Source organism: Halobacillus sp. H74 (genome assembly GCF_052246715.1).
GTDB classification, from domain to species: domain Bacteria; phylum Bacillota; class Bacilli; order Bacillales; family Halobacillaceae; genus Halobacillus; species Halobacillus litoralis_A.
Window position 1 is genome coordinate 1 of sequence record NZ_JBQQCI010000008.1, and the last position, 57,671, is coordinate 57,671.

Annotated in this window: 56 protein-coding genes, 1 pseudogene and 1 riboswitch (1 of these 58 running past the window's edge); of the genes and pseudogenes, 13 read left to right on the top strand and 44 right to left on the bottom strand. The window is 42.9% G+C overall.

The window, feature by feature from the left end; translation table 11 throughout:
• Positions 1 to 195 precede the first annotated feature (195 nt).
• From ACTWPX_RS16775 to ACTWPX_RS16810, 8 genes are all read right to left on the bottom strand, one after another.
• Complete coding sequence (locus tag ACTWPX_RS16775) at positions 196 to 555, bottom strand: hypothetical protein (RefSeq protein ID WP_443120727.1); 360 nt, start codon at positions 553 to 555, stop codon at positions 196 to 198.
• Positions 556 to 835: 280 nt separating this feature from the next.
• Complete coding sequence (locus ACTWPX_RS16780) at positions 836 to 1,672, bottom strand: alpha/beta fold hydrolase (RefSeq protein ID WP_443120728.1); 837 nt, start codon at positions 1,670 to 1,672, stop codon at positions 836 to 838.
• Positions 1,673 to 1,808: 136 nt separating this feature from the next.
• Positions 1,809 to 2,069, bottom strand: coding sequence for a YjcQ family protein (locus tag ACTWPX_RS16785; RefSeq protein ID WP_443120729.1), 261 nt, complete (start codon positions 2,067 to 2,069; stop codon positions 1,809 to 1,811).
• A gap of 205 nt (positions 2,070 to 2,274) precedes the next feature.
• Positions 2,275 to 2,895 (bottom strand): hypothetical protein, encoded by a 621-nt coding sequence (locus tag ACTWPX_RS16790; protein ID WP_443120730.1) that lies wholly within the window; start codon positions 2,893 to 2,895, stop codon positions 2,275 to 2,277.
• A 166-nt stretch (positions 2,896 to 3,061) separates the two neighbouring features.
• A complete protein-coding gene (locus ACTWPX_RS16795) occupies positions 3,062 to 3,634 on the bottom strand; it encodes a histidine phosphatase family protein (RefSeq protein WP_443120731.1) in 573 nt (190 codons plus the stop codon).
• 14 nt (positions 3,635 to 3,648) lie between these two features.
• Entirely contained in the window at positions 3,649 to 3,921 is a 273-nt protein-coding gene (locus ACTWPX_RS16800; protein ID WP_443120732.1) for a hypothetical protein, read from the bottom strand.
• Positions 3,922 to 4,053: 132 nt separating this feature from the next.
• Positions 4,054 to 4,182: a CPBP family glutamic-type intramembrane protease gene (locus tag ACTWPX_RS16805; protein ID WP_443120855.1), complete on the bottom strand. Its 129-nt coding sequence runs from the start codon at positions 4,180 to 4,182 to the stop codon at positions 4,054 to 4,056.
• Between the two features lie 6 nt (positions 4,183 to 4,188).
• On the bottom strand, positions 4,189 to 4,620 hold the full coding sequence (locus ACTWPX_RS16810; RefSeq protein ID WP_443120733.1) for a hypothetical protein: 432 nt from the start codon (positions 4,618 to 4,620) through the stop codon (positions 4,189 to 4,191).
• A 258-nt stretch (positions 4,621 to 4,878) separates the two neighbouring features.
• Between ACTWPX_RS16810 and ACTWPX_RS16815 the strand changes: the two genes are divergently transcribed.
• Together ACTWPX_RS16815 and ACTWPX_RS16820 are read left to right on the top strand one after the other, a co-directional pair.
• Positions 4,879 to 5,733 carry a dimethylarginine dimethylaminohydrolase family protein gene (locus ACTWPX_RS16815; protein WP_443120734.1) on the top strand — a complete coding sequence of 285 codons (855 nt, stop codon included), beginning with the start codon at positions 4,879 to 4,881 and terminating at the stop codon, positions 5,731 to 5,733.
• Between the two features lie 192 nt (positions 5,734 to 5,925).
• On the top strand, positions 5,926 to 6,351 hold the full coding sequence (locus ACTWPX_RS16820) for a hypothetical protein (RefSeq protein WP_443120735.1): 426 nt from the start codon (positions 5,926 to 5,928) through the stop codon (positions 6,349 to 6,351).
• Positions 6,352 to 6,444: 93 nt separating this feature from the next.
• Here ACTWPX_RS16820 and ACTWPX_RS16825 read toward each other — a convergent pair whose 3' ends face one another.
• The 4 genes from ACTWPX_RS16825 to ACTWPX_RS16840 all read right to left on the bottom strand — a co-directional run bounded on the left by ACTWPX_RS16825 (position 6,445) and on the right by ACTWPX_RS16840 (position 10,006).
• Entirely contained in the window at positions 6,445 to 7,236 is a 792-nt protein-coding gene (locus ACTWPX_RS16825; protein ID WP_443120736.1) for an anti-sigma factor domain-containing protein, read from the bottom strand.
• The gene (locus ACTWPX_RS16830) at positions 7,229 to 7,798 is read right to left on the bottom strand and encodes an RNA polymerase sigma factor (RefSeq protein ID WP_443120737.1); all 570 of its coding nucleotides are present in this window, start codon (positions 7,796 to 7,798) and stop codon (positions 7,229 to 7,231) included. The genes ACTWPX_RS16825 and ACTWPX_RS16830 overlap by 8 nt, the downstream gene beginning before the upstream one ends.
• Before the next feature lie 328 nt (positions 7,799 to 8,126).
• Positions 8,127 to 8,861 carry a polysaccharide deacetylase family protein gene (locus ACTWPX_RS16835; protein WP_443120738.1) on the bottom strand — a complete coding sequence of 245 codons (735 nt, stop codon included), beginning with the start codon at positions 8,859 to 8,861 and terminating at the stop codon, positions 8,127 to 8,129.
• A gap of 350 nt (positions 8,862 to 9,211) precedes the next feature.
• Positions 9,212 to 10,006, bottom strand: a complete 795-nt coding sequence (locus ACTWPX_RS16840) for an aminoglycoside N(3)-acetyltransferase (protein WP_443120739.1) — start codon at positions 10,004 to 10,006, stop codon at positions 9,212 to 9,214.
• A gap of 214 nt (positions 10,007 to 10,220) precedes the next feature.
• Here ACTWPX_RS16840 and ACTWPX_RS16845 point away from each other — a divergent pair, with 214 nt between their 5' ends.
• Complete coding sequence (locus ACTWPX_RS16845) at positions 10,221 to 10,454, top strand: DUF3953 domain-containing protein (protein WP_443120740.1); 234 nt, start codon at positions 10,221 to 10,223, stop codon at positions 10,452 to 10,454.
• Positions 10,455 to 10,682: 228 nt separating this feature from the next.
• Here the strand turns inward: ACTWPX_RS16845 and ACTWPX_RS16850 are convergent, their stop codons facing one another.
• The 3 genes from ACTWPX_RS16850 to ACTWPX_RS16860 form a co-directional block, all read right to left on the bottom strand.
• Positions 10,683 to 11,321: a YczE/YyaS/YitT family protein gene (locus ACTWPX_RS16850; RefSeq protein WP_281975227.1), complete on the bottom strand. Its 639-nt coding sequence runs from the start codon at positions 11,319 to 11,321 to the stop codon at positions 10,683 to 10,685.
• A gap of 211 nt (positions 11,322 to 11,532) precedes the next feature.
• Positions 11,533 to 12,756 carry a cation:proton antiporter gene (locus tag ACTWPX_RS16855; RefSeq protein ID WP_443120741.1) on the bottom strand — a complete coding sequence of 408 codons (1,224 nt, stop codon included), beginning with the start codon at positions 12,754 to 12,756 and terminating at the stop codon, positions 11,533 to 11,535.
• 131 nt (positions 12,757 to 12,887) lie between these two features.
• Complete coding sequence (locus ACTWPX_RS16860; protein ID WP_443120742.1) at positions 12,888 to 15,257, bottom strand: penicillin acylase family protein; 2,370 nt, start codon at positions 15,255 to 15,257, stop codon at positions 12,888 to 12,890.
• Between the two features lie 140 nt (positions 15,258 to 15,397).
• Between ACTWPX_RS16860 and ACTWPX_RS16865 the strand changes: the two genes are divergently transcribed.
• Both ACTWPX_RS16865 and ACTWPX_RS16870 read left to right on the top strand, forming a co-directional pair.
• Positions 15,398 to 16,402 carry an aldo/keto reductase gene (locus ACTWPX_RS16865; RefSeq protein WP_443120743.1) on the top strand — a complete coding sequence of 335 codons (1,005 nt, stop codon included), beginning with the start codon at positions 15,398 to 15,400 and terminating at the stop codon, positions 16,400 to 16,402.
• Between the two features lie 568 nt (positions 16,403 to 16,970).
• Positions 16,971 to 17,447: a DUF456 domain-containing protein gene (locus tag ACTWPX_RS16870; protein ID WP_128523089.1), complete on the top strand. Its 477-nt coding sequence runs from the start codon at positions 16,971 to 16,973 to the stop codon at positions 17,445 to 17,447.
• A 109-nt stretch (positions 17,448 to 17,556) separates the two neighbouring features.
• Here the strand turns inward: ACTWPX_RS16870 and nagZ are convergent, their stop codons facing one another.
• Positions 17,557 to 19,221 (bottom strand): beta-N-acetylhexosaminidase, encoded by a 1,665-nt coding sequence (gene nagZ, locus ACTWPX_RS16875; protein ID WP_443120744.1) that lies wholly within the window; start codon positions 19,219 to 19,221, stop codon positions 17,557 to 17,559.
• A 370-nt stretch (positions 19,222 to 19,591) separates the two neighbouring features.
• Here nagZ and ACTWPX_RS16880 point away from each other — a divergent pair, with 370 nt between their 5' ends.
• On the top strand, positions 19,592 to 20,482 hold the full coding sequence (locus ACTWPX_RS16880) for a fructose bisphosphate aldolase (RefSeq protein WP_443120856.1): 891 nt from the start codon (positions 19,592 to 19,594) through the stop codon (positions 20,480 to 20,482).
• Between the two features lie 157 nt (positions 20,483 to 20,639).
• Here the strand turns inward: ACTWPX_RS16880 and ACTWPX_RS16885 are convergent, their stop codons facing one another.
• From ACTWPX_RS16885 to ACTWPX_RS16910, 6 genes are all read right to left on the bottom strand, one after another.
• Positions 20,640 to 21,107 carry a DUF1641 domain-containing protein gene (locus ACTWPX_RS16885; protein WP_443120745.1) on the bottom strand — a complete coding sequence of 156 codons (468 nt, stop codon included), beginning with the start codon at positions 21,105 to 21,107 and terminating at the stop codon, positions 20,640 to 20,642.
• Positions 21,107 to 24,046 (bottom strand): formate dehydrogenase subunit alpha, encoded by a 2,940-nt coding sequence (gene fdhF / locus ACTWPX_RS16890; RefSeq protein ID WP_443120746.1) that lies wholly within the window; start codon positions 24,044 to 24,046, stop codon positions 21,107 to 21,109. Before fdhF ends, ACTWPX_RS16885 begins: the two co-directional genes overlap by 1 nt.
• A complete protein-coding gene (fdhD, locus tag ACTWPX_RS16895; RefSeq protein ID WP_443120747.1) occupies positions 24,039 to 24,842 on the bottom strand; it encodes a formate dehydrogenase accessory sulfurtransferase FdhD in 804 nt (267 codons plus the stop codon). The genes fdhF and fdhD overlap by 8 nt, the downstream gene beginning before the upstream one ends.
• A gap of 101 nt (positions 24,843 to 24,943) precedes the next feature.
• On the bottom strand, positions 24,944 to 27,025 hold the full coding sequence (locus tag ACTWPX_RS16900; protein ID WP_443120748.1) for a methyl-accepting chemotaxis protein: 2,082 nt from the start codon (positions 27,023 to 27,025) through the stop codon (positions 24,944 to 24,946).
• A gap of 506 nt (positions 27,026 to 27,531) precedes the next feature.
• Complete coding sequence (locus ACTWPX_RS16905) at positions 27,532 to 28,122, bottom strand: DUF2087 domain-containing protein (protein WP_443120749.1); 591 nt, start codon at positions 28,120 to 28,122, stop codon at positions 27,532 to 27,534.
• 193 nt (positions 28,123 to 28,315) lie between these two features.
• Positions 28,316 to 29,188: a DUF1028 domain-containing protein gene (locus ACTWPX_RS16910; RefSeq protein ID WP_443120750.1), complete on the bottom strand. Its 873-nt coding sequence runs from the start codon at positions 29,186 to 29,188 to the stop codon at positions 28,316 to 28,318.
• A 137-nt stretch (positions 29,189 to 29,325) separates the two neighbouring features.
• Here ACTWPX_RS16910 and ACTWPX_RS16915 point away from each other — a divergent pair, with 137 nt between their 5' ends.
• Both ACTWPX_RS16915 and ACTWPX_RS16920 read left to right on the top strand, forming a co-directional pair.
• Positions 29,326 to 29,673 (top strand): general stress protein, encoded by a 348-nt coding sequence (locus tag ACTWPX_RS16915; protein WP_443120751.1) that lies wholly within the window; start codon positions 29,326 to 29,328, stop codon positions 29,671 to 29,673.
• 371 nt (positions 29,674 to 30,044) lie between these two features.
• Positions 30,045 to 30,179: a hypothetical protein gene (locus ACTWPX_RS16920; protein WP_443120752.1), complete on the top strand. Its 135-nt coding sequence runs from the start codon at positions 30,045 to 30,047 to the stop codon at positions 30,177 to 30,179.
• 66 nt (positions 30,180 to 30,245) lie between these two features.
• Here ACTWPX_RS16920 and ACTWPX_RS16925 read toward each other — a convergent pair whose 3' ends face one another.
• The 4 genes from ACTWPX_RS16925 to ACTWPX_RS16940 all read right to left on the bottom strand — a co-directional run bounded on the left by ACTWPX_RS16925 (position 30,246) and on the right by ACTWPX_RS16940 (position 34,399).
• Entirely contained in the window at positions 30,246 to 31,694 is a 1,449-nt protein-coding gene (locus ACTWPX_RS16925) for a phospholipase D family protein (protein ID WP_443120753.1), read from the bottom strand.
• Positions 31,695 to 31,943: 249 nt separating this feature from the next.
• Complete coding sequence (gene thiT / locus ACTWPX_RS16930; protein ID WP_128523100.1) at positions 31,944 to 32,510, bottom strand: energy-coupled thiamine transporter ThiT; 567 nt, start codon at positions 32,508 to 32,510, stop codon at positions 31,944 to 31,946.
• An 85-nt stretch (positions 32,511 to 32,595) separates the two neighbouring features.
• Positions 32,596 to 32,696: riboswitch (TPP riboswitch) on the bottom strand.
• Positions 32,697 to 32,787: 91 nt separating this feature from the next.
• Positions 32,788 to 33,537 (bottom strand): alpha/beta hydrolase, encoded by a 750-nt coding sequence (locus tag ACTWPX_RS16935; protein ID WP_443120754.1) that lies wholly within the window; start codon positions 33,535 to 33,537, stop codon positions 32,788 to 32,790.
• Positions 33,491 to 34,399, bottom strand: a complete 909-nt coding sequence (locus ACTWPX_RS16940; protein ID WP_443120755.1) for an SDR family oxidoreductase — start codon at positions 34,397 to 34,399, stop codon at positions 33,491 to 33,493. The genes ACTWPX_RS16935 and ACTWPX_RS16940 overlap by 47 nt, the downstream gene beginning before the upstream one ends.
• A gap of 246 nt (positions 34,400 to 34,645) precedes the next feature.
• Between ACTWPX_RS16940 and yfkAB the strand changes: the two genes are divergently transcribed.
• Both yfkAB and ACTWPX_RS16950 read left to right on the top strand, forming a co-directional pair.
• A complete protein-coding gene (gene yfkAB, locus ACTWPX_RS16945; protein ID WP_443120756.1) occupies positions 34,646 to 35,770 on the top strand; it encodes a radical SAM/CxCxxxxC motif protein YfkAB in 1,125 nt (374 codons plus the stop codon).
• Positions 35,771 to 35,954: 184 nt separating this feature from the next.
• The gene (locus ACTWPX_RS16950; RefSeq protein WP_443120757.1) at positions 35,955 to 36,548 is read left to right on the top strand and encodes a YgjP-like metallopeptidase domain-containing protein; all 594 of its coding nucleotides are present in this window, start codon (positions 35,955 to 35,957) and stop codon (positions 36,546 to 36,548) included.
• 86 nt (positions 36,549 to 36,634) lie between these two features.
• On the opposite strand, the gene zupT is transcribed toward ACTWPX_RS16950, so the two are convergent.
• Both zupT and ACTWPX_RS16960 read right to left on the bottom strand, forming a co-directional pair.
• Positions 36,635 to 37,441, bottom strand: coding sequence for a zinc transporter ZupT (zupT, locus tag ACTWPX_RS16955; RefSeq protein ID WP_443120758.1), 807 nt, complete (start codon positions 37,439 to 37,441; stop codon positions 36,635 to 36,637).
• Between the two features lie 490 nt (positions 37,442 to 37,931).
• Positions 37,932 to 38,600: an SIMPL domain-containing protein gene (locus ACTWPX_RS16960; protein WP_443120759.1), complete on the bottom strand. Its 669-nt coding sequence runs from the start codon at positions 38,598 to 38,600 to the stop codon at positions 37,932 to 37,934.
• A gap of 121 nt (positions 38,601 to 38,721) precedes the next feature.
• On the opposite strand from ACTWPX_RS16960, the gene ACTWPX_RS16965 reads away from it, so the two are divergent.
• A complete protein-coding gene (locus tag ACTWPX_RS16965) occupies positions 38,722 to 40,200 on the top strand; it encodes a flavin monoamine oxidase family protein (protein WP_443120760.1) in 1,479 nt (492 codons plus the stop codon).
• 158 nt (positions 40,201 to 40,358) lie between these two features.
• Here ACTWPX_RS16965 and ACTWPX_RS16970 read toward each other — a convergent pair whose 3' ends face one another.
• Both ACTWPX_RS16970 and ACTWPX_RS16975 read right to left on the bottom strand, forming a co-directional pair.
• Positions 40,359 to 41,510, bottom strand: coding sequence for a S1C family serine protease (locus ACTWPX_RS16970; RefSeq protein WP_443120761.1), 1,152 nt, complete (start codon positions 41,508 to 41,510; stop codon positions 40,359 to 40,361).
• Between the two features lie 11 nt (positions 41,511 to 41,521).
• A complete protein-coding gene (locus tag ACTWPX_RS16975) occupies positions 41,522 to 42,676 on the bottom strand; it encodes a hypothetical protein (protein ID WP_443120762.1) in 1,155 nt (384 codons plus the stop codon).
• A gap of 661 nt (positions 42,677 to 43,337) precedes the next feature.
• Between ACTWPX_RS16975 and ACTWPX_RS16980 the strand changes: the two are divergent.
• Positions 43,338 to 43,619: pseudogene (locus tag ACTWPX_RS16980) on the top strand (3D domain-containing protein); the annotation flags it as partial.
• A gap of 437 nt (positions 43,620 to 44,056) precedes the next feature.
• Here the strand turns inward: ACTWPX_RS16980 and ACTWPX_RS16985 are convergent.
• Entirely contained in the window at positions 44,057 to 44,293 is a 237-nt protein-coding gene (locus tag ACTWPX_RS16985) for a hypothetical protein (RefSeq protein WP_128523111.1), read from the bottom strand.
• A gap of 511 nt (positions 44,294 to 44,804) precedes the next feature.
• On the opposite strand from ACTWPX_RS16985, the gene ACTWPX_RS16990 reads away from it, so the two are divergent.
• Complete coding sequence (locus ACTWPX_RS16990; RefSeq protein WP_443120763.1) at positions 44,805 to 46,052, top strand: YeeE/YedE family protein; 1,248 nt, start codon at positions 44,805 to 44,807, stop codon at positions 46,050 to 46,052.
• Positions 46,053 to 46,507: 455 nt separating this feature from the next.
• Here the strand turns inward: ACTWPX_RS16990 and ACTWPX_RS16995 are convergent, their stop codons facing one another.
• From ACTWPX_RS16995 to ACTWPX_RS17055, 13 genes are all read right to left on the bottom strand, one after another.
• Positions 46,508 to 46,624, bottom strand: coding sequence for a putative holin-like toxin (locus ACTWPX_RS16995; protein ID WP_443120857.1), 117 nt, complete (start codon positions 46,622 to 46,624; stop codon positions 46,508 to 46,510).
• A gap of 132 nt (positions 46,625 to 46,756) precedes the next feature.
• On the bottom strand, positions 46,757 to 47,152 hold the full coding sequence (locus ACTWPX_RS17000) for a secondary thiamine-phosphate synthase enzyme YjbQ (RefSeq protein ID WP_443120764.1): 396 nt from the start codon (positions 47,150 to 47,152) through the stop codon (positions 46,757 to 46,759).
• Between the two features lie 5 nt (positions 47,153 to 47,157).
• Positions 47,158 to 48,132 (bottom strand): diaminopimelate epimerase, encoded by a 975-nt coding sequence (gene dapF, locus ACTWPX_RS17005; RefSeq protein WP_443120765.1) that lies wholly within the window; start codon positions 48,130 to 48,132, stop codon positions 47,158 to 47,160.
• 233 nt (positions 48,133 to 48,365) lie between these two features.
• Positions 48,366 to 50,390, bottom strand: a complete 2,025-nt coding sequence (locus ACTWPX_RS17010; RefSeq protein ID WP_443120766.1) for an iron ABC transporter permease — start codon at positions 50,388 to 50,390, stop codon at positions 48,366 to 48,368.
• Between the two features lie 14 nt (positions 50,391 to 50,404).
• Entirely contained in the window at positions 50,405 to 51,415 is a 1,011-nt protein-coding gene (locus ACTWPX_RS17015; RefSeq protein WP_443120767.1) for an ABC transporter substrate-binding protein, read from the bottom strand.
• A 248-nt stretch (positions 51,416 to 51,663) separates the two neighbouring features.
• Positions 51,664 to 52,476, bottom strand: a complete 813-nt coding sequence (locus ACTWPX_RS17020) for a helix-turn-helix domain-containing protein (protein ID WP_443120768.1) — start codon at positions 52,474 to 52,476, stop codon at positions 51,664 to 51,666.
• A gap of 431 nt (positions 52,477 to 52,907) precedes the next feature.
• On the bottom strand, positions 52,908 to 53,882 hold the full coding sequence (locus tag ACTWPX_RS17025) for a cation diffusion facilitator family transporter (RefSeq protein ID WP_443120769.1): 975 nt from the start codon (positions 53,880 to 53,882) through the stop codon (positions 52,908 to 52,910).
• Between the two features lie 52 nt (positions 53,883 to 53,934).
• The gene (locus tag ACTWPX_RS17030; RefSeq protein ID WP_443120770.1) at positions 53,935 to 54,075 is read right to left on the bottom strand and encodes a hypothetical protein; all 141 of its coding nucleotides are present in this window, start codon (positions 54,073 to 54,075) and stop codon (positions 53,935 to 53,937) included.
• Positions 54,076 to 54,247: 172 nt separating this feature from the next.
• The gene (locus ACTWPX_RS17035; RefSeq protein WP_443120771.1) at positions 54,248 to 54,886 is read right to left on the bottom strand and encodes a hypothetical protein; all 639 of its coding nucleotides are present in this window, start codon (positions 54,884 to 54,886) and stop codon (positions 54,248 to 54,250) included.
• Positions 54,887 to 54,897: 11 nt separating this feature from the next.
• On the bottom strand, positions 54,898 to 55,299 hold the full coding sequence (locus tag ACTWPX_RS17040) for a permease prefix domain 1-containing protein (RefSeq protein ID WP_443120772.1): 402 nt from the start codon (positions 55,297 to 55,299) through the stop codon (positions 54,898 to 54,900).
• Positions 55,296 to 55,625 (bottom strand): PadR family transcriptional regulator, encoded by a 330-nt coding sequence (locus ACTWPX_RS17045; protein WP_128523120.1) that lies wholly within the window; start codon positions 55,623 to 55,625, stop codon positions 55,296 to 55,298. The genes ACTWPX_RS17040 and ACTWPX_RS17045 overlap by 4 nt, the downstream gene beginning before the upstream one ends.
• A 299-nt stretch (positions 55,626 to 55,924) precedes the next feature.
• The gene (locus ACTWPX_RS17050; RefSeq protein ID WP_443120773.1) at positions 55,925 to 56,329 is read right to left on the bottom strand and encodes a DUF4181 domain-containing protein; all 405 of its coding nucleotides are present in this window, start codon (positions 56,327 to 56,329) and stop codon (positions 55,925 to 55,927) included.
• 337 nt (positions 56,330 to 56,666) lie between these two features.
• Positions 56,667 to 57,671 carry the 3' portion of a M3 family oligoendopeptidase gene (locus ACTWPX_RS17055; RefSeq protein ID WP_443120774.1) on the bottom strand. It continues 801 nt past the right edge of the window, so 1,005 of the gene's 1,806 nt are visible here — the last part of the coding sequence; its start codon lies off the right edge, out of view; the stop codon is at positions 56,667 to 56,669.

Sequence of the window (57,671 nt, forward strand, 5' to 3'; positions counted from 1 at the left end):
TGAAGACTAACGACTTTTGTCGTTTTAATAATTACATAAGTGAGGTTTATTTGGCATGCCAAATTTCATTTCGATGAGTACACAAGAAACATCTATTTAGTTACTTGACATTTTATAGCTGGTCTTTCCTGGAAGAATAGATCTCAAGATACATTGGAGCAGATATTAAACTAACGTATAAGTTAGTTGAGAACCTTAATTCTGTTTTCCATCAATTGACCGAATAAATAAAAGACCTGAAAATGCTGTAAGAAGAATTTGAGTTTCTGGCAATAAAAACATTTCAATAAAAAACGGAATATCATTGCTAAACCATTTCACCCAATACACTCTAGGAATAAAGCTTATAATGGCTAACAGAACGGCTGGGATAAGTAGCCAATTCAATTTAATCCGCTTATTAAAAATAATATTATATAATGCTTTCCACTCCATCAAAACTCCAAATAAAAATGCCCATAAAGACGTTGTCATTAGAAGAGTGAGTGTTTTATCTGACGCTCTCTCCGCTGCTATCTGATAGTCATGATAACTATTGACCATTAAATAAAGCAAAACCATCATACCTAAAATTACAGCAGATACACCTAATGTTTTTTTAAGAATAATAAAACCTCCTGTAATAATAATTACGTTTTAAAAAGCAGAATGTTTCAAATCACTTATTCAACAATTCTACCTAGTCAGTATAAAAGTAAATGTCCCGATATTCCTTGCTCTTATGTAATAAGGGGTGATTACTCTATTGAGCAATCGCCCCAGTTAACGAAAGACTTGACTTCAAGATATGTTGAAGCAGATTTCTAGCTAACACTTGATTACTTATTACAATCTCCTACTGCCACCTTCTCTTTATTTCCTTTACTACAATATCTGGATTGTCCCAATGTAACATGTGGGAAGTGTTAGGGATTTTCTTTGTATCTGCACCAGTTTTTTGCTGAAATATGCTCATAGTTAAGTCCCTATAACCATCTTCTGATTGCGGAAGAGTAGCTCTAAGTAATAAAATCTTAAGGTTATGTGGAAGTTTTTCATAGATATCCTCGGTTTCATGTTTGTGCATGCCTTTGATAATATTGCCGGCCGTTTCACCTCTTGCATGCCAATAGTATCTATTGTTCTTTTCGAGTGCTAAATCTTGTGCAGCAAGATCTAATAAGGATGTTCTTCTGGATTCTCCATAAACAGCAACTTCCAAGAACTCTTCCCAGGTTTCTACATGCTCTTCAAAATCTTTCTCATAATATTTTACTTCTTCTTCCACTGTGCTAGCCCTTCTTCTCTTCGTTTGATACCCACCATCGATAAGTATTGTATCCATCACTTTTTCTGAATGCTCCAACAAATAATATAAGGCAACAAAACTCCCCCATGAATGTGTCAGAAAGTAAAACTCTCTAATTTTCAATATTTCAATCACTTGGTCCAGCCAATTTGCCAAAACTGGCGTATCGTACTTTTCGCTATTGTTAAATGGATCGGTCTTCCCATGGCCAGGTGCATCTATGCTTATTATTCTAAAATCATTCTTTAACTCTTCAGCGATTTCAATAAAACTTAGGCTGGTACTACCCAAGCCATGTAAGCAAAAAATGACAGGCCCACTTTTTTTGCCCCATTCTGTTACATGGACATTAATTTCTCCATCATTAATAAAATACCTTTTCAATGTCATCCCCCCAATGTTCCACAAAGATAAGGTTTTCCATAAAACATAATAAATTCTTATTGAAGTATAGCCCCGTTTCTTGAATAAACGCAAAAGCTGAAGATCTTCAATACGATCTTCAGCTTTTGCTGTTCAGTCATTCTAAAGAATAAGCATCATTGTCTTCTAAAAACCTCAGTCCATCTAATGTTATTTTTGCATTATCGTACCATACTGATTGTACTTTATTACCTTGACCACCCCTTGTAACTGAGATACCTTTAGCAAGTCCTTCGTCAAGAATAAGTTCTGCTATATCGCCCCATTCTTCTTTATCTATGTCAAAATCACTTTGTACTATTTTTCCTCTTTGGTCCAGCTTCATTAGAATACTATAAATGCACTTTAACTTTTTCATCTCTAACTTTCCCCTCTTATACTAATCCTAATAAGAAGCTCGTTACAGCCTCTCCCCACTTTGGGTTATTTATGACGTTAGTTGATAAGCTTAATAAACCTTTTGATCCTATATCATAAATACTTGAAGCAAGCCTTTGAAGATTATTTTCAGAAGGATTTGTCTTCTCCAATTCATCTTGGATCTCATTAGTTGTTGCCTTTACTTAATTTACTTGAGATTGATCAATGATACCCTGTTCTATAGCTTTCTTTACAATTTCGTCAGACAACTCTCCTACCTTTAAAGTCTGTGTAATATTTTCTCCCAGAGCGACATTTCCGTGATCAGCAGATATACTTCCATAATTTATAACCTGTAAAGATCCAGACTCTATATGATCTTTGCCTTCTACTTCATCTTCTATCAAATCATTTAACTTATCCATCAAGTTATCTAAACATGGAAAAAGAATCTGTTCATTCCATAGTCTAATATTTTCATTAAGCTTTTTTGCGACAAATATGTTTAAAGCATAAGTTTCTATATTAAATTCACCTTCTGAGGCACGTTTCATAACTTGTAAGACGTAAGCAATCTGCAAATCTTTTTCTTCTGGTAATTGCAATTCAAACCAACCACCTGACGAATTTTCGATGCTCTCAAAGTCAATATCCATAACCAAATATGGACCAACAATCGAATTTATTACTTTATTCTGTTTGATTAACCCTATAAGTTCCTTCACGCGTGTGGAATATACTTTGTGTCCAGCATATTGAAGAGAGTGAATTGTCTTTTCGAAATCTCTAATCGCCCTCTTAATTTCTTTTTGACTAAATTCCATCAACCTCACACCTTCCATTATTTTCTAACCTAATAATACCACATATCTCTATCGCTATATAAATTAAAAAAAGCCTTAATTGATACATTTATCTCGAAACTGAGTCTTCCACAAACCTGCCCTTTAGCTGAAGACTCAGTTTCGAGACATTTCTGGACAACTACGCTTAAAACTGGACTTTAATCCATCCCGTTTCTCCTGGAAAGTCATCTCTGGAATGCTTCGCACCACTTATGAACTGTTTATAGGATGTCATCGTTCCGTCATGGGTAACGATATATATCCTCTCCCTCTGCTGTTCTTCACACCATACAAGAAACCTTTCAGCCAGTGATGCAAATTCCTCTTTGGGTAAAGTGTTTATCCCCTGCTGCCATACATATGGCAAGGTATCATCAATGTGAAAGTCGGGAAAATCAGTTTTGATCTGATTCATATTCAGAAGTTGATCACAAGGAAGGGTATGCCATTCCGGATTTTGCGGAAACATTCTTGGAGATACGAATGGACTTACAACTTTATGGCAGTTTACCACTTGCGTCCATATCCTGGCGGTTTGCAAAGTTCTACGCAGAGGGCTGATCACTATGAGATCTTTCTCTGATACAGGAAATTTTTTTCTGAGCATACTTGCTTGTTTGATTCCTTCCTGTGTCAATTCAGGATCTGAAGTATGTAAGCTTTGAGGTAAATGTGTTGTGTGCTCCCCTTGACCATGCCTGATAAATACTAATTCCACTAATATCCCCCTTGTCACTCAATCTTTTTATACCAATCATCTTTATTAAAGCGCTCCGCGACCATAGTAAGGAATAGAGTTACAAAAGTAAAAAATGAACCTCTTCCCTTCCTTTTTTTACGATAAGCAGTGACTCCAGCACTTGCCATAAATACAGTGACAAAACCGAAGTTTCCCTGGACAATCGGCTCAAGCAGAACTTCCTCATGTTTCGTTAGCAAAGCACCACTTGAAAAAAAGATCGCTAATGACCCGGTTAATATCAATAAACGATTTCTGTTAAACAAGGTTCTCCCCCCTTTTCAGTTCGTCTCATTTAAGAAAGCATGGCCCTTTCATTTAGATTATCGAAAACTTGATTAAAAACTTGCGATGATATTTCAAAAGATGTGTAAAATAATGGATACGAGAAGGGACTTTTAGTAATGGTAAACAACTCCGAATGTAACCCCCATGATGAATCCGAAAACTAGATAATCGCCATGGATCACCCCGAACAATAGAGAAGAAAGAATAATTCCCATTAGGCTTCCTAGCCTTTTTGTCAGCCCATGCTAAATGATTCCTCGGTAGATGATTTCCTCATAAATCGGTACGAAGAGAATGACACTTATTAAATAGACAGGTGTTTCATCACGTTGTCCAAATTCATATAAAGCCAAAAAATGATCATCGAATAAAACTTCTAAGGAAAATATGAATTCTCTACAAATGAATAACATGATTAATGATAGGAAAAGCCATATATAGGTAGGGGCCCCTTTTAGTACAGTTGGTTTCAAGGTATTCTTTATGTGATTTCTGATTGTCGGAAGGATACAGATGATTACTACTATCCCGATGAATTCAAGGATGTACAAATAATACCTATATGGGTAAAATTCGGAACTGATGCTGAACATGGAGTTCAAAATCCCGTCAATGGTGATATATAACAAGAAAAACAAATCATACTGAAACACGGATAAATATATTTCTTTCCTCAATAATATCCCCGCCCAATAACCAGGCTTTACAGTGCAAATCCCATTATTTCGAAAATTGTATTTTTTTACATTAAGTCCATCTGGTGGAAAGTTTCTTATCCGCGTTATATATAAAGGGTAAAAGTGTCATATTTTGGTGCGTAAACGCATACCTCCCTCGTTCAGATGAAAGGGTCCCTTTAACTTATCTCCTTTGGAAGGTTTTACAATTTAGTTATCGGGGAATGCTACATTAACGATAAAATGGGGGTAGTGGAAATGCAAGAAACACCAACCGACAATAAGGTTCATTGTAGGACAGAATACTCTCCTCTCAGCAGAGTTCTGGTTGTAAAGCCATCGTTCATGAAGATAACCGAAGTGATCAATGAAACGCAAAAGTATTACAAAAGAAACAACATTAATATCCCTCTGGCTATGCAGCAGCATGAAGAGTTTGTTGATATCTTAGAAAAAAATGATGTTGAAGTGCTTGAACTTCCCGCGGTGTCTGATTTACCTGAACAGGTTTTTACGAGAGACATCGCATTTGTAATTCATAATGACCTCTTCCTCGGTTCAATGAATGAACAAGTTCGGGAAAAGGAGACCACACGCCTGGAACCATGGCTTCATGATAACAAGATCTCATTGGAAAATGTGTTCACTGGTTCGATTGAAGGCGGTGATGTGATGGTGGATGGATCAACCATCTGGGTTGGAAGGAGTGGTCGAACGTCTGCCAGAGCTGTGGATGAGCTTCAAACACGTCTCCCTTCTTTACAAGTTGAGCCCTTAACCTTGAATGATGACATCCTCCATCTTGATTGTGTTTTTAATATAATCGGGGAAGGGGTAGCACTTGTTCATCCTCCGGCTTTTACTTCGAATGATTTTGAAAAGTTAAAATCCTCCTATCATTTGATTCCAGTTACAAATGAAGAACAGTTTCGAATGGGACCAAATGTCCTCTCTATCGGACAAGGAAAAATCATCAGCCTTCCTATGAATGAAAGATTGAACAGGATTTTGCATTCAAAAGGATTCCATGTCATTCCTGTTGAATTTTCTGAAATCATTAAATCCGGAGGCTCTTTTCGCTGTTGTACCCTCCCTCTGCGAAGAGAAGAATAAAATGTGTTCATTCACTTCCTCTTATGGCCACCTGCGAACTCTAACGCAGCATACGATAAATAAATCAGTCCCATAAGCAAGGACATTGCTTATGGGACTGATTTTTGTATAACCCTTCTTAACCCGTTGCATCACAACCCGCCCAATATTACATACAATAGGATGAAGTATGAGCCAAAGGAGTGAAGATCCATGCATCATCCTTATTGGTATAACTATCCCCATGGACACATGCCTGTCATTCAGCAAACTCCCGGTCATTTCCAAAATAATCCCGACAACCCGAATGAACAGGTGTGCCGGGACCGTTGTTATAAATTAGGTTTCCGTCCAGGAACAGCCGGCTGGCGATATTGCATTCACGGATGCCAGGGAAATAATGGTTTGTTTAGAGAACAATCTCTCCCAGATCAATGGGTCTCATATATTCAACCATTAGTAGACAAGGCACTTGAAGAGGTGGATGAAGGCATCAACTTAACACATTTATTCCAGGAATATATATTAGCCGGGGTGTTAGTCGGGCAAGGATTCCCCCCTGACACGGCGATTCAACAAGTTGAAAGTTGGGAAAAAGGAGAATCAAAGTTACTCCAGCAAAGTAAGAAGAATGAATAGTTTCCTGCCCTCATTCACAAAATCCCCCTAGAATAGTATTTTATAATTTCTTATCCACTAAAAAAGCTGACTCATCAAAGAGTCAGCTTTCTTTTACAAACCTGCGCTCATAAGGACTTCTCCTTGAGGGGTCTGACTATTTGGTCCAGGCTCTTTTGAAATGGCGACAGCGTCCCATTCTCCCCCTTCCACATTTTCCAATTGCTGCATCGGAAATGCTACAGCCCCTTCACCGTTTTGGTTCGATAAAAAGGAACCGGCTGGATAGGGTTGATCACCTTTCAACAACCACACTTGATAGACTTCATTCTGCTCAAGCGGGGTAAGATTCTCTGCTTGAACGACCAGCAATTTTTCTTCTTTATCATCAAGCATAGCAGCTGTACCACTCATTGAGTTGTCTTCACTTTGCAACTGGACACGTTGGAGGACTTGATCGTCCGGCTCTTCTTCACCAGGATCTTCATCCACCGGTCCTGCGACTTCATTTTCTGACTGAATGATCGTATAAACATTACCTGCAACGGACAACAATAATGCTGCAGCTAAGGCAGGTACCATCCATGGACGTTTTCTTTTATTTTTCACAGGTACGGAGACTACATTGTCTTTATCCTTATTATTTTCAGGTGTTGTCTCATGCTCCTGATCATCTTCTGACGGCTGCTCTTCTGCAAAAACATTCCCTAACACTCGATCTTTCATGGAAGAAGGGGGATCGACAGGATCAGCAGCAAATGGCAAGTCCGCGGTCAGCTCTTGCAATTCGGCTAACTCCTCTTTACAGTCATCACAACTTTCCAAATGGCGCTCAAATTCTGATTTCTCTTGTTCTGTAAGTTGATCGTTGAAATAATCAATGACTTTATCGCATTCGTTATGCATCATGGATGCCCCCTTTCTCCCTGATTTGGTGTAACTCTTTTCGTAAATGCTTCAACGCAAGTCTCAGTCTCCCTTTAACCGTTCCTAATGGCAGCTCGCATTTTTCTGCGATCTCTCTATGTGCCATTCCTTTAAAGTAAAAGCAGTCGACCATCACCCGCTGCTCATTAGAGAGTTTCTTCACCGCCTGGCGCACGGATGCCCCTTCTTCCCGCCATTCAGCTAAATTTTCTGTGGAAGGTGTTTCCTGGTGAATTTCGTCACGCTCTTCCTCAAAAGCAACGGTGTTCTTTTTCCTTTTTCTTATTAGATCGATACAAGTATATCGAGTGATTGTCACAATCCAAGAGGAAAACTTCCCTTTTCCCTCTTCATAGACTGCTTTTTTGGTCCAGATTTTTATAAAGACTTCCTGCAATACTTCTTCGGCTAGTTGTGAATCCCCAGAAAGCTTGATGGCAAATGAGTAAAGGAGTTTTTCATATTTTTCATAAATCTCCTCTAAGGCTTGTTTATCGCCATGCAGCATCTGGTGATATAGTTTTTGATCACCCTTAGTCATAGCATACTCCTTTAGTTGGTTGGTATTGATATCGTAGCACACAAATGTTTCGTGCTCGACTATTTGAGTGGGTAAGCGATCTATTCAGCTATCGGATATTCTTTTCATTTAGATCACTTTTTACAACAATGAAAAAGTTGAACATCAGAATTATTATTGGAAAGGACTTATCGTGAGAGAAATGGAGCTGCTAGAGAGAACTTCATTACGAGGAGGAGTTTTAACACAAAATGATATGGTCCAATTAACGGACATGGTAAAGAGCAACCTCTCACTATTAAAGAGAGTTGCTCTTATTTTTCAGAGGAGTAATTATTCTATAGGAACTTTAACGACCATTATTGATTTCCCACATTTGAGGCACCGTAACGAATTGATAACCAAGACTTTTCAGAAGAGGTATTAGCTCGTCAACCGAATCCACTGTGCCGCTTAAATCTTGTGTCCAATGTCCGGCATTATGCATTAATATAATCGCCCCAGGGTGTATTTTACTAATTACCTCGTCCTTTATAGATTCTTTTCCAGGGGCTCTCCAATCCTGCGTATCAATTGACCAACCAATTCCTTTGTAATTCAAGTTCCCCAGCATCAAAACCTGTTTTTCATTCAATGCACCATACGGAGCTCTAAACCAGTGGGTTTCTTCCCCTGTAGCTTTCAGGATTTGTTCTTGGGTCTTTGATATTTCCCATTCCATATTCCGAATATTTGATTCTGCCAAGTTAGGGTGCCAATACGTATGATTCCCGATTGCATGTCCTTCAGCTGCGATTCTTTGTGCTACACCGGAATGTTTGGCTACCCGTGACCCCATTAAGAAAAAGGTGGCTTTAACATCGTGTTTCTTTAAAATATCTAAAATTTCAGGCGTGTAGCGTTGGTCTGGCCCATCATCGAACGTTAAAGCTATGACTTTTTGTTCTACCTGCCCTTGATAGAGCATGTATTCAGGGAATTTTATCTGTAAAGGGTAATGGGATGAAGCTGCATGTGAGGTTATAGGTAGATTACATACGAGGAGCAGGATAATTCCCAAAAAAATGAAAGCAAGACGCACCATGGAAACCACTCCTTCTCTTCATTATTTTTTCGATTCCATTGAAAAATGTTCATTATGTATTATTTGTTAATGACAATAATTAAAGCGAATCTAAGTGAACTTTTTTCCTGTAAAATTTGGTAGTGCCTATTTTGTCTTAATCGTGCTTTTTGCTAAGACCAAGTCTTCGTTTATTAGTTGTACTTATGTGTGTATGACAATAAAGAAAATCCCATTCTATAAATAACCTAATAAAAAAGCTGAAAGCACTGTGCTTTCAGCGATTATGACTTGAATTCAACATACTAAAAATATTTGTTGAAAAATGCGATGCACGCCTTTTGATTATAAACGAAACAACTGGAAGAACATTAATCGGCCTCCTGGAAAATGTGGAAATTCAGCCACGCTTCGGCGTAATCGACCGCTTCCTGTATGGAGAACAAGCGGCATTCAGCTGATCCCACCTGCCCTTTTGTCACATGCTTCACTTGTTCAAAGGCTTCTCCAAGGGATTGGAATCGCTCTTCTTGAAACTCAATATCCTCAAATTTTTGCCAGACCCGTCCGCCATCCTTCAATACTGGCGCTCCTTTTATAACTGTCTTTTGGTTGGGAAGGCGATATTCCGCCAGGTGAAAACAAGTGCAGGCATCAAAATCGGAACCAATGAAAAGCACATGGGCGTCCATATCATATAACCTTTGCAATGGTGATTTCTCGCCGAGGCCGAATTCTGCAGAGTGTTGAGTGAGGATTTCATCTTTATTTTTCCCCCAGGCAGCAAAGGAATACAGAGGATGGGTGCTCCTGCTTACGTCTGGAAAAGTACGGAATACTTCAACGACTTTCCCCATCCGACTGGCAGGTGTGTAATCTGGATGATAGGCAGGCATCGTTTCGAGGATCTCTGGCACCCATTCTTCAGGTACAGGAGGTTGACTCCAATCAGTGGGATCTGACATATCGTCCGATTGAGACGGCATGACAATCGTCCCTTCTTCTGTAACGACATCCATCAGCGCCAGATTCACTGCTACTGCTCCCCCGTTGACCCAATCTAGTGAAGATAAAGAGGAGTGAACAAGCACGGTACTTCCTTTTTCCACTCCTAGCTGAAGCAGGTCATTTCGAATGGATTCTCTCGTTCTCAATTCCTGTGACATGGTATCCTCCTAACAAAAACATTCGTCATGTCAATTTTAACATAAATATCCATTCTTTCTGGTGAAAAGGCATGGGTAAATGATAAGGTACAAGGGAAGATTAAACAGCTTGGACTCTACAAAAAAGCGAGTGAGTTTTTTAGTACGGATCGGTTACCCATTTTTATAATGAATCATCCAAAATTCAACTTATTTGAGGAAAGGAAGGATTCTGTTGTTGAATGCTAGTAGAAAAATCTTATCTGTGCTTTTACTTTTAATAGTGGCATACGTTTTAATTACGAAAAAATTCACCCTGATGCCGCTTATGATGCTATTCTTGGGTGGGTTGATGCTGGTCATGGGTGTGGAGCAATTACAAGCGAACAAAGAATCGATGGGTTATCCCTTTGTATTCGTCTCTTTGCTATGTTTTTGTGCTTCCTATCAGATTTATCCATTGAATTAACAGCTTAATACCAAACCTACATAAACCTAAGAAGAACCATATGAAAATAGCTAAGGAAAGTGGGAACATGCGGAGTTTTGCTTGCCTCTCCGCTCCTCTTTTGAGTTGAACCGATGATTTTTCATTAAAAAAAGGCTTCGAGTTGAAGATGACTCGCAGCCTTTTTATCTTTCACCACCAGCTTAAACAGTCCTGGAATCAGTAGTCCTGTCCCTTGAGAGACATCCTTCAGACGGCTTGCTGATAAACCCGTTCACCATCTGGATGCAGCTTATAATAAAGCGGATAGGCTCTCGTATAACAAAGTTGGATAACAGGACCAAGGAACAACATTGGTGCAACCGTTCCTAATCCGACGGGTCCTCCTACAAGCAAGGCTAGGGAGGTCATGATCACCGCTACCACGGTTTGACCTGATTGGATACTTAAGTTGAAGCGAGCACTGACAGCTAAGAACAATTGGTCGACAGGTGCACGTGGAAATTGCGGAAGAATATAGATGGCCACTCCCAATCCGATGATCGCTACTCCTGTAAACAGTGCCGTTACTTGTAACAGAAATGGTGCTGTTGATAAATCCACATTCGCAAAAACGATTTCCAGCCAAAAGTCTAAGATCAGACTTTCTAAAATCACGGGAACGACAGCCCGCACCTCCGGCAGCTGCTTCATTAATTTCGCGTTAATGAATATGATGACCAATTGAAAGGCCCCGTACCAGAAACCTACAGTAAAACCGAGGTGATCGGAAACTCCTATGAAGAATGATGTCCAAAATCCAGCGCCTAATGTAGCATTGATCAATAGCGCAACTCCAAAGAAGTTGATGAGCATCCCAACCAAGTAAACCACGGAACGATATAGCATGACGAACTCCTCCCTTCCATAAAAAAAGTGATCACGTCAGAGACTTTTCTCTGAATCGTGACCACATTTTATTAGCGATTATTTTGTGCGTCAATCGAAAAAACTCATTAAAACCGATGGGATATTTCTCCACCTCAAAAAATACTCAATCCTTTACCAGCACTGGGATATAGAAGCATTATCTTCCAGAACATTTTCATTTGTTAAACCATTATTTTTGAGGTTCGGTTAAGTTCAACTTTTTAATTAATGGTTTTAAAGTCAATCCCTGCACGATCAAGGAAAACAGGACGACTGAAAACGTCAGGAGCAACACCTGGTCTCTTCCGCTGAAATCCATCGGCAAGCTCAATGCAAGAGCAACCGATAAACTTCCTTTCAACCCGCCCCAGTTGATCAGTATTCGTTCTTTGGATGTTAATTCCTTGACCCAACCTGTTCCAATGTAGACGGCAAGTGTACGACCGACAAGGACGATTGCGATTGCTGATACAATGTAACCCCAATTTCCCGCTAAGTCGATATTTCGAATCTCCAGACCGACCATCAGGAATATCAGGGCATTGGCAAGCAACGTTATCGTATCCCAGAAAGAATTGATATTAGTCTTCGTTTCTTCCGACATTCCGATCTTAGCTCCGTAGTCACCGAACATGAAACCTCCGACAACGACTGCGATAACACCTGAAGTATGAAAATGCTCCGCAATGAAATAGCTGCCGAAGAACAGGAGTGCACTGAAGGCGATTTCCAGCGGGTAATCATCAAAAATGCGGATGATCTGAGAGAAGATATAGCCGAGAACGAGACCAATCAGTGCTCCGCCCAGGGCGAATTTCAAAAATAGTAACAATCCGCTCCCAAGTCCTGCCCAGCCCATTTCGATGTAAGAAAGCAAATACACACTGGCAATCGTGAAAAGGACAACAGCGATCCCATCATTGAAAAGAGACTCCCCTTCCATGACAGTCGTCATTTTTTTAGGAACTCCTAATGATTTAAAAATTGATAGCACACTGATCGGATCGGTTGCACTCATAAGCGCTGCGAACGTAAAAGCAACTGCGAGAGGCAGGCCCAACAGGAAATATGCTGCTGATCCAATGGCAAGCGCTGATATGAATGTCCCGACAAAAGCGAGACCCAGCACCGTTTTTTTACGCTGAAAAAGCTCGTGAAAAGGCAGTTTCAGTGTTGCATCACCTAGTAAAATCGGAAGGAAAAGCGAGATGATGGTCGCCTGGAAGACCTCCGATTGAGTTATGTACCTCTCCGCTTCCTCGATAAGCGGAAGTTCCGTCATTCCAAGCACCAGTCCTACAAGGACCAATGCAATAGAGTCCGGTTCCTTCAATAGTTTTGCAATAGCGATGACCGATACGGATACTGCCAAAAGTAATAAAATTTGTATGAAAACCTCGTGAAATCCATGCATGTCCATCCCTCCATTCTAGAATCACTTAATTAGTCATTCCCTAAATGTGGTAACTCTACGCAGCTAAAAAGGAAAGTAATGATAGGATTTTGAATTAAAAACACCACTCAGGGAACTGAGCGGTGTTTTGATCATTCAGGTTCAAGTGTCAATTCTTCGCCATCAAATCCCTCTGTTTTGGTAAGGTGATAACTTCCTTCCACCCAATTATCCAATTGATCATGATACCATTCACTTCGGAAGTGACCGGACTGGCCAGGGCCGACCACATGATAAGCTTCCTCCGTATTTTCCATGTCTATCACAAAACGCCAGGATGCCCCGTGATTTACAAGACCATCACTTTTAAATCCGGCTGCCCGGACCGTCACACGGCTGCCGCTCACTGGTGAAGGTTCCCCCACATTCAGAAAGCGTTCAAGAAAACCGATGCTCGATAACGGGTGCGTAAACTCGACTGCATGATAGTCTCCCCATGTCCATGCTGCAGGGTCATCACCAAACTCTTCCGATATTTCTGCAATCGTACTCTTGAAGGCACGTGTCATCAAAGCCTTGATTCCGCCAGCTTTTTCGACCCATAAGGACTCCTCTCCTTTTCTCACCTTCCGCAGCAACTCGTCCGTCGTTTGTCCGGACCCTTCAAAAAAGCTGCGCATCTCTTTAGAAATTTCTTCATTGTAAAGTTCATCCTTTAAAATGCCCATCCAGCGGTGGAATATCAGTGGTTGAGCGAGGTCACGATCATCTTCAAAATTCCACTCTTTCATGAGGGCTATGCTCTCTTTTTCCAATTCCGTCTTGTCTTCATTCACTTGGGCGATCATAAAGTTCAGAAACTCTTCAGCTTGCAAATTTTTTACATCCATTTGCATAGCCTGAAAATCCTCTGGAGTAATGGAATCATTTTCACCTAACATCTCTTCAATACGCTGGTATCGATACGGTTGTGCCCAGTTATGACTGATATGATAGGGGTAATCTTCCGAAGTGATTTTATTGTTGGCTGTCGCGACAAAACCAGCCTCTGGATTCACGACCTCAGGCAGTTCATCAAAAGGGATATACCCGCTCCATTCATCTTCAGCCTCCCAGCCTCGAAGAGGAAGCAATGCGTCATCCGGCTGATCATAGAGCGGGATGCGTCCATTCGCTTTATAGGCAATGGTGCCATCCTTGCTTGCAAATACAAAGTTCTGGGCAGGTGCCAAGAATTTCTCCAACCCTTGTTCAAACTCCTGCCAGTTCGAAGCACGGTTCATTTCAAGCACAGCTTCAAGTTCTGTAGTCGGATCGAGTGCTGTCCATCTGAGTGATAAAACAGTCTCCTCCCCGCTCTTTTCTGCGAATTCACTGATGACTGGTCCGTGCCTTGTCTCTAATACTTCCATTTCAACTGTATCACCGTCTTTCACGTGGATCGTTTCGTTGATGACATCCGCTTCTTCCCACTCATCTTCATATAAAAATTCGTTGGGGTTATCAGGGTTTCTTTTCTCCATATAAAGCTGCTGGACATCTGGACCAACATTTGTAACGCCCCAGGCTATATCATCATTGTGGCCGAGAATGATACCGGGAACTCCGGCAAAGATGACACCAGAAACCTGATACCCGGGCGCATGCAGATCCATTTGATACCAGATGGAAGGTGTCGCCATTCCGAGATGAGGGTCATCCGCAAGCATCGGTGCTCCAGATTCCGTACGATCTCCACTCACTACCCAATTGTTGCTGCCATTGAATTCATGAGGGAGGACAGCGTTGCTTAAACTTTTCTCAATATCAACAGGAGCTGCATCGGACAGTACAGACGGTGCATTCTCCGGATAGGTGGGGAATAGTTCGTATGCTTCCTCCTCAGGAAACTCCTGCAGCAAGTGATAGTTGAAGGCTTGACGTTCCCAGTGCCCACCCAGATCGAAAGCCATATATTTCCCTATTGTCAGCGAGTCGATCGGCTCCCACGGCTCAGGATCAATTCCCATCATCGCGAATTCCGGCGGCAGTGGGTTTTCTTCAATAAATGCATTGACGCCATCTGCAAAGGCTTCTAAGCTCTCAAGTGCTTCATCAGAATATAAAGAGAGTGATTTTTCCGCTGCCCTTCTCAGACCAAGGGTTCTAAAATAGCGGTCTTGCTCCAGCGTGCTTTCCCCTACTACTTCACTTAATCGCCCAGAAGCCTGCCGGCGTGCCAACTCCATTTGAAAAATCCGGTCCTGTGCTTGCACGAAACCCTGTGCCATGAACAAATCTCTTTCATTCGCAGCTTCCAAATGTGGCACACCTGCTTCATCCCTAGTGACCTGCACCGGAGCACTTAAACCATCCAACTTTACCTCACCAGAAGTTTCGGGTAGACTTCGATTTATGTAAACGTTTACAAAAATAAAGGCAGCTGCCACTAATATCATGATTATTCCAGCCGTTAACCAAACGACTTTTTTCCATCTACGCTTCCCCTGCTTCTCATGGTCGATCTTTCTTGCAGTTTCCATCCCCTCACCCCTTCCACTTGATTCCCTTTATTATATCGTAATTTTCAAAAAATAGGATAATTTGTTCACACCTGTTAATGATTAGGTGAAAAATGAAACGGGTACATATATGAATGTGTTTTACTTTGGAGGTGGATATAGTGGAAAAAATAAAAATCAGTAATACATCAATGGAAGCCAGCCGTATCGGACTCGGTACTTGGGCGATTGGCGGCTGGATGTGGGGTGGCACGGATGAAGATCAATCCATAAAAACCATCCACTCCGCATTAGACCAAGGTATAAATTTAATTGATACAGCGCCAGTCTATGGTTTCGGACGTTCGGAAGAAATCATAGGTAAAGCCGTCGAGCAATACGGACGGCGTGAAGACCTTCTGTTAGCAACGAAGGTGGGTATGGACTGGAATGAGGAAACACCCTTCCGAAATGCCAGTAAAGAACGCATTCACCAGGAAGTCGAAGATTCGTTAAAACGCTTGAAGACCGATTACATCGACATCTATCAAGTCCACTGGCCGGATCCAGTAACACCGATTCATGAAACAGCAGAAGCTTTATCTTATTTATATAAACAAGGAAAAATCAGAGCCATCGGGGTAAGCAACTTTTCGCCAGAACAAATGGACATTTTCCGCGAAGCAGCTCCATTGCACACTTTGCAGCCCCCATACAACTTATTCGAACGTGATATCGAATCGAAGACACTGCCATATGTACAAGATCATGACATTACGACCATCTCATACGGCTCTCTTTGCCGCGGGCTTTTATCCGGAAAAATGTCTTCAGACCGTGATTTTGAAGGAGACGACTTGCGTAACAACGACCCTAAATTCCAACAGCCCCGCTTCAAGCAATACTTGAACGCAGTACAAGAGCTCGAACAACTTGCTGAAAACCGATTCGGAAAAAACGTTCTGCATCTAGCATTGCGTTGGGTCTTAGATCAACCCGGCTCAGGCATCGCCCTAATGGGAGGACGCCGGCCAGATCAACTGAATCCGCTTAATGAAGTAGACAGCTTTACAATTGATGAACAAACAAGACATGACATTGACGAAATACTGCTGAAACACATCAATGATTCCATCGGTCCAGAATTCATGGCCCCACCAGACCGCCAAGAACTCGGATTGAAGTGAACTTAAGTGTGATAACGCCTTAATCAGCCCCGACAAGCATAAGCAAACCTTTGAAGTGGCGCTTTTTTGCCACAGCAATGGGCTTGCTTATGACCTCGAGGGGCTAGGCGTTGGAACTGGATAAATTTAAATGTGGAAGCGACCTGGGAGATACGACAAGCATAAGACAAACAACAGAGTGGAGCGCTTTTCCTCCACACCGTTGATTGTCTTATGACCTCGAGTGTCTGGCCGCGGGAACTGGATAAACTTAAGTGTGGAAACGCCTCGTTCAGCCCCGACAAGCATAAGCAAACCTTTGAAGTGGCGCTTTTTGCCACAGCAAAGGGCTTGCTTATGACCTCGAGGGGCTAGGCGTTGGAACTGGATAAATTCAAATGTAAAAACCAACCGCTCTCTTGGATTAAGAGGGCGGTTTTTAAATGATGAACTTTTGGCTATATGGAGCTCCTTCTGGAGAAGATATGAATGCTTGGAAAATAGAATTCTCTATTAATAAAAAGTTTAGAAACTTTTATCCTTGTCAATCGTATATGGAAAGAGTCGTAATATTAGGAGGTTCATGCTTATGGAAATATTAATTTGGGTCATCATCATCGCTTGTTTCATCGCAAGCTTTGCAAGCGTCATTTTCCCGATCATCCCTGCACCACTTGTGCTTTGGATCGGTTTTCTGGCATACTTTTTCTTTATAGATGGCAGTGAGCTTTCGATCTTCTTCTGGATTGGAGCTATTCTCCTCACCGTTTTATTGATCGTATCTGATATTATTGCAAACAGTTATTTCGTCAAACGTTACGGTGGAAGTAAATGGGGCGAACGTGCAGCAGCCATCGGAGTTATCGTCGGTTCATTCATCATTCCGCCGTTCGGGATCCTCGTTATTCCATTCGTTCTCGTCATCATCGTAGAACTGGTACAAAAACGAGCATCTGAGGACGCCTTCAAAGCAGCAATAGGTTCATTATTCGGTTTCTTGAGCGGAACCGTAGCCAAAATCATCATCCAGTTGATCATCATCATATGGTTCTTTCTGGAAATTTAGATATCAATAATCGCTCCCGACTGCAAATTTTGAATCAAAAGGGCGAAAAGACGAACGCATCCTTCACTTGTCATTTGACGAGTGAAGGATGCGTTCGTCTTTTCCATTACTAATATTCTTCTAACAAAGATCGAATAGACTCATTGAGTTGGTTTACATTCACTTCATCCACTCTCTCCCCGTTCAATTGATACTGATTTTTCAGTTTAAGGATTCTCTCGACACTTTGATTGATCCGCTCCTCTGAAATCTCCCCTCTTTCTACGGATGTTGTTAAGGCTTTGATGACAGCTTCCACTTTATTGTAATCATGGGCAACAAGAATGATATCACTGCCCGCTTTCACCGAATCCACTGAAGCTTCATCTAGGCTGAAATTGTTAGTAACGGCTTTCATTGTCATATCGTCCGTAATAACAATTCCTTCATAACCCAGTTGTTCACGGAGCAGCCCGCTGATAATTTTTTCTGACATGGAAGCAGGCAATGTTCGATCTAGCTCAGGAAGCAATATGTGTGCGACCATAACTACTTCGGCCCCATTTTCAATGGCATTTTCAAAAGGGATAAGTTCCAGATTCTTTAGCTGTTCTAAACTTTTCCTGACCAGAGGAAGCTGAAGGTGAGAATCGACAGAAGTATCGCCATGTCCTGGGAAATGCTTGATCACTGGGATGATTTGTTGTGACTTTATTCCTTTCATTTTTTGAATACCCAACTGGCTCACTACTTGAGGATCACCGCTAAATGACCGATCTCCGATAACGGGATTGTCCGGGTTGCTATTCACATCCATGACAGGAGCATAGTTTAAGTTAAACCCGAATTGTTTTAATTGTTTGCCGATGATTTCCCCTATACCATATGAAAATTGCGATGAACCTACGTTACCGACCGCCCCATTCGTGGGTAAGTCAAGTAATTGGCCAGGAAGCCTCGATACACTCCCGCCTTCCTGGTCTATACTTAGAAAAAGTGGTGTTTCATTTACTTCATTAGCGTCTTTCATTTCATTCACGAGTTGAACGGTTTGCGAAGGAGATGCCACATTGTCTGAATAAAAAATTAAACCTCCGACCTTCTGATTACGAATTAAATCTTTGGTCTTTTCATTTATTGTGGTTCCCGTAAATCCAGCAATGATCATCTGACCGATTTTTTCTTTCAGACTCATAGCTGATATTTTATCCTGCACATCATTCTGCGGTTCTGTCACAACGGAGATATGATCCACTGGAGGGTTTTTCTCATCGTTGGTGGGCTTCTTCAAAACCCATTTCAACTGGTAGGTTTGGTTCATTGGATAGATGAGTATGATTTGATCGTGACTGTCATCCTTGTAATAGTTCACCTGATCCGGTTCACCCTGCACTTTTTTGATGTCGTTCAAGTGAATAGTCGCTAAAGATTTTCCTGAATAGCGAACATCAAAAATTAATCCATCGCTATAGCCGACACCCATTTGTTGATCAGGATAAGCTCCGTAGTGTCCACGTGAAGTCTGTGTAACTTGTTCGGGTTCTCCCCATTTACTTTTGAGACTATCCAGTTTCGTTTCCCCTGCTGTAACTGAGGACCCAGGCACTTTTCCATTCTTAGCTTGCTTGATGATATTGTTCACGGCAGTCGCGGGCTCTATCTTCTCTTCGTCTTGCTCGTTTTGCGTGTCTTCGGCATTAGACTCTCCCTTATTTTGTGGCGAATCATTAAAATACAAGAAAAATATTGTGAGAACTAATGTAAAGAATAATACTATATACAAGAACTTTTTCATCTTATGGACCTCTTTTCCTATAGTACATTTGGAAAGTCTCATTTGTAGTTTCTTCTTCTCTCTGGAAACCATTCCCCGTCTTGGGTATTATGTCCTTTTTATACTCGAGCGTACGAGAATTATTTATCACCCTTTAACTTAATACCAGTTCATTTAATACCAGATCATTTAATACCAGATCATCTAATACCAGATCATTTGCTACTATACTTAAAAGATAGCATTGTAATACCTCGAATTCAAACTATCCTACCCCCGAATTAACTTACTAGCTTGTTATGTTTGCAACAAATCTCATGTTAGGTAAAATGGAATAATGGGAAGAGTATAAATGGTGATCATTTTGAAGAATAGAAAAGGAGTGGAGCATATGAACAACAGTCAATTCGATAAAATTAAAAACGGCAAGGGTTTCATCGCAGCCCTTGACCAAAGTGGAGGAAGTACTCCAAAAGCATTAGCAGAGTACGGTGTACCTGAAGATTCTTATTCCGGCGAGGATGAAATGTTTGATCGGGTCCACCAAATGCGTACCAGAATCATTACATCCCCTGCTTTTGATTCCGACCATATCCTTGGCACCATTCTTTTCGAACAAACAATGGATCGCGAAATCAAGGGCAAATATACTGCTGAATATCTTGCTGATAACGGCATCGTCCCTTTCCTTAAGGTGGATAAAGGGCTGGCTGAACAGGAGAATGGTGTCCAGCTCATGAAACCGATCCATGATTTGGATGACACACTGAGCCGTGCCAACGAACGGAAAATTTTCGGCACCAAAATGCGCTCTGTCATCCATGAGCCAAACCCAAGCGGAATTAAAGAAGTAGTGGACCAGCAATTCGAAATCGGGAAACAGATCCTGTCCTATGACCTCGTCCCGATCATCGAACCAGAAGTTAATATTCACAGTGAAAACAAGGAAAAATCTGAAGAAATCCTAAGAGATGAAATTCTTAAAAACTTGAACGAATTATCAGCAGACCAAAACGTTATGCTGAAGCTTTCCATTCCTACGAATGCCAATACTTATAAAGAATTAATTGAGCATCCGCGCGTGGTACGTGTCGTCGCTCTTTCCGGCGGGTATTCCCGTGACGAAGCGAATGAGAAGCTGAAAGAAAATCATGGACTGATTGCAAGCTTTTCCCGTGCTCTGGCTGCTGACTTGAATGCAAATCAATCAGATGAAGAGTTTAACCAAGCATTGAAGAGCGCTGTCGATTCCATTTACGATGCCTCAGTTAATAAAAAGTAAAGAGTGATTGAATATTAGGGAATTGAAAAAGGGTACGTTTACGACATGTAAACGTACCCTTTTCTTATGAAACGAGAATTTTCACTTTGATAAATAGATGAACATAAATTTTCCGCTCTCACGACGATTCTTTTGCCGCTTGAGCTGATAAGCCGAATCAAGAGCGACCCATCCCTTTCAAGAAATGCATCATCATCGTGATACTGCGATTAATCTCAGGGTCTTTCAGCGCTTTAGCCAGGTCAAGAAAAGATGTTTTCTGTTCTGTGCCTTCTCCTTCCATTGCTTCCATACCATTGTTCAAACGGGATGCAAGCTCCCTCATTTCACCGACATTGATTTCTCCTAACAGAAAAACCAGTTCTGGTAGATTTCTCAACAATGGTTCATATTGATCTTTATCTATTTCCTTCACAACGTTCGCCAGGGCTTCGTCTTTTGACCTGGTAAAAGCTGTCACCATATCAAGGGTACCTTCTTCATCAAGGGCACGCAGTAGGCCAATGCCTTTCAAAATCGCCTCTTTATTATCGGCGACAGCCTCCTGGACTTCCTGCATGTCTTTCTCTCTCTGCTCTTCTTTCGATAGTTCATACCTTTTAATCGAGCTGATTGCTTTTCCCATTACCGCTTCACCTCACTGCCTGGGAATACGTAATCTTCCCGCTGCCATTTTTTCTTCACTTGCACACTCACTTGCGGTACTGGGTTTCCGCGCCGGTGATTATTGTGTGGAATCGGGGATTTCCCTTTCTTCTTCAATACTTTCATTTTAACGGCGATTTCTTTATAGGCAGGGGTGTTACTATCTTTATCAACCCGGTTGTCGGTCAAATAGTTGATCGCTGATTTCCCATCCCCGTTCAAAGGAAGATAAAGCTCTTTTCCACTTACCCGGTCGGTAACGGTCACAATCCCTGTCGCCTCCCCTGCATTTGATATCAATTTGACTTCAGCGCCTTCCTCGATTCCCCGCGCTTTGGCCAATTCCTGTGATACTTCTATGAATGCATTCGGTGTTTTCCGGCGGATGCCTTCCGATTTGTAAGTCATGTTCCCTTCGTGAAAATGCTCCAGTAACCGTCCGTTATTCACATGAAGGTCATACTCTTCGCTCGTATCATACATCAGCTCAAAGTCTAAGGGATACAAGCGCGCCTTTTTATCTTCAAAAGGGAACCCTTCTGTAAATAGGAGCGGTTCATCTGTGCCATCTTCAGCTACAGGCCACTGCAAGGATTTGTACCCTTCCAAACGATCATACCGGACACCAGCGAATAATGGGGCAAGTCCGGCAGCCTCCTCCATGATTTCAGAAGGATGGGTGTATCCCCAATCGAAGCCTGACTCTTTCGCAAGCAGCTGAAGGATTTCCCAGTCGGGTTTGGTGCCTTCTAACGGCTCAAAACTCTTGTACATTCGCTGAATTCTCCGTTCAGTGTTGGTGAACGTACCCTCTTTCTCCAAGCTTGGAGAAGCAGGTAGTACGACATCCGCGTATTGAGAGGTATGTGTCAAAAACAGATCCTGGACGATGAACAAGTCCAGCTTCTCTAAGGCTGCTGTTACATAATTGATATTCGCATCGACGATTCCGGTGTCTTCCCCCATCACATACATTGCTGAAAGGTCGTTGTTGTGTATGGCTTCGATCATTTCATGGTTATCCATGCCCGGTTCTCTCGGAATTTGGACGTCCCATGCCTTTTCGTATCTGCCACGGACTTCATCATCAGTCGTTACCTCATATCCCGGGAAAAAGTTCGGCATGCTTCCGAAGTCGCTGCACCCCTGTACATTGTTATGACCACGGAGCGGGTAGGCACCAGTGCCAGGCTTGCCATAATTGCCAGTGATCAGCAACAGATTACTGATCGCTGTACTCGTATCACTGCCCAGCATATGCTGGGTCACACCCATCGCCCAGCAAATCGCCACCTTCTCTGTTTTCGCAATCTCTTGGGCCAGGGATTTCAAATCATTCTCAGCAATACCGGTGAGCTCAGATGCGTATTCCAATGTGAAGGGTTCGAGACTTTCACGGTATTCTTCAAAACCGTTGACCCACTCTTTCAGAAAGTCTTGATCCTCCCACCCTTGATCAAGGATATATTTCGTTACAGCTGACAACCAGACAAGATCAGTACCTGATTTCGGTTGAAAGAACCGATCGGCTCGTTTAGCCATTTCGTGTTTTCGCAAATCAAAGACGAACAATTTTTGACCGAAAAGTTTTTGAGATCGTTTAATTCTAGATGCCAGCACCGGGTGGGATTCGGCTGTGTTCGAACCGATTGTCAGGACAAGGTTGCTTGCAGCGATATCATCGATCGTTCCTGAATCTCCCCCATATCCGACCGTTCTGAACAGTCCTTTTGTTGCCGGAGCCTGACAATAGCGGGAGCAGTTGTCAATATTATTGGTACCAATAACTTGGCGGGCGAACTTCTGCATCAAATATGACTCTTCGTTTGTGGCTTTGGAAGAAGAGATGAAACCAAGATGATCGGCTCCTTTTTCTGCCTTGATTTCACTCATTCGCTCCACTACAAAGGAAATCGCTTCTCCCCATTCTACTTCTTCAAAATGGTCGCCACGGCGAATGAGCGGTTTAGTCAGTCGCTCTTCACTATTGACGTAGTCCCAGCCGAATTTCCCTTTGATACAAGTGGAAATACCGTTCGCTGGTGATTCGGCGTTCGGTTCAACCTTCAGGATTTGACGCCCCTTCGTCCAGACATCAAACGTACAGCCGACACCACAATAGGTACAGACTGTCTTTTTCTTATCGATCCGCTCTTCGCGCATCGACGCCTCCGTATCGGAGACCGCAAACAATGGTCCATAACCGGTCTCGACTTTCTTCGTCAATTGGATCATCGATTTCAAAATTCCTGGTTCTTGATCCGTCAAAAAGCCTGCCTCTCCTTCCATTCCTGTTTCCATCATGGCATTACAAGGACAGACCGTGGAACATTGGCCGCAATTCACACATGAGGACTCATCGATCGGGACATCATTATCCCAAATGACCCGTGGTTCCTGGCGTTCCCAGTCGATTGTCAGTGTTTCATTCACCTGGACATCCTGGCAGACCTCCACACACCGGCCACATAGGATACACTGGTCAGGATCATAACGGTAAAAAGTTCCAGACTCATCTTTATCATAGCTAGTGGGCTGAAAAGGGCGGGATTGGTGCTCTAAACCGAAATCCGCCATCGTATTATGAATCTCACATGCCCCATTGTTGTAGTCGCAAACCGTACAATACAATTCGTGCTTTTCTAAAATCCGGTCCAGGGATTCTTTCTGTGCTTTATGTACATGAGGTAGTTTCGTCTGAACCTTCATTCCTGCCTTTACGGTCTGGCCGCAGGCACGTACTAACTCACCGTCTACTTGGACGATGCATGTATCACATGTTTGTATCGGTCCAAGGGATTCGTCATAACAAATTTGTGGAATCTGTTCGTCCGCCTTATTGATCAAGTCCAATAAATTCTGCTTTGGATCAGCCAAATACTCATTTCCATTAATTGTTACTACTGTGTGTTCATTCAAGCCGTTGACCTCCTTCGACAGGTGCCTGGACCCGTCTGTGGTGTGTATAGACATTCATCCTTTGTCCCCGGGTAAAACCGACAGCAGTGATGTTCAAATCCTCGGCCAGCTCCAGTGCCAGATCTGTAGGAGCAGATTTTGATAACAGAAGACCAAGTCCTATTTTAGAAATCTTCAAAAGGACTTCAGATGAAATCCGCCCACTGAATAAAATCACTTTCCCTTTGCGTTTCACCTTCTCTTTCAATAGATATCCAAATAATTTATCAAGCGCGTTATGACGCCCGATATCGGTGTAAGTTTTCAACAGTCCCTCAGGCGAAGCGATTGCCGCTTGGTGTACCCCACCTGTCCGTTGGAATATCCCCGCCTCCAATTGGAAACTCTCCATCAAGTCATAACATTCCGAGGGAGTAATGGTAAAAGAGTCCATGATCGTCTTTGCTGTGGTGGCATCATTTTGAAAATAAAACGCACGACTTTTTCCACAACATGACCCCAGCCATCTCTTTTGGACGTCTGTACGTATCGGAATATCCTTGGAAGTTTGCGTATAAGCAAAGCCACGGTCTTCGTCTATCGTCAATCGCTCGATTTCCTCATATGTACGGATAATTCCTTCCGAAGCGAGAAAACCGATGACAAGCTCTTCTAAATCCATTGGAGTGCAGACCATTGTGGCAAATTCTTTGTCATTGACCACCACCGTCAGCGGATATTCTGAAGCCACTTCATCATCCACTTCTCGGTGAACGTCATGATCGTAGCGTTGAATTTTCCAGGACCGGGTACTCATTCGTCCACCTCCTTAACCTATAAACAGGTTATCTTTCCTTTCCCTTTTTCCAGTCATGACAAACGCCTGTCCACCAACTAGGGTGCCAGGCGCATACTGGTTTAACCAGCCTTTTGATCATAAGGTGTTTCTACTTCCTCTATTTTTAAGACTTCTTTTTCTTCGTCTTCAGTTCCTTCCTCTACATCGAATTTTTCTAATTCTTCTTCCATACCTGTGGCGACTTGTTCTAAATCCTCTGCCAGCATATTCAACTGCTCCATTGCCGCATTACTTTCCTGGACAGAAGCGGAAACTTCTTCAGAAGCCGCAGCCGTCTGCTCAGTGATCGTGCTGATTTCATCAATCGTTCCGACTAGATTATCTTTTTTCGTACTCATCGATTTCATGGAACGGATGATTTCATTGATTGCCGTCACACTCTCAGATACATGCTGGAAGACATCAACGAAAGATTCTTCGGTTTCATTGACCGACTGCTCCTGGTCTTTCACCACTCGTCCCGTATCTTCAATCAATTGCACAATCTGCTCCGTACGGTTTTGCATTTGATCGATCATTTCAGAGACATCTTTCAGGGCATCCTCTGATTGCTCGGCAAGCTTGCGTACTTCTTCAGCAACGACTGCGAAACCTTTGCCTGCTTCACCTGCTCTAGCCGCTTCAATGGCTGCATTCAGTGCAAGCAAATTGGTTTGCCCGGCAATATTAGAGATGGTACTGACGACTTGATTGATATTTTCAGAGCTTGTTTGCAAGTCTTCAATCGAATCTTTCATTTCATTTGTCATATGATTCGTTTCTGTTGAATGTTTGCGCAAGGTGGATACAATCTGTTTAGCCTCTTCTGAGCGATTCGCCAAATGATCAGATTTTTGTTTTAACTGCTCACTCTGTGAAACGACACCATTGATCGTATCAGACAGCGCTTTAGAAGATTCCACACTCTCATCCATCCGCTCTGTTTGATACTGAGCACCAGTCGCGATTTCCTGGATCGCCCGGGAAATTTCATTGGAAGCGGCTGTATTTTGCTCGGCATTCGCCAGCATATTTTCCGCCGATTCACTTACAAGGCCAGAGGAAGATTTCACTTTTTTCAACAACGATTGAATCGAATCGATCATATGTTGAAAGTCGTTGGAAAGATCACCGATTTCATCCGAACGGTCCATTTTGGCATGAATGGAAAAGTTCCCTTGTCCTGCCTTGCTCATTAACTGCTGCAATTGCTTAATCGGTTTAGTAAGATGACGCGTCAGCATAACAGCAATTAGCAAGGATATTAAAATGACCACAATCAATACAATGACAATGGGCAGAAGGATCTGACTCGCCTGCTGTTGAAAGTCAGAGACGTTGACAATCCCCATCATCTTCCACCCTGTCTGAGGATTCGTAGCAAATGCGGCTACTTTTTTCTCCCCGTCCTCAGTGAACTCATAAGATCCTTGTTCACTAGAAGCAATGGCCGAATAATACGGCGTTCCTTCAGCGCTCTCACCAATCATGTCCTTGTTTGGATGAACTAAAAAGACACCTGTGTCGCTGACCATCACGCTGTGGCCGGTCTCACCGATTTTTACATCATCAACCATCTCGAACAATGTGGTCACAGTGAAATCGATGGAAAATACGCCAGCCACATCTCCTCCACTTTCAATCGCACGAGCTGCGCTAACGACAGTGTCCCCAGAGGCTGCGTCTACATATGGCTCCGTCCAAATGACTTCCCCGAGGTTTTCCAAAGACTTTTCATACCATAGTCTAGTCGTGGGATCGTAATCATCAGGAAGCTCCGTTTTCGGATAAATAAGCATTTCCTTCGTCGACTGCTCGCCCATGTAAATATTTAAAATCGATGGATTCGATGCTCTCGTTTGCTCAAATTGATTGAAAATCTCCTCTTGATTACTCGACGGATCAGCTAATAGCGGATTTTCCGCATAGCGATCGACGTTATGACTGATCGTATTGAACATCGTATCAAACGAATCACTCATTGAACCCATTTGACGTTCGATGTTTTCTGTCATCGTTTCCGTTGTATTATTCAAGCTGAACCAATAACTTGTGGAAGCGACCACCACACCTGTCAATAAGATCAAAAATAAAAATGGAATTAAGAACTGGCGCTGTATACGCTTAGTAAAAAAACGGTTCACACTTCTGAAAAACTTCATATAGTCTCCCCCTATGTTTTCTATCTATCTATTATTTCGGAGATAATTCAGAATATTAAATATCTTGGTGGATTTTTTTAAAAAGAAATATAGACAAAGGAAGAGGATACTCCCTGATATCCCCAAGCTTCCACCTAAAAAAACAAGTGTGCGTTCCCCTATGTAATCAAGCAAGTATACAGCAGCAAACATCATCAAACCGAGTTGAACATTCACCAGTGACTCGGCCACTTGACTGAAACGGTCTCCCCCCATTAACCATCCCTTAATAAAACAAATGCCGATATGGATGGTGATGGATCATCTCATATCCCCCTTTATAATTAGATATATATCTAATTAGTTCTTAAAAAAAGAGGCAGTCAAAGCCGCCCTCAATAACATATTTTTATTAATCATTGTAGTCGATGAACACGCATCGCTTTTTCATAGACGTATTATCGGAGTAAGAGCTTTTGCAACGCGCAGCCTATCTGCACATGAAAACCAGACACACCTCTGATAGGTCACCGCTTCACGACCACCGGCCACATTTCTACTGGATTCAATTCATAACGATTATTCTCTCGATACATGAATTGCTGCATCACCCACTCGCGTCTAACTGTTGCATAATCGTCAAAAAAGGTTTGAATGTATTCATTCACTTCCTTTTCATCATACGTTTTTCCTTGTTCAAACCATTGGACAAAATAGGATAGTATGACGAGCTTCTTTTTCAGTTGTCTTGGCATCTGTTTCAACCGGCCTTCTATGGACACAAAATTTTGGATGATCTTAGCTTGATCTTTCTCCTCCACTTTCAGTTCTTCTGCTTTCATCGAACTTTCATCTCCAATCCTCAAGATGGCAGTAGTCATGGATTCCAGTCTCCGCTCATCTAAGTAAAAATAAATCGTATTTTTGTCCCTCCGTGAATAGACCATCCCTGTATCTTTAAGTTTTTTCAAGTGATGGGTGATTGTGGGAGGTCGCAAACCCAGCTTACCTGCGATTGCCTGTCCGTGAAGCGGTCCTTGTTTGAGCAGCGCGATAATGCGCAGCCGCGTTGTATCACCGACAGCTTTATGGAACTTGACCATTTTTTCTAACTGCATGATCCACCACCTAATTAGTCATTTATCTAATTAGATATTAATCCAACTAGATAGTTATGTCAATGCTATTCCTTTTTTGAAACCCAAACCGTCACCTATGCCCGTGCATTTTTTCTTCATAATAGGTAATCAGGAAAACCCAGATGGTTTATCCGATTAAAAAAACCGCATCCACTATGGATACGGCTCGATCTTACATTTGTTTTTTCATAAACTCATAAACCTTTAAATCAATATACCCACGCTTCTGTTCACGTCCTTCAAAATTTTCCGTATGCAAATAAGTTGTCAAAGCTTCGTGAAACTCATCATCCGAAACTTCGCCTTTTGAAAGATATTGAAGGTGTTGAAGACGGGTGGTGATCTCTTCCTTCAGTTCTTCATTTACTTCCACGACATCCGAATCCTCAGAGGCTCCGAAATATAATTGTTGAAGCTGGTAAATCCTATCCAACTCTTCGATCGGTTCAGGATGGTCGTCAACACGAAGATCGACAGCCACATCACTGAGGGCTCCGTATCCTGCCTTGTCTTTGACCACCAATAATGCAGCAGACTGTTTGCCACGACTATCTCCGCCCGCATTTTGTGCTGCTTTGATCGCTGCTAGCAGACGATCAGCCAGCGGGCCGTCTGCTTTTTCAAATGTTTCACCCATAGCCGTGACAGTTTCTTTATTCACTAGAATATTCCCTTGGGCCGCATAGTTCGTGCCCGCTTTTCCCCCAGCCCAGTCGTAACATTTTTCCCCCGTAAAACTGGCGGAGCGACCTTTGCTATCAATAATACCTACTTGGCGGTCCTCTGAATGAGGATCTTTTGATGTAAGCCTTTCAACGACTTCAGATGCGGACAGCCCTTGCTCCAGCAATCCTAGAACTTCAGGACCATAGGCTGGGTTAGCGAAAGCTTGTGTAGCTACTGCACCTACTCCCGCTTTTGCCCATGGGACAACAGAACCGACCCCAAGGAATTTAGATTGGACAGCAACACCCCACTCTCCTGTTGATGGATCGTGAGCTGCGATTGAGAATGTAGCTATAATATCAGATCGTTTTCGTTTCATTTTCTTCCCTCCATATCTTTAAATTTTCGATACACCACTCTGAAATCCTCCAAAAGTATCAAAAAGTGATTGAGAAGTTTCTTTGAAAATAAAACGGGAATGCACCATAGTAACTTCATATAAAGGAGAGATTATTAATGAAACCATTGATTCGCGAATATACAAATGACGAAATTTTGATGAAAGACATCAAATCATTAAAGGATAAAGGTATCGATAATAAAGAGATTTACATCCTCTCGCATGATGATGACCGTACAGATCGGATTGCTAAAAATGTCAACGCCAATACGATTGGACTCTCTGAACAGGATTTGACAAATGTGCTCAGCAATATTTTCAATAAGCAAGGCGATGAGCTCCGTATTAAGTTACAGGAAATGGGCTTTTCTCAAAAGGAAGCAGAAGAATACGAAGAAGACATGGATGAAGGGAAAGTCCTCTTGATTGTGACGAACCCGGAAAAAGCAGAATCCTTTATCTAAAGAAAGGCTCTATGAATGAACATCCTAATAATTAAAGGTGCTGCTTTTTTGTCCATTCAACCCACTAAAAAAGCAGACTGGTGAACCCTGGAAGCTTAAAAAAACCGACAGCTATAAAATGATGCTACTGAAGAACTGCAACTATCTTAGTTATGCATCAAATAAAAAAACCGAGTTGGACGATTTACCGTTCAACTCGGCTTCTTTATTTCGATGAGGCATTCTTGCTCTTACTCCTCCATGAGCTTTAGTATTCGTTAGACGGTGAATATCGCCACCGGACCTTGTACACGCAGAGTGATTTTCTTTTATATATCAAAGAAAATCACTCTTTTTAGATGAACCTCTGTTGATTCCACGATAAGCGTTCGGTGGTGACGCCTGCGGGAACAGAACGAGCCGAAGATCCACTTGGTCATGTGATCTTCTTGACCAAGTTAGCTGAGGCCCTGCCCGCGGCAAGCATCCACCGAGAAGCGATTCGTGAGAAGCCACAACAAACTTGAACAGCTCCTCTAGAATTAAAAAGGGTTTTTCAATGGTCTCATATAAAATCTGTGAGCTTTCTTTTATTAATACGTTGTAAACCATGTCCATTTCTGCAAATAATACGTCGCATAACGAATTCCCGTCAATTTATCCTGATATTTTTTATAATCAGCAGTATAATGACCGTCTTCGTTTTCCCAAATCCTGTGGAAGTAATCGTCGACTTCCTGGAATACTTCTTCGTCTCCAGGTCCTTTGATCACTACATCTGCTTCCAAGTTCAAGTTGGATAAATTCCTCCTTGTATAATTGGCTGACCCTGCAATGATGACATCTTCCTCTTCTTTGTCGATATACAGCATTTTCGTATGATACTGTTCCATATTCACGTCATACCAACGAAGATTGATGTTATCATTACCTAAATTCTTCAACTCTGCCGCAACAGGTAAATTAGGAATTCCGGTTTTCTCGTGACCGAATGCGGTTGTATTCGGATCCATAACGATATTCACCACAGCTCCCCGGTCCGCGGCTTTATCCATTTCATCGATAATTTTCCGGTCTGCCAGGTAATACATTCCTAACCAGACTTGATCGCCTTCGCCAGCATTCGCTAATTCGTCTAAAATAGCATTATATATTTTGCCCTCAGTCACGAAGCGGGTGGTAAGCGGACCTTCCTGTTCCTCCCAGCTACGACCTTCATAGTCAGGGAAATCTGCCTCACCTGAATAATTCACTACCGCTTCTTCCGCTTCTAATATATCTTTAATGATCGGACCATCCATCTTAAATGCTACATTTTCGTGAAAACCACTGGCATCATGTGGGTTAGCTGTTGAAACGATGGCCGAATTCTCAGTAACTAATAATTTTCTATGGTTCGCTTTGATATTCAACAATTTCATATAGGACCTCAATGTTACCTCAGGAGCTTCTTTGGAAAATGGATTTTTGATCCACCCATCATCCCCTGTCCCCATCCAGGAAAAAAACACGCGCCAAACGCTGGAATAAACAGGGTTGGAATCACGCAGCTGATCCAGGTTCGTTAATACAACATCCACGCCACCATCTTCCAGACGGCGGATCGTTTCTGATTCATAAGATCCATAAACCGTATTGATCTTATCTGTAATAAATACCACTTTTAAATCTGGCACTTCTTCTTTCCTCTTGAGGATCGCGTCTACGAGATTCTTTGAGATCTTAGGAAAGTCATGTTTTCCACTGGTATATCCATTGAACAAAAACATGTCCGCAACGATAAAATCCTCAGCTTCAGAGATCGTCCGGTTGATTTCTTCAAAAATTTCCAACTCATGAACGGTTTCCCCTTCGTCATTCTCATAGGTCAAATCCCGGAAAAACTCCACACTGTCCATGGAGTGTTCTTCCCCCTCATAGGAAACCCCTTCCGGGAGTGATTTCCACGATGTATGATACGCAATCGTCAAACTGATAATAATTAGAAAGATAAGTACAATCCAAAACCACTTGCTTTTATAAAATCTTTTCAAACGCTGCACAACAATCCCCTCCACTTTTTAGAGCGCTTAGTTATTTTCACCATCCCCCTTCATTTCAAACCTCTCAAACAAAATTTGTCGAATTTCAGTGTTGGCTTCCTCTCATTTATGACCTGAAATTTCTAACATAAAAAGAAGTGAAGTATGTTGCCGGAGCGGCGTATGCATTTATTTCTTCATAAAGAAAACCCGAACGATTTTTCGTTCGGGTTTCCTAGTGGAAAAATTCTTTTATCCTGCCTCAACGGCTTAATGCATCAATAATTTAGGTCGCTGCACAAATAACAGACTGACCACAATACTACTTAAAATAAAAGCAGGCAACATATATCCCCCGTTATAGACGAGTGAGTAGAGCCACACCGGTTGTCCTTCCGGAGCAAATTCCCCGTAAAAAACAATCCCGGCAGTAAAGTGACCGATAAAGCGTAGCAAACTCCCTACGAAGCAGCCAAATACGATCCAGCCAACCAATGCTTTCGACTCTTTGGCTTTAATCGCTTTCCACAATGGTTTGGCAACAAATCCCGCTACCCCGATGACAGCAAAGGCGATGATATAATCTAAAATCGTCTGTACCGGCGTAATGATATAGGCTCCTGTTAAGATTTGATAGATTCCTAATAAGACGCCTGTGGCCATGCCACCTTTGATTCCCCACCTGAATGCCATGATGAACACAGGCACCATTGCAAGGGATATGGATCCCCCTTGCGCCCATAACTTGAAAGATAGAAAAGGTAAAATATCCAACAACAACGCTAATGCTGAAAAAATAGCGATTTCTACTAAAAATAAAACACGACGATTCCTCATCTGACCTACCTCCTGTAGAAAGACACAAAAAAAGCAATGCCAAATAGGGAAGCTTCCTGATGGAGGAGTCCCAAATGCATTGCACCATCAAAAAAGCCGCCATCCCTGCGTCAGTATTAACTGACAGGTTCGAAGGGTAAGAACGAAGAGTTCACTCTCAGCCAGAAGGCTCCCCTTGAAGGCTTTATACCGTTACTTTTCTTGATTTGTCTACTATTATAATAGACTTTCGGATTAATTACAAAGATTATCTTATTGCCCCGGAAATACTCTTATCTCAGCCTTTAGTATTCGTGTACATCTGGAAAAATTCAAGGCTTCTTTCTATGATTAAATCCTGGTCGTAATCCAGTGTCGCAACATGGTAACTGTTTTCTAAGTGAATGATTTCTTTATGCTCCGAAAAGACGGAATCAAAAACCACTTCTGAATTATTCGGTGGTACGACATGGTCTTCATCTGAAACGAAAATCATGATGGGACAATGAATAGCATCCAGTCGCTCTTTTACTTGGTCCATCAGATGAACAAGCTCTTGAATCGATTTAACCGGGGTGCGATCATAGGCAAGTTCATGACTCCCCTGGTCTTTAATATCCGATCCGATGGCATCCAAAAACCGCTCTTCCGATGAAATACTGCTTTCAAAGGCCGGGATTTGGATGGCGGCGTTAATGGGAATGACCCCTTTGACTGCTTCATACTGACTTGCTATATACAAGGCAAGCGCACCACCCATCGATAATCCGGCAACGAAAACAGTGGAACACCTCTCAGTCAGCCACTGGTATGCTTCATCCACAGAGCGGATCCACTCCTTATAAGAAGTAGATTCCATATCCTCAGGGGTCGTCCCATGACCTTTCAAACGAGGACAATGGACGGTGTAGCCTTCTCTCGCATAAGCTTCCGCTAAAGACCTCATACTCTGAGTCGTGCCTGTAAACCCGTGGCAGAGCAGAATGCCCACCTCATTCCCTTCAAACCGTATGTCTTCCGCTCCATTCATTACGATGCTTTGTTCCATATCTCTTCTCTCCTTCCGCTTTTTCGGTTCCAAGTATTTTTTTCAACACTGTTCTCTCCAACCACCGCCACGGAAGGATTCGTTTCATAAACACATTCATCCTTACCCCGGCTCCAATCGGATAACGGAGTTTAGACAGCTGCTCCTTTTGCATAAGGTCTGCCATAAAATCAGCTACCTTACCCGGCTTTTCATGGGACTCTTCATTCAAAGCACTCCATAGACCTTTCGTGTAGTCTGAATATGGCGAATCAGGATCATGGACAGTCTCAGGCAATTCCATGCCAGAGGACCAGATGTTCGTCTGATAAGAACCTGGTTCAATCAATGCTACATCAATACCAAAAGGCCGGACTTCAAAGCGTAGACTTTCTGATAGTCCTTCGAGTGCATGTTTAGATGATACATAGGCGGATAGGCCGGGGAAGCCGATCAGTCCACTGACACTGCTTACGTTAAAGATTTTCCCCCGTCCTTGTCTCCTCATCAAAGGGAGCACAGCTTTGGTGACACCGATCACCCCGAATACATTCGTTTCAAATTGGCGTCGGTAAGCTTCCAGCGGTACTTGTTCGAGGAAACCACCAATCGCAAAGCCCGCATTGTTCACGAGTACGTCCAGCCTATCCAGGCTCTCCAGTTGTTGTTCGAATCGCTTTATAGAATCTATATCCGTTACATCTAATGCCCAGACTTCAATCAGACTTCTGATTTCCGGGGCCAGGGTCTCATCTTCAAATACAGAGGCTTTCTCCATATTCCTCATCGTCGCGATGACCTTAAATCCTTTTTCTGCACATTTAATAGCGGTATGGTAACCGAACCCACTGGAAGATCCGGTGATCAAAACGGTTTGGCTCATTCAACTACTCTCCTTTATTCCTTGCTTTACCCCCTATTGTTCGCTATCACACACCAAATCTCCTTTTTATTGAAATTGGCCATCACCAACATCCCCCCTCTCTCCACACCAGTTATCGCTTACTTATTCATAAGAATATTAACTTAGGTTTTAAGCAAGGAATGGTATAGTATTCGGTTGAATAATGTTAAAATGAGAAAGGTTTGTCTACAACCGAATTTTAAAAGAAAGGAAGTTTCATAGCCTATGAGTACTGACATGAAGCTTCAAGAGCTTACTCCTTCCTATGATCCATGGGAAGCGTACATGGATGTCCAGGAACATGGTGAAATGAAGTTATCCAATATTGAATTTACAACCACCACCTTGTGCAACATGCGCTGTGAACACTGCGCCGTCGGCTATACACTGCAGGCGAAAGATCCGGAAGCATTGTCAATGGACCTGATCCGTGAACGTCTCGATGAAATCCCTCACCTGAGAACATTGAGTATTACAGGCGGTGAACCGATGATGTCGAAAAAGTCTGTCGACAACTATGTTCTCCCATTGTTGAAATATGCCCATGAACGAGGAGTGCGCACACAAATCAACTCCAATTTGACACTCCCTTACAAACGATATATTCCGATCATTCCATACCTTGATGTTTTACATATCTCACATAACTGGGGAACGATTGAAGAATTCATTCATACAGGTTTCGCTCGTATGGAACGGAAGCCTTCCGAAGAAAACCGGCAGAAATATTTCGATCGGATGGTGGAAAATTCACAGCGGCTTTCAGAAGAAGGTGTGATGGTATCAGCGGAAACGATGCTGAACAAACGGACCTTCCCGTATCTGGAATCTATCCATGATCATGTCAAAGAAATGAAGTGTGCCAGACACGAAATTCATCCGATGTACCCTGTCGATTTCGCCAGCAGTTTGGAAACATTGAGTCTGGAAGAAATGCGTGAAGGAATCAACCGCCTTCTCGATCACCGTGATGAAGACACTTGGATGCTGTTCGGAACCTTACCTTATTATCCTTGCAGCGCATCAGAGGAAGATTTGAACATGTTAAAACGACTGTACAAGGAAAAGAATGTTACGGTACGTAATGACCCGGATGGCCGCTCCCGTCTCAACGTCAACATTTTCAGTGGTGATATCATCGTGACCGATTTCGGTGATGAGCCCGGACTCGGTAACATCCAGAACACGAAACTTGAAGATGCTTATCAGCAATGGATGCAAACAGATACGGCTAAGAACCTCAACTGTCATTGTCCTGCCGTTCAGTGCCTCGGTCCGAATGTTCTTGTCAAAAACACGTATTATAAAGATGTGGATTTTCAAAAAAGGAAAACAAACATTACATTATAACTTGCGTTCGTCCCATCCTTACAGTGTACCGATAGATTTCAGGGAAACGATCGCTTCCCCTTTTTGCCATAGAAACATGTAAGGTCCTATCTAACTCCAGTCCAAAAGCGTCCTTTGCCAGGGGCGCTTTTTTTGACGCCTGCACAACCCTGGATTAAAATGAAAACACGAAAGGGGAATCCCTATGCCAGCAATTACATACGGAAAAACAAATATTACTTACCAACTTGAGCGAAAATATGATGTCTCTTATATCAAAATATATTTGGATGATTTGAACGGGGTGCACGTAACAGCTGCCAAACAGAAATCAGAGGATCGAATTGAAGCTTTCATTCGGAAAAAAGCGTTATGGATCAAACAGAAATGGCAGGAAACCCATTCTGACCTTTATCACATCGATCAATTGACACTGGACGATGAACAGAGAATCTCTTATCTCGGCCGTTCTTACCAACTGTTTTCAGAACCAAGTTCAAACGAGGAGGATCCTTCCTTCCGCTTTCAAAAAAGTAAATTTTATTATCATTACCCTAAAGACCTTTCGAAAGATGAAGCACAGCGGCTCCTCATCCAAGAGGCGAAAGTCTGGTTCCGAGAAAAATCGGAACAAAAATTACCCACTTTGACTGATCACGACATAGAAATCGAAGAAGACAGCATAAGGCTGGGGAGAAAAAAATCAGACCTCATCCACCTCAACTGGCGGATCGTCCAGCAATCGAAGGACACTATCAAACGGACAATCCGGGAGTTATGGGAAGAAAAAACGTGCTGACATAGGAAAACCCCTTCAGGAATACATCTTGAAGGGGTTTCTTGTTTAGCAATATTTCTTCACTTCGTTTTTTTATCATCCTTTGACTAAATGAAAAGCAATAGACTCAGTGCCATGACCGCCATACCGGCGACGACCCCATAAATGGATAAATGCGCTTCTCCATACCTCCTGGAAGCAGGAAGCAACTCATCCAATGAAATGAATACCATAATTCCAGCGACACCAGCGAAAAGAATACCAAACATCGTTTCATTCAAGAATGGCATCAACAATAAGTACGCAAGAATCGCGCCCACCGGCTCTGACAATCCACTCAGAAAAGACAGTTTAAACGCTTTTTTCTTATCCCCTGTAGCAAAATAGACAGGAACAGAGACGGCGATTCCTTCCGGGATATTATGAATAGCAATGGCAGCAGCGATGGCGATCCCAAGCGTGGGGTCATTCAAAGCAGCGGTAAACGTTGCAATCCCTTCTGGAAAGTTATGAATTGCAATCGCGAGGGCTGTGAATGTACCCATTTTCAACAGGTCCGGATCTTTTACACCGGGGTTCCCCTTTGTCATATCCTCGACTTTTTTCACTTCATGTGGGTTTCCTGCTTTTGGTATCAATTTATCGATTAGTGCGATGAGGACCATCCCACCAAAGAATGCAGCCACAGTAACCCAATGCCCTTGTTCATTTCCTAATGCATGGACGAGAGATTCTTGGGCTTTGAAAAAGATCTCAATCATCGACACATAAATCATCACTCCTGCAGAGAATCCGAGTGCCAGGGAAAGAAACCTTGTATTCGTCGTTGACGTAAAGAACGCCAGCACACTCCCGATCCCAGTGGCTAATCCTGCAAAGAGCGTCAGCCCGAAAGCCAGTAGTAAATTTTCCATAACTCCACTCCTTCAATTCGAACATTAACTAATGTTCATTGTAAATGATGTTTTTCCTTTGTGCAACTTTTTTAGTTTTAGTTATATTTTATGCGCCCAGAGAAAAAATGTCCCTCTAAAACGAAAAATATTTGCAGCATAAATGTAGAACCTGCAGCATAAAATACCCGAAATCAAAAGCAGAAACACCCCTTCTTAAAAGCCATTTAAAATATTGGATTGACCAGGCCGGGAACTCAGCTTCCTATGGCAGAAAGCTGCACTTGAACACACTGAAAAACCACAGCCTCACCGACTGTGGTCCATTACACTTATGTAGGTGAAATATCAGTATCCTCCAGCATCGATTACTACTGATATCCCTTATTTCAATCTAATGGAGAGAAGTCAGCCCGTACATTATCTATCCTGCTCTTCACTTCTGAAGTCTATGACAAGATTTCTGATAGACTTATGTCGGTGCCACCTCCCCTCCCCTTCAATCTAAAAATCATGGTAAGTATTGAAAACGTGCCTCAACTCTTGCTACAGTCTCAAGCGTCCCGGGCGCAATTGGCGTGGCGGCCGCACTCATTACCTGTGTCTTACTGAAGCTCTGGACTGGGGAGGCAGGTGTAGTTCCGAGTTCCATAATCTTCACAGGAGTTTGGTCGAGCTTCAACCTCATTGTATTCGCAATGGTCTGCGCATTGGCTAATGCATTACCTAAAGCAATCCTTAGGGCTTCCTGGTAGTCAGCATAATGGTCTTTGACCGTGAATTCAATATTCGATACACGGTTCGCTCCATTTGCGACCGCTGTATCAATGATATACCCTGTTTGGTCAATGTCATCTACAGTGATACCAAGAGTATGTGTCACTTGGTAACCTCGGAATTCCTGTTTACCGTCAACATAATCGTACTCAGGAAAAATGAAGTAATCCGCCGTTTGTATATTTTCTTCGGCAATTCCCACAGCGATCAATTGCTCTTTGACACGAGATATCGCACTCGCATTGTCCTGCTGAGCTTTTTCCAAGTTCATATCCTGGGTCACGACACCGACTTGAATATTCGCCGTATCCGGGCGCGATTGCACTTTTCCGACTCCATTAACCTTAAGGATCCTGCTTGCTCCCGCTTCTCTTCCTGACTGTCTGATCGGTGGATATTGCATGATAAACCCCTCCCTTTTCATTTGATGATAAAAAGGGAAAAATTATTCCCTGCGAACAAGGGAATTATTCCCATACTTTTATTCGCTTCAAGTGAATAAATAGTATATGGGGGGTTCTTATATGGCAAAAACAGAAAAGCTATCCTATCCGGATGATTTTTTACACATTATTCAACAAGGTCTGCCCAAAGCAGCTAGAAAAAAGCGGATACTGATTATCGGGGCAGGAATGGCGGGGCTTGTGGCGGGGCAGCTCCTTAAACAAGCAGGTCACCAGGTGACAATATTAGAAGGGAACAACCGAATCGGCGGTCGAGTGTATACGGTTAGAAAACCTTTTACTTATGGGAATTATATCGATGTCGGAGCAATGCGTCTTCCTTCAAATCATGTACTCGTCCAAGAGTATATCCGTAAATTCCAGCTGCCCACTCAGCCTTTCTTGAATACCACACCAGATGACCTCCTGCTCATCAATGGAAAACAATTATTCCAGGAGGATTATAAAGAAAATCCAGATTTACTGGACTTTCCCCTTCTTCCCTGGGAGAGAGGAAAAACCGCAAAAGAATTATTTCTATCTTCTGTGCAGCCATTTCTGGACCTTTATGAAAAAAGCACACCCGAAGAGCAGGAGGAACTACTCGACCAATACTCCAACTATGCGATGGGGGAATATTTACGTAACAATCCACTTGGACCTTCGATGTCTACAAACGCTGTCCGAAAAGTTAAACTGCTGTTAGGAATTGAAGGTTTTCCAGAATTCTCATTCCTGGATATATTGACAGACATCACCTTCCCCATTTTCAGTGAAGAAACAGAGTTCAAAGAAATCACTGGAGGAAATGATCGTCTGCCATACGCTTTCCTCCCGTCATTATGCTCAGATATTTACTTCAATCAAAAAGTAAAGAAAATCTTCCAAGGTGAATATGAAATCAAAGTCGAAGCCGAAAACCAGTTGGATTGTAAAAGAACATGTTGGAGGGCTGATTATGTCCTTTCCACTATACCTTTCACAACTTTCCAATTCATAGAAGTCTACCCCTTTTCATCCATATCATTTAAAAAGCGGCAAGCGATTCAGGAACTAACCAATGTACCAGCTGTTAAAGTTGGCATTGAATTCAAAAGCCGTTTTTGGGAGAGATACCCTGTCGGAAACATCACCTCTGACCTCCCAATGCGTTTTATGTATTTACCAAGTCATGACAGAGGTAAACCTGGCCCTGGTGTCATGCTGGCCAGCTATACGTGGGGTCAAAATGCAATGCTTTGGAACAGTTTGAGTGACAAAGAAATCATTGAAGTCCTTCTCGAGAATTTGTGCAGGGTTTACGGACCGATCGTTTATCAAGAATATTTGAACAGTGTAGTCTTTAATTGGAGTCGAAACCCCTTCTCTGCCGGCTGTTTCACCCTTTTCACCCCTGGACAAAGCCTTGACCTCGAAGAAGTCATACCAAGCCCAGAGGGACGGCTGCATTTTGCCGGAGAACATACATCCTCATTCCATGGCTGGATTGAAGGAGCTGTCGAATCAGGAATACGTGCCGCTTATGAACTGAATGCAAGGGAGGGATCTTCAAAAGCTTAAGCAAACCTTTGAAGTAGTGTTTTTATAAAAAGGAATAGGGCCTTTCGATGTATCTGCGCAACACCAGAATTATCTGGGCAGAAACTGGCTTAATTTTATTCCAAAGCACCAAAAAACTGCCCCGCCTTTGTCACCTAAGGCGGGGCAGTTATAGCCCATCATTCTTCTTCATTTTCTGTATCCAACTCTTCACCCTTACCGCTCCAGATCTTGACGGATTGGTTTTCAGTCTTCACTGGATACACGACCTTGTATTTTTTCATTTCCACTTCTCCATCTACCGTCTCTTCGGCAGTAAGAAAAGCAGTGACTTCCACATGATCCCCTTGAGGGTCTGCGACGAGATTATCCACTTGAACGGTTAACGTATTGTTGTAGCCGGATCGGAAATCTTCGAAGGAAATGTCCTCCTGCCAACTGCTGCTGAGCAGGGAATATGCCGTCACGAAATCACCCTGGTTAATACTATCGTAAAAATACTGGACAAGATATGTGGCCTGTTCCGCATCTGTACCAGTTACAGGAGATTGTACCTGTTCTTCGAGCTCAGGAAATTCAGGAAGTGATTTCATCGGTGACTCACTCCACCGCTCCACCACCGGCAGAATATCCTCGATGGGTATACTGAAACCGATTGTTTCTTCATCAAGCTTCGCTGAATTAATGCCGATGACTTCACCTGTCTCACGATCCAATAAAGGGCCGCCACTGTTTCCAGGTGAAATCGGGGCTGAAATCTGATACATATTTTTATAATGGAAAGGCTCGATATCTAATGTGCGGTCAAGACCACTGATTTCTCCACGGGTCACCGTATTCTGCAGCCCGAGTGGACTCCCTAAGGCCAGCACTTCATCAAGCAGCTCCACAGAGCCATCTTGTCTGATTGGAAGCGGTTTTTTCCCCTTTAATCCCGCCACTCTTACAACGGCAACATCAGTATCTCGGCTGATTCCAATCACTTCACCTGGCATCTTCTTACTGTCGGCCGTCACGACTTTGACGTTCTCCTGGTTTGCGACGACGTGAGCATTCGTGATGACATCGCCTTTTTCGTTATACAAAAATCCGGACCCGATTGTTCCATCTTCCAATTCAATCTGGACGACGAGTTTTTGCGATTCGAAGATTATGTCCTGCGTTTCTTTGGGTACTTCGTTACCTTCTGCTCCCTCTTTAGCGGGGTCATCCAATACCGCACTCATGCTCATTTGTTCCGGGACAGCATTCGTGATATAAAAAACGCCCGCGATCCCGCCTCCGATAATCGTGATGGAGACAAGAACGCTGAACAGCCAAGAGCGTTTCATCTTACATCCTCCTATTCTACTAACCATTCCATCTCTGTCATCTCGACAGAATACTCCCCTTCTTCCAGCTCATAATAGACCTTTTCGAAGGACCCCTTTTTTCCAGGGTTCAAATATAGGGGATAGACCTTTGCAGACTCTGAGCGCACGACTTTCCCATCAGCATTGAGGATGTCATACTTCACAGTTATCGTACTGATGATTTGCGTGGCCACACTTTCCAGCTCACCACTTACTTTATAGTCTCCGAATTCGTCTTTAGTTATATTGAAATCAAGGACTTTCAAAGCTTCGGTTTCATTCACCAATTCATCTTCAGCCGCTTGCTGCATGGCTCGTTCCATCCGCTGTTGTTCCGCTTGTTCAAATGCTTGCTTCTCTTGTTGGATCCGTTCTTTCAATTGAATCAGTTTTTCATCATTCGATACATATTGCAACCCTTGATCGACGATGGCGACCGCTTCTGTATAGCGTTTTTCATTTGCCGCTTCTTCTGCTTTCTTCGTCGACTGGTTGACTATTTTTTCATGGATTTTTTCTCTGACTTTCGAAGCTTCTTCCAAATTCAACTGGGAAAGTGTATTCAACTTAGCAGCAAGCTCTTCAACATCTGTCACTTTGGATAACTCCTGATTAACCTCCTTGAGGGTCATCAGTGAATCCATCTCATTCAACTTGGGGACAAGTGTCAACAAGAGCTGACTGTCTTTCTCCTGCAGTTCCTTTTCAATGGCGTTCAATTGCTCTGAAGCTTTAGAAAGTGAACCTTCTTCAAGCAGAGTATGGACTTCATTTAGTTTACGATCCCAAGTAAGTGCAATTTGAATGTTAAGCAGTTCTTCCTGTAAGGCGTCGACATGCGGCCTTTGATCGACAGCATTAGCCAATAGGGTCTCCGCTTCCCTGTATTCACCTGCAAGCGCAACCTCTTCTGCTTCCTTTTTCATTGCTCTGACTTCCTTATTCACTTGTTGTTCATGTGCATACACAAAATAAAGCGCTGCCCCCATCACGATCAACACCATCACAGGTGTGAGGACTGGGAGTTTTGACTTAAGAAGACGCCTTATATCCTGTTTTTCTTCACCTTTCAAAGGTTTTCCACATTGGGAGCAATAACGGGAACTTTCGGTCATACCATGTTTACAATGAGGACATTCAATCATGGTCCCGTCCTCCTTTTCTATCAAACTTACATAAATTCTGACAATCCTCACTTATTATAGCATGCCTCCTGTTTAATCTGAACAACGTATTTAGGCCCTTTTTTCCTTTTAAAAAATTCGTAAAGATGCAGGGAAACCGCACGGCCCGTTTTTTCTTTCGTGCATACAATGAAATATCTCAGACATGAGAGGAGGGTCTAAATGAGAGATCGTGATAAAGAAAACCAACCGAGACGTAAGCCCTCGAAACCCTGTTGTGGACGCAAACCCAAAGGGAATTCCAGATAAAAAAAGAAAAGAGTCGCTACCATGGATTGCGGCTCTTTCCCCATGGGTGAATATTGTCATATAAATGTAATCAGAATGTAGGCATTTTGTATTTGTTTTGTTCTGAAGACGCCTGTTATACTCCAATGAGTAAAACAAACGAAAGGGGTCATCAGTCATGAACAAGTACCTCTCTGCCATCATATTTTTATCAACCATTCTAATAATGAGCTTCAGTCTCCCCATTTCTGCCGCAGAAACGGACAAGACCGCTCAACATATAGAAACTAAACCAATTAATCTTGATAAAAAGATAAAAGAACATGAACGTTTTAATGAAGAAAAAGGAGCAGAAACTGCGTCTGCCTCTACTGAGCAGGTGAAACGGACCGTAGCTGTGGAAGCGACAGCCTATACCGCTTTCTGTGAGGGCTGTAGCGGAAAAACCTATACAGGAATCGACCTTCGCGCCAATCCGAATCAAAAAGTGATCGCTGTCGACCCGAATGTCATTCCTCTTGGATCGAAAGTCCGGGTGCCTGGGTATGGCGTAGCAATTGCTGGTGATATCGGCGGCGATATCGAAGGCAATCGTATCGATGTGTTCCTAGCTGAACAAGGGGATGCCCTGGACTTCGGCCGTCGTCAGATTGAAGTGGAAATATTGGAATCATAACGGTTGAAGTGAGGCTGTGCCAAAAGAATTCTTCCGCTATAAAACCCGAACGGATCCGTTCGGGTTTTCTTTATGAAACAATAAATGCATATACCGCTCCGGCAACATACTTCGCTTTCTGTGGCTACAGCCTCAGCCTCCTCCTGTCCCAGCAAAAGTCTAGGTATGCTGCCTACGCTCCATTTGATCCATTCTCCTCAATCGTTCCCCTTTTTCAGTGGCAGTCAGTGTTTTGTCCCAGCCCTTTTGTTATTTTGGACTGGTGGGTGGGAATATTAGCACCAGATGATTTTTATCGGGGTAATTGCCATTCCACGCAAGACGAATTTTATTGGCGTAACCGACACATCAATCTGCGCAAAAAAGTTTATCAGGGTCACTTAATTTTGAACATAAAAAAACCTTGCCTCCGTAATGTACGGAAACAAGGATTACCCTCAATCTCTGGAGAAACGTGTGCGGCGTGCACATTTGTCTAAATAAAAACTTTCCACTCCACTGGTATGAATAGCGACACCATCCTCCAGGAACCACCAAGTGCCCCGGTCCAGCTGTTTGACGATGAATTCAGATGCCTCACGCTCGTCCATCGCTTCACTCAGCTCCAGGTCATGTGTGACAACCCGCTTACTGTCCAACAAAAAAATGACGTGCCACTCTTTTTTCTTAGCCATCCTATCACTCCTTTAATAAATATGTAGTCAACATACTTTACCCAGCTATTTTTTAGTTTAATCTTAGAATCGAAACTCATACATAAAAAGTTAAACAGTGTAGCCGCTTGAAGATATTATGTATAGCATCACTGCTTGCCTGATACAACAACAAAAAAGCCACGCTTGTGAGGCGTCGCTTTCGATCAGTCTTTATGTAGGGGGAGGTGCACCAGAAGTACGCCAGGAAGTTCTTCGGTTTGCTTTCTTACAAACAAAGAAAAACCAGCGAGTGACAGAAGAGCAAACGACAGGTATAAGACATCCCTCCAAAATTTTTATAGATTGTCCTGTCTACGCTTTGAGTTTACCACTTTTCTCTAAAAAGTAGTGTTAAGCCTACGTAAAGACTGAATCTATTCTCTTTGTACAACCATTCTATGCAAATGGATTTACAAATAGACATGCCTTCGGTTAGAATGACAAAAAGTTAAAACTCAGTAAACAAATCGGATTTAGGAGGTTTATATAAATGCAACAACAGACAGTTGAACAAACAGTAACGGAAAATAAGCGTTCTACAGTCACTGATCAATTGGAGCCGGTTCAAAAACCGCTTGTATGGCTTGGGGCGATTGTATCACTGCTTTTATTTATAGCTATTATCAGTGTCACCACATTCACTCAAGGAGTGCTCTTTCTTATCGGAATTGCCTTTGGTCTTGTGCTGTTACATGCCCGTTTCGGGTTCACCTCTGCGTTCAGACGGCTGATTTCTGTCGGGAATGTCCAAGGCTTGCAAGCTCATATGCTAATGCTTGCAGTCGCAACCACCTTGTTTGCCGTCATTTTAGCAACAGGGTTCAGTTTCACAGGAACAGCACCTCAAGGATATGTGTTTCCTGTAGGAATTAGTGTTATAGCTGGATCGTTCATGTTCGGAATCGGCATGCAGCTCGGTTCTGGCTGCGCATCCGGTACCCTTTATACTGTCGGTGGCGGGAAGTCCTCCATGGTCTTGACTTTGTTCGGATTCATTGCGGGCTCTGTGCTTGGTGCCTATCACATCGGTTTCTGGCGAGAAACGCCAACACTCCCGGCCATCTCATTAGCTGAAACAACTGGTTTCGGATATTTTGGAGGCTGGATTTTACAACTCCTTATTTTCCTTGGCGTTTACGGAATCACAGTGAAAATCGCTAAGAAAAAGAACCCTCCGAAAATGGCGCCGCTTAAGACGACGACCGGTTTAAAGAAAATATGGCGCGGTGCTTGGCCATTGCTGTTAGCTGCCGTCATTCTGGGCATCTTGAATGCCTTGACTCTCGCTACCCGCGGGAATCCATGGGGCATTACTTCAGCATTCGCCCTGTGGGGATCCAAGTTCATCCAAATGTTCGGCGTTGACGTTGCCAGCTGGACATACTGGTCCGGCGACCCGGCTCCATTAAACAAGTCCGTCTTAGCTGACTCAACAAGTGTGATGAACTTCGGTATCATCTTAGGAGCATTCATTGCAGCCAGTTTCCAGGGGAATTTCAAACCTGGAAAAATAAAACCAGGCATTGCGACCGCATCGATCCTAGGTGGGGCACTGATGGGATATGGGGCACGCCTCGCCTTCGGTTGTAACATCGGCGCATACTTCGGTGGAATCGCATCCTTCAGTCTCCACGGTTGGGTCTGGATGATCATGGCGTTAGTAGGCACCTATCTCGCCCTATTCTTACGACCAATGTTCGGAATGAAAAACCCCAACCCGAAAGATTCAATTTGTTAACCCAAATGTGGAAGCGTCCTGATCAGACACGACAAGCATAAGACAATCAACGGAGTGGAGCGGTCTTCCTCCACGCAGTTGATTGACTTATGACCTCGAGTGTCTGGACGCTGGAACTGGATGAAACTCAAAAGTGGAAGTGCCTTGATCAGGCCCGACAAGCTTAAGACAAACAACGCCATGGAGTGCTCTTCTCCATGGCGTTGTTTGTCTTAAGACCTCGAGGGACTAGGCGTTGGAACTGGATGAATCAAATGTGCAGCGAAAAAACAGCGCGGAAACGAACAGTTCCGCGCTGTTTTTTTTCTGAAAATGTGGTATGATGGAGTCAGAAATAGGATACACATAAGAAAAGGGACCACAGCTGTCACTGTGATCCCATCGGATAGCGCTCTGCCTAGGGCGCAGCCTAAATGAAAAATAGACTCACCCGCATTCACGTCAGAATAGGGAGTCTATTTTTTTATGCGTAAAATCGCGACAACTAAGCCTAAGATTGATACAGTCAAAGAACTGAAGGCAATCATGACCATTAACGATTCATACATACTCAGAGGCATCACCCCCTTCATCGATGAGACATGGGGATTAGCCGACACCCTATTCAATTGGCAAAAATCACTATCCAATATAAATTATAGCATGTCTCTCCGTAGAAAAAGACAGGCTTTTTGGACTAAACATGAATTAATGCAGCGCCACTCTTATAGCAATTTAGCTACAAACTTGCGTTCACGCGGTCCGTCAAACTCACAGAAGTACAGTCCCTGCCAAGTGCCGAGCACGAGCCGGCCATCATCTACAATCAACGTCTGGGCATGACCGATGGTACTCGTTTTCATATGTGAGGCTGTATTACCTTCTGCATGGCGATCTTCGGGATGATCCCATGGGTATACTTCTCGAAAACGGCGCAGCATATCTGTTTTCACATCAGGATCAGCATTCTCATTCACGGTCAGTCCTGCTGTCGTATGCATAGAGGATACGACAATGACACCTTCTTCAATGCCTTGTTCTCGAATCCAATTTTCTACCTGACTGGTTACGTCAATCATTTGGTCATGTTGGTTTGTCGAAACATGAAATGTTTTCAGCATCTGTCTCACCCTCCGATTTCTGAAGCTGCATAAGCTTCCAATTTTTTATAAAGCTCATTCTCTTCATCAAAAAATTCCTGCTCAGACATATGGAAGGTCTGTGCTTCCATGTCAACCTTCGCAACGGCTCTATATACATTTGTTGCATTCCCGCGCAATTGGATAGAGAAACGTCCTTCCTTCTTTTTTACGAGGCAGTTGACGAGGCCACCTTTATTAATGACGACAATCGGTCGATCAAGTTCGTTCGGCCCGAGAATCGTTGATACGAGTGAAGAGGCTGACATCGCTGTTCCACAAGCATTCGTCAAACCTACCCCGCGCTCAAAGGTACGGACAAAAATTTTATTTTTTTCCAGCACTTGTACGAAGCTGACATTTACACCATTCGGAAATATTTCCGGCAAGTGATTGGATCTTTTTCCGATTCTCAAAAGTTCTTCATGGTCCACTGCATCGACCATGGCTACAATGTGGGGATTCGGAACACTAAGAGCTGTAAATGTAAGGTCGTCGGATAGTTCCGGTATTTTCACATCAACTGCTTCCTCCCCAGCGACATTCACCGGTAATGATCGAGCATCAAAGGAAACCGGTTCGATCATGACAGAAAATGTGGAGATATCAGGGAAGATTTCATCCACTTGACTGACAGGCAGCAAAGCTTTCTCTGTCTCGATTGTTATGGAAGGCTTACCCAGCTTTTCAATCATGTGACGTGCGACACAGCGCAGCCCATTGCCGCACATTTCCGCTTCTGTACCGTCCGAGTTGAACATGCGCATACGTCCTTCTGCTTTTTCACTCGGCATTACAAAAAGAATACCATCCGATCCGATTCCACTATCTCGGTCACATAATAGTTGAGAAAGATCTTTTCTCTGCGTTTCCGTAAAATTGAATTCCTGGTTCGTTTCATCAATCATTATGAAATCGTTCCCTGAACCATGGCATTTGATAAATGGTATATTCATTAGCATATAACTCTCCCCTGCCGTTCATTTTTATCTCATAATAGCATATTTACGCTGGAATGAAAGAGATAGTGATGCATGTTTAGAATAGCAAGCAAAAATTGTAGCCAGTGAGGCAGAAGCACAGTAAAAAATGATAAAAAAACCAGGATAGGGAATAAAGCCACCCATCCTGGTTTCACTAATCAGCTATTATTAGCTGGAAAACTATGTCCAAGCCATCTCCACCAGACATTAACTTATGCTGCACGCTTTTTCATCAACCATAGAAAGTAAGGGGCACCAATCAAGGCAACCAATATTCCCGATGGTATTTCATTCGGAGCGAGCAGCGTCCGGCTGAACAAATCTGCCACGACAAGCAAAGCACCACCAATCAGCATTGTAACAGGCAGCAGTTTCTGGTTCACACTCCCCACAAGCAATCTTGCAAGGTGGGGGGCGATCAAACCGACAAAACCGATCGAGCCCACAGCCGCAACACTACATGCAGCAAGCAGAGTAGCGATTAACGCCATCTGGAAACGGACAGATACGACGCGGAGACCGAGCCCTTTTGCTGTATCATCGCCGAGTGATAATACATCGAGCGTTTTGATATAAAAAGCAAGCAGCGGTACGAACAGAATCACCGGCCAGATCAAATATTGAAGAAGCTCAGCCCACCCTTTTGCATAGGTCGTCCCAGACAACCAGGTAAGAGCAGAAGCGACACCTAAATCCGATTGGACGACGAGAATCTGAATGAATGCTGATCCGAAAGCAGACATCCCGATTCCCAGCAATGCCAGCACTGTTGGCTGAAACTCCGCTTTCGCTCCAAGTGCCATGACGATGAGGAAGAACACTAACGCGCCGACCATCGCTCCGAGAGGAATCCAAACGGCTGATACACTGAACCAGTACATCGTCATCAATGCACCTACCCCTGCCCCGGATGTAATTCCGATGACAGATGGATCGGCAAGCGGGTTACGCAGTACGCCCTGGAAGATCAGACCACTGACGGCTAAAACAGCTCCACTGAATAGTGCCACAAGTGCGCGGGGCAGCCGTAGATCAACAATTAAATTACGGATGAATTCATTCGCATCCCCGAAGAACGCCTGATAAGCGAGAACGGGTTCAAAGCCGTAATTTCCAGAAGCAAGACTGACGACCAGTGTCACAACGATTAGTAGTACAAGGGCCGGCAGCACTTTCACTAATGAAATTTTAGCTGAATCCTTTCCTGCCATAATGGCTCCTGTATCCTGACTGTTGCTGCTTTTCATCCGCATGACGAGCCAGATAAGCCAGGGTGCCCCGACGAGTGCGGTTATTGCACCAACCGGGAGCTCTGAAAAGGATGGATCGATAATCCGGGCAAGGACGTCGGCTAACAGCAGCACATTCCCACCCCATAGGAAGGAACCGATAATCAGCGGTACGTGTGCCCGATACCCGATAAGTTTGATCAAGTGAGGAGCGACAAGACCCACGAAACCGATAGGACCTACAACACTTACTGTCACACTTGTAAGCAGAACTGCGGCAAGAACAGTAATCAATTTGACGGTTCGGACATTTTGACCAAGAGCAGTTGCGACATCATCCCCAAGTGTCAATGTGTCCAGTTTACTGGCAAAAATGAAGGCAACCAGCACGGCAGCTATGATCAGCGGCAATGAAAACTTCACGCCGTCCCAGTCGTTCTGGATCAGCGTACCAGAACCCCATAAGAACAATCCCTGTGTTTCATTTTCGTAAAAAATCTGGAGCACAGAAGTAAGCGATGAAAACAAAAACGTCACAATCATCCCCGCAAGCACCATCCGTACAGGTGTAGCATCACTCCCGCCTGACAGCATATAAACAAACAGGAAAGTCAATACTCCACCTAGAAAAGCAGTGATGATTCCGTTACCAAACATCGAAAATGGCAGGAAAATCGTCGATACTACAACAGCAAAATATGTGCCTGAGTGAATACCAAGCGTACTGGCAGATGACAGCGGGTTTTTCGTAACTGTCTGCAAGATGACCCCGGATACGGCCAGCGCTCCCCCTGCGATAATCCCCATTACAGCCCGCGGCATACGTAAGATTCTCACAGTGTGATGTTCAAGTGTGTCTTGAGGATTGAAAAGCGCTTCTACAACCGTCGCTAACGGGATTGTCACATTTCCTTGATTGATATGTATAAAAGTCAAAAGACACAACAACGCGATTCCACCTCCAAAGGTGAAAATCGCGATCATTGTGTTCTTAATTGCTGCGTTCATAAAAACCACTCACTTTACTTTTCTTCAATAGCTGCGTTGACCACCTGCTCAGCCAATACTTCTGCAGATAATGGTCCGCCGAATGTCCATGCATCCCCTGGCATCTGATAAGTACGGTCCTCCTGGACAAAGGCAAGATCTTCCCACACAGGATTGCCTGCTAATTGTTCACTGAAGATGTTATCTTCTTCTTGAACGATATAAAAGAAATTAGTGTCTTGATAGTTTTGCAGCGTTTCTACTGTAGTTTCTGTGTATCCGTAGATTTCAAGCTCTTCCGATTCAAAATCATTTTGCATTCCCATGTTGTTCATGATTTGAGCCACCATGGAATTGTCTGTAAATAAGCGCAGTGTCGGCGTATCCTGCATCGTAAATGCCTGTGTAATCACATAATTCATGCCTTCTTTACCAGCCTCTTCAAGACGGGCTTGTTGCTCAGCGAACGTGTCCTCCATGCCTGTCAGGACTTCCTCCGCTTTAGATTCTTTATCAACGATTTTGGCAATGGTGTTGAATTCATCTTTCATGTTTTGGAACTGATCCTGAGCTGCTTCCTCAGAATATGGAGCGAACATCACGGTTGGAGCGATATCTTTCAGTTGATCTGCAATTGCTTCATGACGGAATTGAACGCCGATGATCAAATCCGGATCCAGACGGGAAATCGCCTCCAGATTCGGTTCCGCACGAGTACCGACATTTTCTACGGACTCGCTGAAAGGCATGCCGACATCCACCCAATCACCATAAGAATCAAGACCGGCAACACCAACAGGCTCCATCCCTAATGCCTGGAGATCCTCTGCATAGGTCCATTCCAGCACGACGACCTTCTTCGGTGTACCCTCGATCGTCTGCTCTCCCATTGCGTCTTCGATCGTTACCGAGCGTGTTTCTTCTCCATCATCCGTTTCCTCTGTTCCTTCACCTTCTGTATCCTCAGTTCCCTGTTCTGAGTCATTACTGCAAGCAGCAAGAACCACTAACCCTAACATTAAGACAAACAGCCAAAATTTCTTCATGTATAGCATCCTCTCTCTATCGTTTTCTATTATGTAGAATCGTTTACCAGCGGTAAGCCCCTTAGTAACAGCTTTGAAAGAAAACCAATTGATAAAGATTCTCATTATCACCATATCGATTATCTTACCTTAGGCTCAATTTTCTGTCAACAAAAATTTCAGGTAACGTTATTACTAGTTAACCTTCTGTCCGATGGTTTTTGAAAACATCCACATCTTCTGCCACTCCCCCCCTGCATACTCATTCATCAAGCATTCAACCAATCATAAGCAAGGATACTCTTTCTGGACTCAAAACCTTCTCTTCTCGATGTTTGTCTGAATACTTCCACCATACCTCCATAGAAGTAACGCAGCAACTCCGTACGGACAAGTCCATTTTTGTAGGCGAAGACAGCCTGTTTGAAGGTTTCTTTGATGATAGTCATATACTCAGTGACTGGTAAATTCATTTTCAATTGACGATAGGCGCTTTCAACAGTCCTCCAGGCAGCCAGCACTTGCTCTGCTTCTAAGAAAGGTTTGGTTGTGTCAATGAATTCGGATGGTATGAATGATGGCAGAAATGAATGATCCAGGGGTACAAATTTACTAAAAGAAGCTTTCCTCTGTTTATTCTCTGTTTCAGAAGGTGATTTGATAGGTTGAGGCTTGTGTTCATCAGGGGTTTGGACTTTTGGTGGGGTGTCATGAAGGGGGTCATGAGGGGTGTCATCTGCGGGCAAAAAAAGATCCGCTTGCGGAAGAAAAATTAAAAGGTTCGCCCCCTGCCTGCCATTGGGCTTTGTCGTAACGACTTTTTCAATCAATCCTTCTTTCACTAAGCAGCGGAGCGCACGGGAGACGGTGCTCTCACTCAATCCGGTTTTCCCAACAATCGTTTGCTTTCTCGGAAAAGCAACACCCGGGTATTTGACAGCATGCCTCCAAATGAAGCGCAGCACAGTCAAGGTTCCTTCAGATAAAGCGGCCTTCCTTTTAAATAAAAAGCTCCTTACGTGACGATCCAGCTCTGTCTTTGTAGCAAATCGCTGCTTTTCTCTAATTCCTACTAATTCCATTTTCCATTCCTCCAGTTTCGACGGTCTATAACTATAATCGAAACGAGTCGAAATCTGGTGTCTAAAAAAATGAAATTTATTAAAAAAAATGATATACAGTAATTCCTTGTATGGATAGAGCAGCAACAGGAGGTCACAGAGAGGAGAATAGTCAGCTTCAAAAAAGTACCCCTGCAGGTGTTGGAATCTACTGAAACCCCCTCCTCAATCTAGAGGAGCTGTTAAAGTTTGTTGTTGCCTCTCACGAATCGCTTGTCAGTGGATGCTTGCCGCGGGTACGGCCACAGTTGACTTGGTCAAGAAGATCACTTGACCAAGTGGATCTTAGGTCGTGCTGTTCCCGCAGACACCATCATCGAACGAACATGTGGAATCAACCGTGGTCTATCTAAAAAGAGTAATTTTCTTATCAATTGAAGAAGCCGAGCGGGTTATTCTTCATGATCATCAGGGTTCCAGCTCAGCTCATGATCATCTTTATCAGACTCGATGATCACTTCTGTCACTCCACGCTCTCGTAATATCTTTCTTTCGATAACTTTCAGAACATCCGAAGCCTTTTCAATGGACATTTCGGGATCAAATTCGATTTTCAACTCTACATGCAGCTCTTCCCCTTCTTTGATTACCATCAGTTTCTTAATGTCCCTGACATGGGTGTCTTCAAAAACAAGCTCCCCAATTTTAGCTTCCATTTCTTCATCCGCAACCCCTAATACTCCTGCAGCATTATCAAGGAAAATGCGTCCAACTACATAAAATAACATTAAACCGATGACCACAGAGGCATACCCTTCTGCTGCGTGGAAAGGTGTATAGGTGGCAATAAGAATGGAAATGATTGCAATGATCGCTCCGACGGTCGCCACCATATCTTCTAGGAAGACGAGCTTTGTGGCAGGTTTCGCATTCCCTAAATTCGCCAGGCTCATCTTTACTACATTGAAACCCTTCACATTTTCTTCACCTATATCTGCGATTACTTCTTTCATTGCTTTATACAAAACGATCGCCTCTAGAATGGTGGCAATCCCCAGTACTAATAAATTTAGCCATAGCCAGGAACCCGCTTCCGGAGGACTGGTAATATGATGAATCCCTTCTTTGATGGTTTCATAAGCCAATATCCCGACAATTAACACAGCACCAAGTAACACCAAATTGACTAACCGGGCAAAACCATGCGGGAAACGATCGGTCGGTGCCTTATTACTTAAAGCAGAACCAATGAATACAAAAAATTGATTGGCGGTATCACCGATACTGTGCATCGTCTCAGCAAACATTGCTACATTTCCAGTGATGAAAAATGCGATCGCCTTCATGACAGCTATCGCCCCATTCATGATGCTGGCTAACAAAGCAGGTCGATTCCCTTTTTTTAATAACGCGAAAAATTCGTTCATCAGCTGCTCCTTTCAACGAGAAAACTCTGTGTCCATTCACTTATTAGTCTGCCTAAGGCCACCGAAAAAAATCATCAAAATTATTGAGGCGAGGGATTTTGTTCACTACCAATGGAGGCTGACGCTTTGGAAAAGCTTCGACAAGCATAAGATCCAGATACATTACTTGAATATTTCCAGTCTGTAAAGCCATAAAAAAACCCCCTTATTATCAGGAAGAAGGCAGATACCTTGTTTATTCCCAATTATTAAGAGAGTTCAGAAACATTTGTTAATCACAATGATCTCGAAAACTGCCTGAGATTCTTCTCAGTTTATTTCAAGCTGACTACCATGAATCGTTTCTTCCTGGTCTACTCTTCCTTTCACGTGTGTGATTTTCGTTTATGGACAAAAAAGTACATGCTCAACGGCCACCAAAGTACGCCAAAGATCGGATAAACTGCCCAAATCGTCTCAGGCGAAAACACTGCATTCACACTTGTAAAAAATATCCCGAGCAACAAGGCAGCATGAATGGAATATTTAAAATAAGCCTCCTGTTGGATATGATACACAGTCAGCGGCCACCAAAGCACAGCAAACACAGGAAACATCGCCCATGGGTATTGCGGCGATAGGAACAAATTCAAGCTGCCATAATAGATGATGGTGAGCATAGTGATGATGAAAGCTAAATTAAAATGGTGCCACCGATTTTTTAAACTTACAACCACAGGCAATACTGCCAACGGGAAAACCACGTATAAAAACCAGGGATAGTCCGGTGTGTCGCGGTAGTTTTCAAAGATAAGGAATCCCATAAGTAAAAGGCTTGCCCATGAAGTAAACAAAGTATATCGCTTCTTGATTATGCTGTAGACCCCGATCGGAAACAGTAACAAGGCAATCGCAGGGTAAACCGACCACATGTGGGACGTACTCGTCAATAAATTGACTATGATTAAAAATAGAATAGTCATCATACTTCCTGCAACGACAAAACTGATGTCAAGTTTCTTCATGTCCGGCCTCCTCAATCATTATTCCGTTTCCAGTAGAAATACATCGAAAGTGGCCACCACAATACCGCAAAGGTCGGGTAAACGAACCAAATCACATCTGGCGTATAATAAAAATTTATAAAGATAAACAATGCGATAATCAAAGAACTGCCCCAAATTGAATACCACAGATTCAGTTTGGTCGTATCTCTCTTAACGGGCAGACGAACTCCCAATTCATTGGTGAGATCACTGGCATCTCCGAATTCCACAATGGCTTTATTAATCGCATCCTCCTCATTCTTGCCTTGCTCCATTAGGTCCCACACTTTTTCTTCCATGTTCTGCAAAACCTCTTGTTTGACAGCTTCTTTTTGCTCACTGTCAGGAACATCTTTGAACAATGCTTGAACATGCTGTGTTAACTGCTTCAACGTAACCCCTCCATAAATAAATCGATGATAGCTTTCGTTTCTTTCCATTCTTGTGCCGATTCTTTGAGAAAGGCTTTTCCGAGCGTAGTGATACGGTAATACTTGCGTTTTCCGCCTTTTGATACGCTTCCGAAATAGGATTCAAGCAATTCCTTTTTTTCCAACCTCTGAAAGACTGCATATAAGGTGGCCTCTTTGATTTGGAATCGGTCCTCCGTTCTCGAACTGATCTCCTTTGTTATTTCATAACCATAACGATCCTCTTCTAAGACCAAGCGCAATATAATGGAATCAAGATGACCACGGATAATATCACTTCTTATCACATTGACACGTCCTTGTTTTGACTATTCTATCTGATAGAGTAATAATACCGTTAATTACTCTACCTGTCAAAGTAATTTTGAAAATTTTTTCTGAAGCTATTCACCAAAAAACCCCCCTCAGTTGAACTGAGAGGGGTCGAATTATTTCTTTCCTTTACTTGAAAAAAACAGCCCGGAAAAAATACAAATGAAAACCGCAATCAATACCGAAATATTCACTTTGCCTTGCTCCTTTCACATGCTAATGAATAGGTCCCTTCATCTTTTCCATGGAAACCGATGATGACAGTTCCTTTTTCTCACGGACCTAACCATAAAAGCACTCCGATAAGAACGATAAAGAGCAAGACAATTTCAATCAAAGATACGATGTAATTCTTCCTGTTTTCCGAGAATCTCCATTCCGCATAAGATTGAAAACCAAGGTGTATCATAGAAAACACAAACGATATTACAAGGAGGAATAACGGCTTTCCAAGAAAGAAGATGGCACCTATGATAAACCCAACCACTAAGCTTCCCCTTAATATCCAGTCGTACTTTTCATGAAATTCATTTACATGATTATAAGAAAGCCATTTCTTCTTATCTGCTCCGCTCCTCTTGCGAATGATTGCTGGAATCACGGTAACGATAAAAATCACGGCTCCCATCATAAGCCAGAATTCCTGCCAAAAACCTTCAGGCATTCCGTAATGTTCCATTTCTTATCAACTCCAGTACACATGTTTCCTATTATTGCTACGAAAACAAGCGGACTCCGGTTTCACCAAAAAATCACATCACGTTAGGAAATTCATCACCTTCCATAGGGGAGTTAAAAGTTTTTTCAGATGAATCCTTATAAACACCTCAAACGTATAGAAGAAAATAACAAAATCCTTTTATAAAAGAGGTGATTGATCATGTTCTTCAGAATATTCCACAAAACGAACCTGCCCACAAAAATAGCTCTAGTCTTTGGATCTGCTGTACTTTTACTAACCGGAATTTATCAACTCATTTTCTAATGGGATAGAAGGCAGTGTCGAGAATCCCCCCTTAACGTAAATGGTGGACAGATTCACTTATTCGGATGAATTCGTCGACATCACGCATGCAATGCTCCATCCCTTTCATCCAAAAATCTTCTTTTGTCAGATCTTCACCCAGATGCTTCTTGGCTAAATCTTCTACTGTCATCCTGCCAGAGTCCTCAAGAAGTGCTATATAATCACGTTCAAAGTCTCCACCTTCTGCTTCTCCTTTTGCGTATATGGCTGTCGCAAACAAATACCCGAATGTGTAAGGGAAATTATAGAAATGTGTTTTTGTCATATAAAAATGTGGCGTTGATGCCCAGGCATAAGGAGAGAGCCCTGCTATGGACCCACCATATCCTTCGTCCAAAGCGGCTTTCATCATTTCATTTAACTGTTTTGCAGAAACGAGTCCTATTTTTCTCGTTTCATTAAGTTGGCATTCAAATAAAAACCTTGTATGAATCTCCATGAAGTTCATGACACTTCGTTTCAGTTTCTCATCTAATAGAAACAACTTCTGCTCCTCTGATTCTGCTTCTTTCATTGCAGCGTTCAATACGATCATTTCAGCGTACGTAGAGGCTGTTTCAGCTATACACATCGGGTAATTTCTGTTCAGTGGAGGCACAGGGCCCATTGCATGATTATGAAAGGCATGACCCAGTTCATGAGCCAGCACCAGTGTATCAGTGATATGCCCACCGTAAGTCATACTTATTCTGGATTCTCCTGATAGTGGAAAGCCTGCACAGAAAGCATGTGCTGATTTGTCGGAGCGGTCTTCTGCATCCACCCACTTTTGCAGGAAAGCATTTCGAGCAAAACTTTCTAATTCCGTCCCGAACTTACTAAAGTGCTCTAATATGAAATCCACACCATCCTGATAACTCATTGTTTCAATTTCGTTATTGACCGGAGCCCAGAAATCATGTGCTTGCAGTGTAGAAGTCCCCAGTATTTTTGCTTTGTGGTTCAAATATTTCACTAACGGCTGCTTATAACGGCTCACCACACTCCACATGGC

Bases quoted from the DNA above. Each gene is read 5' to 3' on its own strand.
- ACTWPX_RS16830 (WP_443120737.1), bottom strand. From the start codon at position 7,798: ATGACTAAGGGTGATCAAAAACTATATCACCAGATGCTGCATGGCGAT.
- dapF (WP_443120765.1), bottom strand. From the start codon at position 48,132: ATGCTAATGAATATACCATTTATCAAATGCCATGGTTCAGGGAACGAT.
- ACTWPX_RS16950 (WP_443120757.1), top strand. From the start codon at position 35,955: ATGCCAGCAATTACATACGGAAAAACAAATATTACTTACCAACTTGAG.
- ACTWPX_RS16900 (WP_443120748.1), bottom strand. From the start codon at position 27,025: ATGAAGTTTTTCAGAAGTGTGAACCGTTTTTTTACTAAGCGTATACAG.
- ACTWPX_RS16940 (WP_443120755.1), bottom strand. From the start codon at position 34,399: ATGAGCCAAACCGTTTTGATCACCGGATCTTCCAGTGGGTTCGGTTAC.
- ACTWPX_RS16855 (WP_443120741.1), bottom strand. From the start codon at position 12,756: ATGCATGGATTTCACGAGGTTTTCATACAAATTTTATTACTTTTGGCA.
- ACTWPX_RS16905 (WP_443120749.1), bottom strand. From the start codon at position 28,122: ATGCAGTTAGAAAAAATGGTCAAGTTCCATAAAGCTGTCGGTGATACA.
- ACTWPX_RS16965 (WP_443120760.1), top strand. From the start codon at position 38,722: ATGGCAAAAACAGAAAAGCTATCCTATCCGGATGATTTTTTACACATT.
- ACTWPX_RS16850 (WP_281975227.1), bottom strand. From the start codon at position 11,321: ATGCTATATCGTTCCGTGGTTTACTTGGTTGGGATGCTCATCAACTTC.
- ACTWPX_RS17010 (WP_443120766.1), bottom strand. From the start codon at position 50,390: ATGAACGCAGCAATTAAGAACACAATGATCGCGATTTTCACCTTTGGA.
- ACTWPX_RS16870 (WP_128523089.1), top strand. From the start codon at position 16,971: ATGGAAATATTAATTTGGGTCATCATCATCGCTTGTTTCATCGCAAGC.
- ACTWPX_RS16910 (WP_443120750.1), bottom strand. From the start codon at position 29,188: ATGAAACGAAAACGATCTGATATTATAGCTACATTCTCAATCGCAGCT.
- fdhD (WP_443120747.1), bottom strand. From the start codon at position 24,842: ATGAGTACCCGGTCCTGGAAAATTCAACGCTACGATCATGACGTTCAC.
- ACTWPX_RS16825 (WP_443120736.1), bottom strand. From the start codon at position 7,236: ATGCATAACGAATGCGATAAAGTCATTGATTATTTCAACGATCAACTT.
- nagZ (WP_443120744.1), bottom strand. From the start codon at position 19,221: ATGAAAAAGTTCTTGTATATAGTATTATTCTTTACATTAGTTCTCACA.
- ACTWPX_RS17025 (WP_443120769.1), bottom strand. From the start codon at position 53,882: ATGAACGAATTTTTCGCGTTATTAAAAAAAGGGAATCGACCTGCTTTG.
- ACTWPX_RS16995 (WP_443120857.1), bottom strand. From the start codon at position 46,624: ATGAAGGGGGTGATGCCTCTGAGTATGTATGAATCGTTAATGGTCATG.
- ACTWPX_RS16815 (WP_443120734.1), top strand. From the start codon at position 4,879: ATGCAAGAAACACCAACCGACAATAAGGTTCATTGTAGGACAGAATAC.
- ACTWPX_RS16880 (WP_443120856.1), top strand. From the start codon at position 19,592: ATGAACAACAGTCAATTCGATAAAATTAAAAACGGCAAGGGTTTCATC.
- ACTWPX_RS16860 (WP_443120742.1), bottom strand. From the start codon at position 15,257: ATGGAAACTGCAAGAAAGATCGACCATGAGAAGCAGGGGAAGCGTAGA.
- ACTWPX_RS17015 (WP_443120767.1), bottom strand. From the start codon at position 51,415: ATGAAGAAATTTTGGCTGTTTGTCTTAATGTTAGGGTTAGTGGTTCTT.
- yfkAB (WP_443120756.1), top strand. From the start codon at position 34,646: ATGAGTACTGACATGAAGCTTCAAGAGCTTACTCCTTCCTATGATCCA.
- ACTWPX_RS17035 (WP_443120771.1), bottom strand. From the start codon at position 54,886: ATGAAGAAACTTGACATCAGTTTTGTCGTTGCAGGAAGTATGATGACT.
- ACTWPX_RS16970 (WP_443120761.1), bottom strand. From the start codon at position 41,510: ATGAAACGCTCTTGGCTGTTCAGCGTTCTTGTCTCCATCACGATTATC.
- ACTWPX_RS16990 (WP_443120763.1), top strand. From the start codon at position 44,805: ATGCAACAACAGACAGTTGAACAAACAGTAACGGAAAATAAGCGTTCT.
- ACTWPX_RS16985 (WP_128523111.1), bottom strand. From the start codon at position 44,293: ATGGCTAAGAAAAAAGAGTGGCACGTCATTTTTTTGTTGGACAGTAAG.
- ACTWPX_RS16820 (WP_443120735.1), top strand. From the start codon at position 5,926: ATGCATCATCCTTATTGGTATAACTATCCCCATGGACACATGCCTGTC.
- ACTWPX_RS17030 (WP_443120770.1), bottom strand. From the start codon at position 54,075: ATGGCTTTACAGACTGGAAATATTCAAGTAATGTATCTGGATCTTATG.
- ACTWPX_RS16835 (WP_443120738.1), bottom strand. From the start codon at position 8,861: ATGGTGCGTCTTGCTTTCATTTTTTTGGGAATTATCCTGCTCCTCGTA.
- ACTWPX_RS16840 (WP_443120739.1), bottom strand. From the start codon at position 10,006: ATGTCACAGGAATTGAGAACGAGAGAATCCATTCGAAATGACCTGCTT.
- zupT (WP_443120758.1), bottom strand. From the start codon at position 37,441: ATGGAAAATTTACTACTGGCTTTCGGGCTGACGCTCTTTGCAGGATTA.
- ACTWPX_RS16790 (WP_443120730.1), bottom strand. From the start codon at position 2,895: ATGGAATTTAGTCAAAAAGAAATTAAGAGGGCGATTAGAGATTTCGAA.
- ACTWPX_RS16885 (WP_443120745.1), bottom strand. From the start codon at position 21,107: ATGGGAAAAGCAATCAGCTCGATTAAAAGGTATGAACTATCGAAAGAA.
- thiT (WP_128523100.1), bottom strand. From the start codon at position 32,510: ATGAGGAATCGTCGTGTTTTATTTTTAGTAGAAATCGCTATTTTTTCA.
- ACTWPX_RS17020 (WP_443120768.1), bottom strand. From the start codon at position 52,476: ATGGAATTAGTAGGAATTAGAGAAAAGCAGCGATTTGCTACAAAGACA.
- ACTWPX_RS16975 (WP_443120762.1), bottom strand. From the start codon at position 42,676: ATGATTGAATGTCCTCATTGTAAACATGGTATGACCGAAAGTTCCCGT.
- ACTWPX_RS16915 (WP_443120751.1), top strand. From the start codon at position 29,326: ATGAAACCATTGATTCGCGAATATACAAATGACGAAATTTTGATGAAA.
- ACTWPX_RS16935 (WP_443120754.1), bottom strand. From the start codon at position 33,537: ATGGAACAAAGCATCGTAATGAATGGAGCGGAAGACATACGGTTTGAA.
- ACTWPX_RS16785 (WP_443120729.1), bottom strand. From the start codon at position 2,069: ATGAAAAAGTTAAAGTGCATTTATAGTATTCTAATGAAGCTGGACCAA.
- ACTWPX_RS16960 (WP_443120759.1), bottom strand. From the start codon at position 38,600: ATGCAATATCCACCGATCAGACAGTCAGGAAGAGAAGCGGGAGCAAGC.
- ACTWPX_RS17050 (WP_443120773.1), bottom strand. From the start codon at position 56,329: ATGGAACATTACGGAATGCCTGAAGGTTTTTGGCAGGAATTCTGGCTT.
- ACTWPX_RS17000 (WP_443120764.1), bottom strand. From the start codon at position 47,152: ATGCTGAAAACATTTCATGTTTCGACAAACCAACATGACCAAATGATT.